The sequence below is a fragment of the Pseudomonas sp. KSR10 genome, assembly GCF_022355455.1.
GTDB lineage: Bacteria > Pseudomonadota > Gammaproteobacteria > Pseudomonadales > Pseudomonadaceae > Stutzerimonas > Stutzerimonas stutzeri_E.
The window spans coordinates 1-57,671 of record NZ_JAKOEN010000002.1; the positions used below are offsets into that span (position 1 = coordinate 1).

42 protein-coding genes (1 of these 42 running past the window's edge) are annotated in these 57,671 nt (G+C 62.0%); 18 read left to right on the forward strand and 24 right to left on the reverse strand.

Going from position 1 to position 57,671, the window contains the following annotated elements:
* The 4 genes from MCB86_RS00035 to MCB86_RS00050 form a co-directional block, all read left to right on the forward strand.
* Nucleotides 1–1,054 (forward strand): YDG domain-containing protein (locus tag MCB86_RS00035; protein WP_239608918.1); only part of this gene is annotated, 1,054 nt, incomplete at its 5' end.
* A 93-nt stretch (nucleotides 1,055–1,147) separates the two neighbouring features.
* A complete protein-coding gene (locus MCB86_RS00040; RefSeq protein WP_239608920.1) occupies nucleotides 1,148–2,287 on the forward strand; it encodes a sensor domain-containing diguanylate cyclase in 1,140 nt (379 codons plus the stop codon).
* 304 nt (nucleotides 2,288–2,591) lie between these two features.
* A complete protein-coding gene (locus tag MCB86_RS00045; protein WP_239609063.1) occupies nucleotides 2,592–4,664 on the forward strand; it encodes a TonB-dependent siderophore receptor in 2,073 nt (690 codons plus the stop codon).
* A 54-nt stretch (nucleotides 4,665–4,718) separates the two neighbouring features.
* Nucleotides 4,719–5,444, forward strand: coding sequence for a DUF4198 domain-containing protein (locus MCB86_RS00050; RefSeq protein WP_239608922.1), 726 nt, complete (start codon nucleotides 4,719–4,721; stop codon nucleotides 5,442–5,444).
* A 43-nt stretch (nucleotides 5,445–5,487) separates the two neighbouring features.
* Here MCB86_RS00050 and MCB86_RS00055 read toward each other — a convergent pair whose 3' ends face one another.
* A complete protein-coding gene (locus tag MCB86_RS00055) occupies nucleotides 5,488–6,351 on the reverse strand; it encodes an AraC family transcriptional regulator (protein ID WP_239608924.1) in 864 nt (287 codons plus the stop codon).
* 151 nt (nucleotides 6,352–6,502) lie between these two features.
* On the reverse strand, nucleotides 6,503–7,468 hold the full coding sequence (locus MCB86_RS00060) for an XdhC family protein (RefSeq protein ID WP_239608927.1): 966 nt from the start codon (nucleotides 7,466–7,468) through the stop codon (nucleotides 6,503–6,505).
* Nucleotides 7,469–7,556: 88 nt separating this feature from the next.
* Here MCB86_RS00060 and MCB86_RS00065 point away from each other — a divergent pair, with 88 nt between their 5' ends.
* Nucleotides 7,557–8,330 carry an alpha/beta hydrolase gene (locus tag MCB86_RS00065; RefSeq protein WP_239608931.1) on the forward strand — a complete coding sequence of 258 codons (774 nt, stop codon included), beginning with the start codon at nucleotides 7,557–7,559 and terminating at the stop codon, nucleotides 8,328–8,330.
* A 40-nt stretch (nucleotides 8,331–8,370) separates the two neighbouring features.
* On the opposite strand, the gene MCB86_RS00070 is transcribed toward MCB86_RS00065, so the two are convergent.
* The 16 genes from MCB86_RS00070 to MCB86_RS00145 form a co-directional block, all read right to left on the reverse strand.
* Nucleotides 8,371–9,009 (reverse strand): UbiX family flavin prenyltransferase, encoded by a 639-nt coding sequence (locus MCB86_RS00070; protein WP_239608934.1) that lies wholly within the window; start codon nucleotides 9,007–9,009, stop codon nucleotides 8,371–8,373.
* Nucleotides 8,996–9,946, reverse strand: a complete 951-nt coding sequence (locus tag MCB86_RS00075) for a LysR family transcriptional regulator (RefSeq protein WP_045162319.1) — start codon at nucleotides 9,944–9,946, stop codon at nucleotides 8,996–8,998. Before MCB86_RS00075 ends, MCB86_RS00070 begins: the two co-directional genes overlap by 14 nt.
* A 25-nt stretch (nucleotides 9,947–9,971) precedes the next feature.
* The gene (locus MCB86_RS00080; protein WP_045162318.1) at nucleotides 9,972–11,411 is read right to left on the reverse strand and encodes an aldehyde dehydrogenase family protein; all 1,440 of its coding nucleotides are present in this window, start codon (nucleotides 11,409–11,411) and stop codon (nucleotides 9,972–9,974) included.
* 181 nt (nucleotides 11,412–11,592) lie between these two features.
* Nucleotides 11,593–13,020: a UbiD family decarboxylase gene (locus MCB86_RS00085; protein WP_239608936.1), complete on the reverse strand. Its 1,428-nt coding sequence runs from the start codon at nucleotides 13,018–13,020 to the stop codon at nucleotides 11,593–11,595.
* Between the two features lie 249 nt (nucleotides 13,021–13,269).
* On the reverse strand, nucleotides 13,270–14,904 hold the full coding sequence (locus MCB86_RS00090) for a thiamine pyrophosphate-binding protein (RefSeq protein WP_239608937.1): 1,635 nt from the start codon (nucleotides 14,902–14,904) through the stop codon (nucleotides 13,270–13,272).
* A gap of 59 nt (nucleotides 14,905–14,963) precedes the next feature.
* The gene (locus tag MCB86_RS00095) at nucleotides 14,964–15,956 is read right to left on the reverse strand and encodes a TAXI family TRAP transporter solute-binding subunit (protein WP_239608939.1); all 993 of its coding nucleotides are present in this window, start codon (nucleotides 15,954–15,956) and stop codon (nucleotides 14,964–14,966) included.
* 41 nt (nucleotides 15,957–15,997) lie between these two features.
* A complete protein-coding gene (locus MCB86_RS00100) occupies nucleotides 15,998–17,956 on the reverse strand; it encodes a TRAP transporter fused permease subunit (RefSeq protein WP_239608940.1) in 1,959 nt (652 codons plus the stop codon).
* Between the two features lie 295 nt (nucleotides 17,957–18,251).
* Nucleotides 18,252–19,490: a benzoate/H(+) symporter BenE family transporter gene (locus MCB86_RS00105; protein ID WP_239608941.1), complete on the reverse strand. Its 1,239-nt coding sequence runs from the start codon at nucleotides 19,488–19,490 to the stop codon at nucleotides 18,252–18,254.
* 86 nt (nucleotides 19,491–19,576) lie between these two features.
* Complete coding sequence (locus tag MCB86_RS00110) at nucleotides 19,577–20,380, reverse strand: enoyl-CoA hydratase/isomerase family protein (protein ID WP_045162312.1); 804 nt, start codon at nucleotides 20,378–20,380, stop codon at nucleotides 19,577–19,579.
* A 24-nt stretch (nucleotides 20,381–20,404) separates the two neighbouring features.
* Nucleotides 20,405–21,931, reverse strand: a complete 1,527-nt coding sequence (locus MCB86_RS00115; RefSeq protein WP_239608942.1) for an AMP-binding protein — start codon at nucleotides 21,929–21,931, stop codon at nucleotides 20,405–20,407.
* The gene (locus MCB86_RS00120; protein ID WP_239608943.1) at nucleotides 21,924–22,439 is read right to left on the reverse strand and encodes a (2Fe-2S)-binding protein; all 516 of its coding nucleotides are present in this window, start codon (nucleotides 22,437–22,439) and stop codon (nucleotides 21,924–21,926) included. The genes MCB86_RS00115 and MCB86_RS00120 overlap by 8 nt, the downstream gene beginning before the upstream one ends.
* Nucleotides 22,423–23,250 carry an FAD binding domain-containing protein gene (locus tag MCB86_RS00125; protein WP_045162309.1) on the reverse strand — a complete coding sequence of 276 codons (828 nt, stop codon included), beginning with the start codon at nucleotides 23,248–23,250 and terminating at the stop codon, nucleotides 22,423–22,425. Before MCB86_RS00125 ends, MCB86_RS00120 begins: the two co-directional genes overlap by 17 nt.
* Nucleotides 23,247–26,222: a molybdopterin cofactor-binding domain-containing protein gene (locus MCB86_RS00130; RefSeq protein WP_239608945.1), complete on the reverse strand. Its 2,976-nt coding sequence runs from the start codon at nucleotides 26,220–26,222 to the stop codon at nucleotides 23,247–23,249. Before MCB86_RS00130 ends, MCB86_RS00125 begins: the two co-directional genes overlap by 4 nt.
* Before the next feature lie 238 nt (nucleotides 26,223–26,460).
* The gene (locus MCB86_RS00135; protein ID WP_045162307.1) at nucleotides 26,461–27,153 is read right to left on the reverse strand and encodes an RES family NAD+ phosphorylase; all 693 of its coding nucleotides are present in this window, start codon (nucleotides 27,151–27,153) and stop codon (nucleotides 26,461–26,463) included.
* On the reverse strand, nucleotides 27,147–27,551 hold the full coding sequence (locus tag MCB86_RS00140) for a hypothetical protein (protein ID WP_045162306.1): 405 nt from the start codon (nucleotides 27,549–27,551) through the stop codon (nucleotides 27,147–27,149). The genes MCB86_RS00135 and MCB86_RS00140 overlap by 7 nt, the downstream gene beginning before the upstream one ends.
* 100 nt (nucleotides 27,552–27,651) lie before the next feature.
* Nucleotides 27,652–29,118 carry a lipid II flippase MurJ gene (locus MCB86_RS00145; protein WP_045162305.1) on the reverse strand — a complete coding sequence of 489 codons (1,467 nt, stop codon included), beginning with the start codon at nucleotides 29,116–29,118 and terminating at the stop codon, nucleotides 27,652–27,654.
* 283 nt (nucleotides 29,119–29,401) lie between these two features.
* Here MCB86_RS00145 and MCB86_RS00150 point away from each other — a divergent pair, with 283 nt between their 5' ends.
* The 4 genes from MCB86_RS00150 to MCB86_RS00165 all read left to right on the forward strand — a co-directional run bounded on the left by MCB86_RS00150 (nucleotide 29,402) and on the right by MCB86_RS00165 (nucleotide 38,427).
* Entirely contained in the window at nucleotides 29,402–30,646 is a 1,245-nt protein-coding gene (locus MCB86_RS00150; protein WP_045162304.1) for an MdtA/MuxA family multidrug efflux RND transporter periplasmic adaptor subunit, read from the forward strand.
* A complete protein-coding gene (locus MCB86_RS00155; protein ID WP_239608951.1) occupies nucleotides 30,643–33,723 on the forward strand; it encodes an MdtB/MuxB family multidrug efflux RND transporter permease subunit in 3,081 nt (1,026 codons plus the stop codon). Before MCB86_RS00150 ends, MCB86_RS00155 begins: the two co-directional genes overlap by 4 nt.
* 142 nt (nucleotides 33,724–33,865) lie before the next feature.
* Complete coding sequence (locus MCB86_RS00160) at nucleotides 33,866–36,970, forward strand: efflux RND transporter permease subunit (RefSeq protein WP_045162302.1); 3,105 nt, start codon at nucleotides 33,866–33,868, stop codon at nucleotides 36,968–36,970.
* Nucleotides 36,967–38,427, forward strand: a complete 1,461-nt coding sequence (locus tag MCB86_RS00165; protein ID WP_239608955.1) for an efflux transporter outer membrane subunit — start codon at nucleotides 36,967–36,969, stop codon at nucleotides 38,425–38,427. The genes MCB86_RS00160 and MCB86_RS00165 overlap by 4 nt, the downstream gene beginning before the upstream one ends.
* A gap of 53 nt (nucleotides 38,428–38,480) precedes the next feature.
* Here MCB86_RS00165 and MCB86_RS00170 read toward each other — a convergent pair whose 3' ends face one another.
* The 5 genes from MCB86_RS00170 to MCB86_RS00190 form a co-directional block, all read right to left on the reverse strand.
* Nucleotides 38,481–39,473, reverse strand: a complete 993-nt coding sequence (locus MCB86_RS00170; RefSeq protein WP_239609065.1) for a TRAP transporter substrate-binding protein — start codon at nucleotides 39,471–39,473, stop codon at nucleotides 38,481–38,483.
* Between the two features lie 206 nt (nucleotides 39,474–39,679).
* On the reverse strand, nucleotides 39,680–41,071 hold the full coding sequence (locus MCB86_RS00175; RefSeq protein ID WP_239608958.1) for an efflux transporter outer membrane subunit: 1,392 nt from the start codon (nucleotides 41,069–41,071) through the stop codon (nucleotides 39,680–39,682).
* Nucleotides 41,068–44,238, reverse strand: coding sequence for an efflux RND transporter permease subunit (locus MCB86_RS00180; RefSeq protein WP_045162299.1), 3,171 nt, complete (start codon nucleotides 44,236–44,238; stop codon nucleotides 41,068–41,070). Before MCB86_RS00180 ends, MCB86_RS00175 begins: the two co-directional genes overlap by 4 nt.
* Before the next feature lie 99 nt (nucleotides 44,239–44,337).
* Nucleotides 44,338–45,567, reverse strand: coding sequence for a multidrug efflux RND transporter periplasmic adaptor subunit MexE (gene mexE, locus MCB86_RS00185; protein WP_045162298.1), 1,230 nt, complete (start codon nucleotides 45,565–45,567; stop codon nucleotides 44,338–44,340).
* Nucleotides 45,568–45,827: 260 nt separating this feature from the next.
* On the reverse strand, nucleotides 45,828–46,745 hold the full coding sequence (locus MCB86_RS00190; RefSeq protein WP_045162297.1) for a LysR family transcriptional regulator: 918 nt from the start codon (nucleotides 46,743–46,745) through the stop codon (nucleotides 45,828–45,830).
* 264 nt (nucleotides 46,746–47,009) lie between these two features.
* Between MCB86_RS00190 and MCB86_RS00195 the strand changes: the two genes are divergently transcribed.
* From MCB86_RS00195 to fdhE, 8 genes are all read left to right on the forward strand, one after another.
* The gene (locus MCB86_RS00195; protein WP_239608962.1) at nucleotides 47,010–48,026 is read left to right on the forward strand and encodes a zinc-dependent alcohol dehydrogenase family protein; all 1,017 of its coding nucleotides are present in this window, start codon (nucleotides 47,010–47,012) and stop codon (nucleotides 48,024–48,026) included.
* A 101-nt stretch (nucleotides 48,027–48,127) separates the two neighbouring features.
* Entirely contained in the window at nucleotides 48,128–48,985 is an 858-nt protein-coding gene (locus MCB86_RS00200; RefSeq protein WP_239608965.1) for an SDR family oxidoreductase, read from the forward strand.
* Nucleotides 48,986–49,009: 24 nt separating this feature from the next.
* The gene (locus tag MCB86_RS00205) at nucleotides 49,010–50,008 is read left to right on the forward strand and encodes a Ku protein (protein WP_239608967.1); all 999 of its coding nucleotides are present in this window, start codon (nucleotides 49,010–49,012) and stop codon (nucleotides 50,006–50,008) included.
* Between the two features lie 15 nt (nucleotides 50,009–50,023).
* Nucleotides 50,024–50,941: a non-homologous end-joining DNA ligase gene (gene ligD, locus MCB86_RS00210; protein ID WP_239608970.1), complete on the forward strand. Its 918-nt coding sequence runs from the start codon at nucleotides 50,024–50,026 to the stop codon at nucleotides 50,939–50,941.
* Nucleotides 50,942–51,104: 163 nt separating this feature from the next.
* Nucleotides 51,105–54,179, forward strand: a complete 3,075-nt coding sequence (fdnG, locus tag MCB86_RS00215; protein WP_239609067.1) for a formate dehydrogenase-N subunit alpha — start codon at nucleotides 51,105–51,107, stop codon at nucleotides 54,177–54,179.
* Nucleotides 54,179–55,114 carry a formate dehydrogenase subunit beta gene (gene fdxH / locus MCB86_RS00220; protein ID WP_239608972.1) on the forward strand — a complete coding sequence of 312 codons (936 nt, stop codon included), beginning with the start codon at nucleotides 54,179–54,181 and terminating at the stop codon, nucleotides 55,112–55,114. Before fdnG ends, fdxH begins: the two co-directional genes overlap by 1 nt.
* Complete coding sequence (locus tag MCB86_RS00225; protein WP_239608974.1) at nucleotides 55,111–55,800, forward strand: formate dehydrogenase subunit gamma; 690 nt, start codon at nucleotides 55,111–55,113, stop codon at nucleotides 55,798–55,800. Before fdxH ends, MCB86_RS00225 begins: the two co-directional genes overlap by 4 nt.
* Nucleotides 55,797–56,738 carry a formate dehydrogenase accessory protein FdhE gene (gene fdhE, locus MCB86_RS00230; RefSeq protein WP_239608976.1) on the forward strand — a complete coding sequence of 314 codons (942 nt, stop codon included), beginning with the start codon at nucleotides 55,797–55,799 and terminating at the stop codon, nucleotides 56,736–56,738. The genes MCB86_RS00225 and fdhE overlap by 4 nt, the downstream gene beginning before the upstream one ends.
* Before the next feature lie 4 nt (nucleotides 56,739–56,742).
* Here the strand turns inward: fdhE and MCB86_RS00235 are convergent, their stop codons facing one another.
* Nucleotides 56,743–56,907, reverse strand: a complete 165-nt coding sequence (locus tag MCB86_RS00235; protein WP_196298658.1) for a hypothetical protein — start codon at nucleotides 56,905–56,907, stop codon at nucleotides 56,743–56,745.
* Nucleotides 56,908–57,243: 336 nt separating this feature from the next.
* Between MCB86_RS00235 and MCB86_RS00240 the strand changes: the two genes are divergently transcribed.
* Nucleotides 57,244–57,671, forward strand: partial view of an alpha-1,4-glucan--maltose-1-phosphate maltosyltransferase gene (locus MCB86_RS00240; protein ID WP_045162288.1) — the start only. It continues 1,585 nt past the right edge of the window; the window shows 428 of its 2,013 coding nt (coding positions 1–428); the start codon lies at nucleotides 57,244–57,246; its stop codon lies off the right edge, out of view.

Here is a 57,671-nt window from a genome sequence, read left to right on the forward strand (position 1 = left end):
GTTCGTTGACAAGAACGCAGGCCTGGATAAATCGGTAAGCGGCTCGGGTATCGCTCTGACCGGCGATGAGGCCAACAACTACGCCTTCGATACCGGTGCGCAGATCGGTAAAGCGGATATCGATCGGAAGACCATCACCGCGGTGGTCAATATCGCTGACAAGGTCTACGACGGGAATGGCACTGCCGTCATCCGCGATACGAAGCTCAATGGAGTGATTACCGGCGACGATATCAGCGCTTCAGGTACCGCGGCGTTCAGCGACCCGGCAGCAGGGCAGAACAAAACGGTCGCTGTGGAACTGCAACTGGCTGGCGGGGATGCCGACAACTACACCTTGGCTGATTCGCCCGTGTTTGGCGAGGCAACGATCCAGGCGCCGTACTATGTTCCGGCGGGATTGATTGCAGAGCCGAGCGGCGCCAATGGCACTGAACTATCGCGTGATCGCTCCACCAATCGACCTGTACTTGAGACCTCAATCGGTCCTTGGCCGGTACTTGCAGACACGTTGTACAACATCGTCCCGGAACGCTCCGAACCGCCGCAGGGCTCAGGCGAGGCTGCCACGGTTGTACGAGGATCCGCCCTCAGCATGGGAACAATCCTGAGCCTCACGCTCGAGGATACCCGACTGGAACCGGCCTCCACGAACACCCTGGCGCTTTATGACCGCGATCCTGGCCAACCGCTGAGGGGGCAAGGGCTGTACTCGGCCACGGACCTGGGCAGCAGCATTACGCTGGAGCGGGAGGCGTCGCTTGTCGGTCAGTCTCCTTTGCTGGAGCGATCCAGCATAGTCAGCTCGCACGGCGTTGTGCCTCTCGCTGGTGGTACCTGGTTGAATCTGCAGGTCGCGCTACTGAAAGGCGGGGCTCTGTTGATTGAGGTGGGCCAAACGGGCGCGGGCCTGACCAGCGAAGAGATTGCGGCGTACGGGCTGGCCGTGTCGAAAAAGCGATTGGGTGTAAATGTCCAGGCGCTTAGGACCGTGGTGATTGAAAGGGCGCGCAACTTGGCGAGCAGCGAAGAAGTCTCGCAAATCGGTATGTGACCGATTAGCGGAACAAGACGCCCTGAAAGCTATACAGAGCGCCCAGTGACTGGGCGCTTTTGATTTCAATCAGATAAGGCGGCCGCGTGTGTTATGCGCGGCGCACCTTGTGTCTGGCCGCGTTTGCGGCGTCGCGCATGGCGACCCTCCGTCGTTCTGGTTATCGGTCATCCTGCACGTGAATCGATAAACAAAATTCGCCCTTTGGGTAACGCATTGGTTGTTATGTTTCCATCACTCTATCCCGTGGAGAAGCAGCATCTCCCCACGCCCGAGACGGCCGATTTGGTCGAAACGTCGGTGGACGGTTATCTGGATACGCTTTGCGATCTGGCAAGGCGCCTCCTGTCAGTCGATACGGTACTGCTCTCGATATTCGGTGACGAGCTGGGGCGATTGGCAGCAGGAACGACGCTCAAGGGCGTTGGCGACAACGACGAGATAGCCAGATGGCTACAGAATGCGCCGATGGATAAAACACTCGTGATCGCCGATGGTGCGGTTGACGATCGCTTATCCAATAGCCCATTCAGGGCTCTCGGCGTCCGTTTTTTTGCAGGCCAGCCGCTCATCATCGCCGGGCACCGTATCGGCGCATTCTGCCTGCTCGATTCGAAAGCGCGGAGCCTCAACGACCTGTGCATCGATCATCTGCGGCAATGGGCGCATCTGGCGGAAGGCTACATACGGGTATCCAGCCAGAAAGCGCAGATCGCCGAGCTTCGCGAAGCACTTCGGCGCGAACAGCGCATGGCCATGATCGATCCTTTGACAGGCACCTGGAACCGTCTGGGCTTGACGCGTCTGTTCGATGTCATTCGTTCGAATCTGCCGAAAAACCACAGGGTTGGTATCGCGTACTGTGACTTGGACAACTTCAAACGGATCAACGAACGATACGGCCACGCCACCGGTGATGAAGCGCTGAAGCTGGCAGCGCAAGCAATGACCAGCATACTGCGCGAGGGCGATATCCTTTGTCGGTTGGGCGGCGAGGAGTTCGTGGTATTGGCGCCGGTGAGGAACGAGAGTGAGATCACGCCCATCGCCGAACGTCTTTGTCACGCGGTGCGCATGGCATCTGTGGGGTTTCCGTCACGCCTTTCAACCAGCATTGGCACGTCAGTGCTGGGGGCAGACGAGATGCTTCGGGAAGGGCTTCATCGAGCCGATGCTGCCTTATTGCTCGCCAAGGCGGCAGGCAAGAACAGAGTGATAGCCGCTGCTACGTAGCGCTTACAAACACGCGTCAGGAGAGTCGCTCGCTGGGTACGGCCTACGCTCTGGAGACTCACGCCGCTCGGGTGCGGCCGTCGGCTGGACGAGGGTGCCGCTGGGTAGACCAGACGAGGCAGTTCTCGTTATAGATCGTTTGCTCAATCCGGCTCGCATTACGAGAGGGTTGACCAACACCCGACCCAGCGCACCACGCGATCTTGACAGCAACGAAACGCTTCTATCAAATGTTACGATATAACATCTGTTAGAGGTCGTGATGCGTAAAAGAGTTTCAACAGGATTTATCGGCATGGCGGCAATGACGGGCTTGGCCGCCATGCCGGCGTGGGCGCAAGAGGCCGAAACCACGGTGCTCGAAGAGGTGGTGGTCACGGCGGATCGAGAGGACGACGAAGCCCGGGGCTATCGCACTCGGCGTTCGGCCAGTGCAACCAAAACAGACAGTCCGCTTGAGGAGGTCCCGCAGGCGGTAAGTGTCATTCCCGCCACGGTCCTTGATGACCTCGGCAGCCCGCGGATCGAGAAGGCGCTGGACTATGCGGGAGGTGTAGCGCGCCAGAACGACTTTGGCGGCTTGACCATGTACGAATACAGCATCCGCGGGTTGACCACTTCGGAGTTCTACAAGGACGGCTTCAGCGTCAACCGCGGCTACATGAATCCGCAGGATCCATCGAACGTCGAGCGCATCGATGTGCTCAAGGGTCCGGCGTCCAGCCTTTATGGTCGTGGCGACCCGGGCGGCACCATCAATATCGTCAGCAAGCGTCCGGAGTACGATCGGTTCGCCCGTCTGGATCTGAGTGCCGGTCGCTGGGATCGCTACCGCAGCAGCCTGGATGTGAATACGCCGCTGGATGAAGACGGGAAGGTTCTCTACCGGATGAATCTGGCGGTGGAGGACAACAAGAGTTTCCGCAATTACCGCTCCGGTGAACGCCAATTCATCGCACCGGCGTTCAGCTGGGAGCTGTCGCCGCAAACCCGTTTGTTGGTGCAAGCGGAGGTGATCCGCAGCAGCCAGGTATTCGACCGAGGCGTGGTTGCGCCGAACGACCGGCTCGGCAGCGTATCGCGTTCGACGTTCCTGGGTGAGCCTGGCGACGGCGATATCCGCAACAACAACGAGAGTCTGCAGGCCGAGATCGAGCATGACCTGAACACAAGTTGGACGGTTCGGCTAGCCAGCCATTACAAGCAAGGGCGGCTGAACGGCGGCGCCACCGAGGCGAGCAGCTTCGCCGATGCACGTACGATCAATCGTGAGTACCGCTATCGCGACTTCGACTGGCAGGACAGCATCACCCAGCTCGAATTGCGTGGCTTGGTGTATACCGGCAGCGTCGAGCACAACCTGCTCATCGGCACGGAATACGAGCGTTATGCCAAGAGCGAGCGGCTGATGCGTTCCCAGCCGATTTCGCAAATCGATATCTACCAACCGGTCTACGGCCAGCCGCGACCACCGTTCAGCATCGGTCCGGGCGGGCGTAGCACTGACCGTCATGAGCTGGTCCATTCCCGCTCGTTGAATCTGCAAGACCAGATGCGTTTTACCGAAAAACTCTTCGGCGTCATCGGCGCTCGCTACGACCATTACGAGCATCGTCTGGACAACGAAATCAACGGCAAGCGCACGGAGCAGACGCACGAGAAAATCACCCCGCGTATCGGCGCGCTGTACCAGTTCATACCCGAGGTCGGGGTATTCGCCAACGCTTCGCAATCGTTCAAACCCAACAGCGGTGCCGATGCCGCTAACCGGCCGTTCGATCCGGAGGAGGGGGTTGGCTATGAGGCCGGTTTAAAACTGGATCTGCTCGACAGCCGCCTGGGCATGACCATTGCTGCCTTCCACCTGACCAAAGAAAACGTGCTCACCGCCAACCCGGCCGATACGAGCAGCCAGATCGCAGCCGGAGAAGTGCGCAGCCGGGGTATCGATCTGCAACTGACCGGCCAAATCACCGATGAGATACGCCTGATCGGCGCTTATGCCTACGTCGACGCCGAGGTGACGAAGGACAACACCATCGAGCGCGGCAGCCGTCTGCTCAACGTGCCAGAACACAGCGGCAGCCTACTTGGCGTGTACGAATTCCTCGACGGAGGGCTGCAAGGCCTGGAGCTCGGTGGTGGCGTTAACTACGTCGGCGACCGGTCCGGCAACGTTTCGGACAGTGGCTTCGAACTGCCCGGCTACACCACGGTGGATTTGCTCGCACGTTACAAGGCGACACCGGACCTGACCCTGGGTGTGAACCTCAACAACGCCTTCGATCGTACCTATTACGAGCGCTCCTACAGCAGCGTCTGGGTGATGCCGGGCGACCCGCGCAACCTCAGTTTAAGCCTGTCACTGAATTTGTAACGACCGCCCCGGCTCGATCCGCGAGCCAGGCCCACGAGACCGCAAGGAAAACGAATGAACAAGCAACACGCAAAAATCGCCGCGGCGTTGATAGCCATGTTGATGGCTGGACAGGCCTCGGCTCATGGCATGTGGACAGAGGAGCGCCGTGGCAATATCGAGGTGATCTACGGTCATGGCGCCGAAGACAACGCCTACGACGCCAAGAAAATCTCCGGCGCCTGGGCGACCGACCTGCATGGCGGGCGAATCCCGGTCACGGTCGAGCGTCTCGGTGACCACGCACGGCTGCAACCCCTACAGCCGCCAGCCGTGATCGCGGTGGCGCTGGACAACGGCTACTGGACGCAAGCCCCGGATAAAACATGGCGCAATGTCGGTGAAAGCCAGGTGCCCGGCGCGCTGGATTCCGGGCGCTATTACAAATACAGCCTTGCGCTGCTCGAAGAGGGCGCGAAGCTGCCAGCGCTGGATAAACTCAAGCTGGTCATCGTGCCCCAGGTCGATCCGCTATCGCTGAATATGGGCGACGCGTTGCCGGTACAGGTGCTTGTCGATGGCAAACCCGCCGAAGGCATCGAGCTGTTCGGTGACTACATCAACGACCCGGATCATGTCGTCGCGACCACCGACGCCCAGGGCAAGGCCGTCGTTCCGGTGCGTAACCGGGAGTTCAACGTAATCGGCGCCTCGACGAGCATCGCCAGCGAAGATCCGGATGCTCGCGTTCGCGGTATGTTCACCTCGCTGAGTTTTCGCAAGGCGGATCATCAGCATTGAGTCAGATGCCGCCCCGGTGGGGCGGCGTTTCAGAGTGAGAGCCTTACTTGGGTAGATCGGACGGGTAACTGTCCACGACCCGGCGGTATTGGCTCGGCGAGGCGCCGATGTGCTGTTGAAAGAACCGCGTGAAATGCCCTTGCTCGGAAAAGCCCAGATTCTCGGCGAGCTTACCCAAGGTTCCGCTTCGTTCACGCTCCAGCCAAGAGAAGGCCTGACGCATGCGTGCATCGTTGAGCATCAGCATGGGCGTCATACCGGTGTTCTGTCGGAACAGGGTAAAAAAATGTGCACGCGACAAGCCGCCAGCCAACGCGGCGTTTGCGATGCAATCCGGGTCGTCCAGGTGCGTCTGCAGGTATTCGCAGGCTCGGCGGATGCGCGCATCGGCGAACCCCTGTCGAGGCGGAAGTCCCAATCGGCGAAGGTGTTGCCATTGAGAAAAGTCCTCGATCAGCTCGATCAGAAAGTCGAACAGTAGAAACTCGATACGCTCCAGTGGAACGAGGCTGGACGAGTAAGCCTCGGCGATCAGCCGGTCGGCCATCGCCCGATTCTTGCCACTGAGCTCGATACAGGGCTGGGAGAAGAACTCGGGATGGCCGCTGAGCGCCAATGACTGCTGAGCGTCTGCCAGCCACGCCGGCTCGATGTAGAGCGCCAGTATCTGTGTGTACTCGGCGCCCTGTTGGTAGTCGTAATAGTGCGGCTGCCAGGCGTTGACCAGCACAGCACTGCGGTCGGTGAGCGGAACCTGGCGGCCATTGACGTTGAAGAAGGTATCCGCCCCGGCCGCCTTCACCAACACATGGCATTCGTGATGCGAGTGGGTGACCAGCGGCTTGTCCATGTCGAGGAGCGCAACCCGGCCGAACTTTCCATGAAATACACGTTGGGCAATGGACATCCTTAGCACCTCGATGTAAGGCCGGGACCATGACGGCCGGCGGCTGTGGATGGATCAACGATCGAGCCATGTATCACGACATCCTCGATCGTCGGCTGGCTGGCTGGCTGGCTGGCTGGCTGGCAAGGCGACCAGACATTCCCGGCGCGCTTCATAGCGCATCCCGCGCCTTGCCTCGATAAACGCGCAGCACATCAGCCATCACCGAAAGGGCGATTTCGGCGGGCGTCTTGCTACCCAGGTCGAGCCCGATGGGCATGTGGATACGTTCGATTTCTTCCTGGGTAAGCCCGCCGACGCGTTGCAGTCTTTCGGCCCGTTTGGCTGAGGTGAGTCGTGAGCCCATGGCGCCGATATAAAACGCCGGGGTTCGTACGGCCTCCATCAGCGCCAGATCATCGATACGCGGATCATGGGTCAGCGCGACCACGGCGGTGGCTTCGTGACATCCACCGGAGGCGATGAACACGGACGGTAACACCGGTTGCACCGCAATGCCTTCGATCAGCATGCCTTGCATGTCCTCGCGCGGATCGCAGGCGATCACTTCGCAACCCAGCGTGCGGGCAAAGCTGGCGCAGGCTTGCGCCACTGGCGATACGCCGGCCAGCAGCAGTCGTAGCGCTGGGCCGACACGGATTTCCACGTGTTCCCCCTTGATACATGTCTGCTCGCCGCCATGGTCCGGCAGCAACTCAGCGAATCCGCTGGTCAGATCCACGCGGCGCAGCAAACGCCGCTGGCCCTGCAGCGTTGCCTGGAGTGTTAACAGGTGGGTTCGCCATGCCTCGCTAGGCGCATGATGTTCCACCAGTATCTGCAAGATGCCCCCGCAGGGCAGCCGCAGACGGCGCCGATCATCGTCCGACTCGCCGTAGCGCACGATTTGCGCGGGCGCTTGCAGCTCGCCCTGCGCCAAGCTGGCAAGAAACTCCTCCTCGACGCAGCCGCCGGACAGCGAGCCTGCATGGGCGCCATCGGCGCGGGCAACGAGGAGGGCGCCTGGTGCTCGTGGTGCTGAGCCATAGGTCGACAGCACCGTGCAGAACCACACATCCTGCCCGTTTGCTACCCATTGCAGGGCCTGTTCGATCACCTGCAGATCAAGATGTTGCATGTCGTTTCCCCCTGGCTGCTGACAACGCACTGGTGGGCGCCGGCAATCGGTTACCCTTCGGGTTCGTTGTGTTCAGGAAACCTGTGAAATGTCTTGCTCTGTTCTCGACATCGGTACGGCGGAACTCGAATACCGATTGCTGCATACCACGGATCCGACCCACCCGACGCTCGTTCTGCTGCATGAGGGATTGGGTTGCGTCGCGCTGTGGAAGGATTTTCCCGAGGCGTTGGCTGCCAGAACGCGCTGGCCAGTACTCGCCTACAGCCGCCAGGGCTACGGCGCATCGAGCCCGGTGCCGTTGCCGCGTGGGCTGGACTACCTGAGCGTGGCCGGCCCGGACGAGCTGGCACGCGTACTCGATTCGCTGGCGCTCGAGCGTGTGGTGCTCGTCGGCCACAGCGATGGCGCCTCGATCGCGCTGGCTTATGCGGCGCGCAATGATCCTCGTGTTCGGGGTGTGGTAGCCCTGGCACCGCACGTGGCCGTCGAGCAAGCGAGCCTCGCCGGCATCCGGCGAACCCTCGATGCGTTTCGCACCGGCCATTTGCGTGAGCGGCTCGCCATCCATCATGGCGACAACACCGATTGTGCGTTCCGCGGGTGGAGCGATACCTGGTTGCGGTCGGAATTCAGCGGTTGGAATTTGCTTGATCAGCTGCCGCGTATCGCACTGCCGATTCTGGCGGTACAAGGACGCGATGACGAATACGCAACGGCCGAGCAGCTGGAACTGATCGAACAGCTTGTGCCTGACAGCCGCGTCGAGTTTCTCGATAACTGCCGACACTTTCCGCAGAACCAGGCCCGCGATCGGACCCTCGATCTGATCGAGGACTACCTGGCGATACTCCAAACCTAGCCTGGCGGAGCCCGGCTGGTTTTCTGACAGCTGCCTCATCTCACGCATTCTCGGAGGCGTTCAACGCCTCGATGTCATCGAGCGTCGGGACGGCTTCGGGCTCGTCACGCCAGCGCCGCACGATGCCCAGCTCGATATCGAACATATCGAGGACGCGTCCGAGCGTATGGTTGACCATGTCGTCGATCGAAGCTGGGCGCGCATAGAACGCCGGGACCGGTGGTGCGATTACCGCGCCGAGTTCAGCCAGTTCGGTCATGGTGCGTAGATGGTTCCGGTGCAACGGCGTCTCACGAACCATCAACACCAAACGACGTTGCTCCTTCAGGATCACGTCTGCGGCGCGGGTGAGCAGTGAGGACGTCACGCCACTGGCGATTTCCGACATTGTACGCACCGAACACGGGGCGACGATCATGCCCATGGTCTTGAACGAGCCGCTGGCGATGGCCGCACCGATGTCCTGATTGGAATAGTTCACCGTCGCCATGGTCTTGAGCTCCGACCACGAGAGGCCGGTTTCGTGAGCGAGGGTGATCAGCGCCGATTTGGTGACCATCAAATGAGTCTCGATCGGTGTGTCGCGCAGCAATTCCAGTAGACGCACGCCGTATATCGCGCCAGAGGCGCCGGATATACCGATGATGAGCCGCTGTGGACGCGGATTAGCTGATGTCATGTTCAGTGTCCTGTATCGCGCCTTCCTTATAGAAATGGATGGCGTTGAGAGCGGTGCCCAGCGTCTTGCTGATGATGTCGATGAACAGCGTGGCGGCAGGCGTCAGGGGGCGGCGGCTGTCATGTACGCAGACCATGCGGCGGGTGATGCCAGGGGTGGCGATTGGATAGGCGCGCAAAGCGCCTTCCTCGAGGCCGCGCTGTAAGACGGTTGCCGGAAGCAGGCTGATCCAGTCGCTGCGACGTAGAAAACTCTCGATCACGGTCAGGTCGTCGAGCTCGAGATGCGGGGCCAATTCGATGCCATGCACCGCGAGGGCCTGATCGATGACGATGCGCAAGCCGTGGCGGCGGGACGGCAGCACCAGTTTCAGTTGAGCCAGCTCGGCGAGCGGCACGGGCGTTTGCATGCGCAATCGGGTCGTGGCGCCGGTTGCGACGAGCAGCTCTTCGTCGAGGATATCGATCCGGTTCAGGTGCTCCTGCTGGAAGCTCTGGTTGATAACGGCGAAGTCCAGTGCCCCGGACAACACGCGATCGATCAGGTCCTGGCTGTAGCCGTAGCTGACCTGAAGCTCAACGTCCGGGTGGTGCTCGACGAAGTAGGCCAGGGTGCTGGCCAGCGCCTGGTTGGCAGCCGAAGCGATCAGCCCGGCGTTGATTCGTCCGCCAATCTTGCCGCTACGGTCGATCAACGTTTGCCGTGCTTCGAGCAGCTCACCGAGGATCGGCATGAACAGACGATAGGCCTGTACGCCGGCCTCGGTCGGCGTCATGCCTTTGGGCGTGCGCTCGAACAGCGGTTGGCCGAGTTCCTCTTCCAGCTTGGCGATCTGCATCGACAAGGCGGGCTGCACGATGTTCAGACGCTGCGCCGCCTTGGTGACCGAGCCCTCTTCATACAGGCAGGTGAAGTATCTCAGTTGGCGCAGTTCCATCTCTGAACCTCGGCAAGTTGGCGACCTATAGGGTGCCGACATTCTGGTAGACGTGCTTGAGCTCTGTAAAATCCAGCAGCGCATCGTAGCCGTGCAATCGTCCCAGCCCGCTTTTGCGGTAGCCGCCCGTTTCGGCCTCGGCGAACAGTTTGTTGTGGTCGTTGATCCATACGGTGCCGTTGCGCAGCACCCGGGCAAGGCGCATGGCGCGAGCGCCATCCCGTGTCCAGATGCTCGCCGCCAGGCCGAAGGCCGAATGGTTGGCACGTACTACCGCTTCGGTGTCGTCCTCGAATGCTTCCACGACAAGCAGGGGGCCGAAGATTTCCTCCTGACAGAAGAACGCCGCACTGTCGCGATGGGCGATCAGCGTTGGAGAGAGAAAGGCGCCGGCTTCCAGCGGGCCACCCGGCTGGTTGCCGGCAAGCAGTACCTCGTCACAACTGTCCATCGCTTCGGCGATGCGCTGGCCCACCAGGTCGCGAGAACGCCAGTCGATCAACGGCCCCATCTGTGTGGTTGTCTCCAGTCCATGGCCGAGGCGGACCTCGGAAAGCGCGGCGGTGAGCGCCGTTTTCATTTCCGCCAGGCGGCTGGCGTGTACCAATACGCGGCGGGCAGCCGTGCACTGTTGGCCTGAAATGATCGTCGACGCGGCGGCAAGCTTAGGTGCGACAGCGGCGATGTCCGCATCTTCAAGCACCAGGCAGCAAGATTTGCCACCCAACTCCAACGACAGTTTCTTCATGGTCGGAGCCGCGTCCTGCATGATCCGTGTTCCGGTTGCCGTCGAGCCGGTGAAACTGAGCACATCCACTTCGGGTGAGGCGACCAGATACGCTGCACCGGCGTGACCGGTTTCGGCGAACAAATTGACGGCACCGCGTGGCAGCGTAGGCAGTTGCAACAAAGGTTCGAGAAATGCGGCGTTGAACAGTGCAGTTTGTGCTGCCGGTTTGATCACGCAGGTACAGCCCGCCGCCAGCGCAGGCGCCAATGCTCGCACCAGCAGAACGGCCGGGGCGTTCCAGGGAATGATCAGCGCGGCTACCCCCGCGGGCTCACGAAGCATGGTGGAAAATTCGCCGGGAGCCACTTCCAGTACGTGACCTGGAATATGACGAGCCAAGCCGGCGTAGTAGAGAATTTCGGAGATGGCGCCCGCCACCTCGCCGCGCGATTGCGCAAGCGCCTTACCGTTTTCTCGCGTGAGCAGAATCGCCAGCTCCTCCTGACGACTGCCGAGCGCGGCTGCCCATTCCAGCAGGATCTGTTGACGCAGACGCGGATTCTGCGACCACTGCGGTGCTACGAACGCGCGTGACGCCGCGTCTACGGCGGCTTGGGCTTCGGCCAATCCTCCATCGGCAAACCGGCCGATGATCTCGCCATTGGCCGGATCGAGACTGTCGCTCCACTGACCGCTCTCGCACCACTCTCCGTCGATGAAGTGTCGGACCTGCATGGGCTTCTCCTGTCGGGTATGTCTTGTTCGGATCGATCAGCCGATCGAAGGGGCTGAGTGCGGTGACCGGTAGCGGCTCGGTGTTCGGCGGTGGCTTCAGTTGGCTGTCTACGGCCGCCGCTGCACACCGCGCCAGCCACGGAAGCGGTATATGGCTAGCGTCCTCGGTCGTTCGGTTCCGCTACGCCTGGCTGAACTGTCGTTCCCAATCGTCGCCGGCCGGTTGGCAGACATCGGCAAGGTTCACTTCGGCTTCGCCCGGCACTCGGATGCGCTTGAAACGCATCGGTGGCGCCGCCAACGGCACGGTGGCATCGAAGCCCATCTTCGAGCCGACGCCGTCACGGGTGGAGGGATCGAGCTTGGACCCCTGGGCTTCGTGGATCAGCACCAGATCGCGATCCGCCTGGAAGCGTGTTGCCACCGCCCACTCGACCTCGGTGGGGTTGTGTATGTCGACGTCGGTGTCGACCACCACCACGTGCTTGATGTCGTAGTGGCCGCCGAGCGCGCCGAGAATCACGTTCTTCGCTTCCCCTTCCGAGCGTTTGTCGATCTGCACGTAGAGGTGATAACGACATACCCCTCCGCGCGCCAGATGCACATCGCGCACCGACGGGAAGCTGCGTCGCAGGTGAGCGAGCATGGTCGCTTCGCGCGGAATGCCGCCGAGCAGCAAATGCTCCAGGCCACCGCCAACGATGGTGTGGAACATCGGCGATTGGCGGTGGGTGATGGCGTCCACCTCGATCACATGGCGCTCGGCGCGCTCGCCGTAGTACTGCGGAAATTCGCCGAACGGGCCTTCTTCCTCGCGTGTGTTGGCCAGCAGGCGACCCTCGATGACGATCTCAGCATCGGCCGGCACCCGAATGCGGTTGGTCACGCATTTCGCCACTGGCAGCGGCCGGCCCCGCAGCGCACCGGCGATTTCCAGTTCGTCGTGATCGATGGGCACGATAGCCTGCGAGGCCATGAGCGTCAGGGGGTCGCAGCCGACCACCACGGCGACTTCGAGGTCTTCGTTGTTGCGCTCGGTCTCCTGGAAATAGGCCAGGGTATGGCGTGGCAGCAACAAAGCACCGAGACGATTGGCACTGCTGACTTGCAGCCGATGGATGGAAACGTTCTGCACGCCTGTACGTGGATTTCGGGTGATCAGCAAACCGGCCGTGATGTAGGCACCGCTGTCGTGTTCGTTGTGCGTGGGGATGGGCAGTTGCGTGAGCAGGTCGACCTCGTGATGCACCACTTGCTGACAGGCGGGCTCGGTCACTTCCTGCCAGGGCGAGGGCTCGAGGCAAGCTTGCTCGAAGCGGGCCAGGACCTGGCTGGGCTCGACGCCCATCGCCTCGGCCATCCATTGACGGTCCGAGAGCAGCCCCGAAATCACCGGAATCATGTGCCCATCGGGTTGCAGAAACAGCGACGCGCTGTGACCGTCCAGGCGATTGGCGATGGCCGCAACGCCGAAGCGAAGCTCGGTACCCGGGCGGACTACGCTTAGCCGCTGGGTCTTCTGTAGATGATCCAGCCAGCCGCGCAGACTGGCGCCAACCGGCTGGGTAGCTGCAGTGGAATCGACCGAGGAGGAGGGCGTGGACGGCATGGCGAGTTCTCTCGTGGTTATTGTTTTGGCCATGCTAGGAGCGCCGAACAAGTCTGCCTATTAGGGTTTTCTGATGCTCGCCATCAGCATCGGCGATGTCTGATCATCTGGTCGAAAAGGCGCCCGGACGCCCTGCGATCTGACCTTGGCGTAGCGGTAGCTGTCGGTTGGCCTGCGGCCGGGAGGCCCAGTGCAAACGCCTCAGTGCGGCTGCCCATCGCCGTAAGGGCAGGCCTACCGGGGAGGTTTTCAGGGATGCAGGATCGCGGGATCCAACACCAGCTCGATCAGGTACGGGCGGTCCGCGGCCAGCGCCTGTTCGAACGCTTCGGCGAATGCTTCGGTCCGCTCCACCCGCGTGGCACCAGCGCCGTATGCCTGGGCTAGGGCAACCATGTCCGGGTTGACCAGATCGGTGCCATAGCGGCGGCCCGGGTAGTGCTTGTCCTGGTGCATGCGGATCGAGCCGTAGGAGCCGTTGTTCACCACGATGACAATGACGTTGGCGCCGTACTGCATGGCGGTCGCCAGTTCCTGGCAGGTCATCTGGAAGCAGCCATCGCCAGCGAAGCACACCGCCGGTCGTGACGGCTGGGCGAGCTTGGCAGCGATTGCCGCAGGCAGGCCGTAGCCCATCGAACCGGACGTCGGTGCCAGTTGGCTGCCCCAACCGCGGAACGGGTAGAACCGGTGCACCCAGAGTGTGTAATTGCCGGCGCCATTGCTGATCACCGCCTCGGGCGGCAACCGGCGTCCCAGCCAGGCAACGATCTCGCCGAGCTGTACCGGTCCGAGCAGCTCGGTCGGCTGCTGCCAGGCGACGCGGCTTTCACGCGCGCGCGCCAGCCAGCTTTGGCGCTCGGCAGAGATATCGCTTGATTCGAACCCGGCGGCCGCCTCGGCAAAGCCTTGCACCGCGGCGCAGATCGCCAGATCCGGTACCCGCACACGTCCGGGCTCGTGCGGGTCGGGATGGATGTGGATCAGTTTCTGCCCTGGCTTGGGCACCTTCACCAGTTCGTAATGACGGGTGGTGATATCGCCCAGCCGGGTGCCGACGGCGATCAGCAGGTCGGCCTCATCGATCAGTTTGGCGAGTTCGGGGTTCATGCCCAGACCCGCGTCACCGGCATAGTTGGGGTGGCCGTTATCGAAACGATCCTGACGCCGAAAGGCGGTGGCCACCGGCAGGCCCTGGGTTTCGGCGAACCTCTGCAATTGCTGACGAGCCTCGGCGCTCCAGCCGGAGCCACCAAAGATCGCCAATGGTCGCCGGGCTTCGGCTAGCATCTCACGCAGCCGGGTCATCGCTTGTGGCGCTGGGTAGCCCTGGCTGATCGGCGCAGGGCCGATCTGGACCGGCTCGATGCGTTCGTACAGCAGATCCTCCGGCAGGCCGAGAACCACCGGGCCCGGTCGTCCGGAACGGGCGGTGCTGAAGGCGCGAGAGAAGTATTCCGGCAGACGCGCGGCCTCCTGGATGTCAGTGGCCCACTTGGCCACCGAACCGAACAGCGCGCCGACGTCGATTTCCTGCCAGGCTTCGCGTTGCTGGAAGTTGCGCGGTACCTGGCCGATGAATATCAGCAGCGGCGTCGAGTCTTGCGCGGCGACATGCAGCCCGGCCAATGCATTGGCACTGCCCGGCCCGCGGGTGACGAAGCAGACGCCTGGGCGTCCGGTGGTCTTGGCGTAGGCCTCGGCCATCATCGAGGCCCCGCCTTCCTGACGGCAAACTACCAGGGCGATGTCGGGGGCGTCGTGCAACGCGTCGAGCACGGGCAGGAAGCTTTCTCCAGGGACCGTGAACACTCTGTCGACGCCGTTGCGCCGGAGCAACTCGACGATGGCCTGGCCGCCGTCGGGTCTGTTGTCTTCTGTCATCGGGGCCTCGCTGAGTCGGCTGACAAAGGCTGCACGGACCGGGCCCGTGCAGGTCGGATTCACTCTAGCAGTCCCGCTTCCTGGTAGTACTTGCGTGCACCTGGATGCAGCGGGGCGGCAAGATTGGCCGGCTGCGCCGAGCCTTTGGCGGTCCAGTCCTTCATCGAGCCGAACGAACGTTTGAGGGCGTCCTGGCCTTCCATGACGGCTTTGGTGATGGCGTAGGCGTCATCGTCGGACATCGACTGCGTGGCGTACAGCGAGGTGCTGAAGCCGACGCCTTCTACGGTTGCATCCTGACCTTCGAACATGTTGGCCGGCATGGTGGCGCGTACGAATCCGAATTTCTCCAGATAGGCGATAGCTTCCTCGCTGAGGTTGAGGAAGCGCTGGCCGGGGGTGATCGACAGTTGCGCGGTGTTCGGGTGTCCGGCCGTGGTGATGCCGATGATCATGTCCAGCTTCTTGTCGCCGAATTGGTCCTGCAGAATGCTCAGGTTCGATTTTCCGATGCTGCCGCCGTAGGACTCGATGTCTTCATAACTCAGGCCGTTGGCTTCGAGGATCAACTTGGCGATGTATTCATTCAGGCTGCCCTGCGGACCGGTACCGATGCGCACTGGCAGTTTCTTCTCCTTGATCTCGGCGATGGACTGGATATCGCTGTCAGTCTGCACGGTGATGCGTTGGTAGTACTGGTCGATGCCGCCCACCAACCCGCGCACGTTTTCGATCTTGCGGTCGAATGGGCCGAAGGGCTGTTGGGCCCAGGCGGCCACCGGGGGGAATATCAGACCGATGTCGGCGCGCTTGGCCGCCAGCAGCTTGGTGTTGGCGATTGCCATTGGCGTGCCCTGGATATCGACCGTTGAGCCTTCTGGCAGGCGCTGGAGCATTTCGCCGCGCAGGGCGCCGGCGTAGGCGTACCAGGTGGTACCGGTGGGGCCGGCAGCGAACTTGACGTTCACGGGTTCGGCGGCCAGCGCGTCGCCGCAGAGGCCGACGGTGCCCAGCAGGGCAACTGCCGCGTATTTCGCGAGGATCTTTTTCATCTTGTTGTTCTCCTTGGTTGAATTCAGCTGATCCCGTGGCGCTAGACCCCGGATCGTCCCAGCACACAGCCCGCCCGCGCGGCTCTGGATTTGCGGCTCTGCCACACCCAGACCGCGCAGAGCAGGACCAGCCCGCCTAGCGACGCCTTGAGCACCGGTGCAATCAGCAACGCAGCGGCGACCAGCAACAGCGCCGATTCCAGCAGCGAGTTGTGGGCGCGCAGGTAGCCGGCCACACACCCGGCCAGGGCGTAGCAGCCGATCACCGCGGTGACCACGGCGGGAACGATGGCCTGCCAGTCGCCCTGCAGCAGCAACGCTGGGCTGAAGACGAAGGCGAAGGCCACCAGGAACCCGGCCAGGCTGTAGCGGAACGCCACCCAGCCGGTCTTCCAGACATCCGCCTTGGCGATGCCGCCTGCGACGAACGCGGCCAGGGCCACCGGTGGCGTGACCATCGACAGCGCGGCGAAATACAGCACAAAAAAGTGCGACGACAGCGCCGGGATGCCGAGCTTGTCGAGCGCCGGAATCGCGAGGATGGCGCCCATGATGTAGGCCGCAGTGGTCGGCATGCCCATGCCCATCACGATGACCATGAACATCACCAGCAGCAGCGCCGGGATCAGCATGCCGCCGGACAGCGCGGTGACGAAGCTGCCGAAGGTCAGGCCGAGGTTGGTCATCGAGGCGATGCCGACCACGATGCCGGCTCCGGCGCAGGGGATGGCCACGGCGATGGCACCGCGCGCACCGGAGTCCAGCGCCTGTATCGAATCGCTGACTACCGAGCCCGCAGCCTTCAACACGCCATGCCCGCCCTCGGCGCGAAAGCCTTCCCAAGCGCGAGTGCAGAGGCCGAACACCAGGGTGATCCAGATAGCCTCGAGGGTCGCCGAACTCAGCGCCCGGCCGGCCATGATCTGGTAGACCAGCACGAACACCGGGACCAGCAGGTACAACCGCTTGAGCACGCTGTTCCAGGTAGTGCCCAGCTCCGAGCGCTTGAGGCCGGCCAGGCCCTTGCGCCGCGCCAGCAGGTCGACGACGAAATACAGCGCAACGTAGAACAGCAGCGCCGGAATCAGCGCAGCGATCGCCACCTCGGCGTAGGGAATGCCCATGAACTGGGCGATCAAGAAGGCCGCTGCGCCCATGACGGGTGGCATCAGTTGGCCGCCGGTGGAGGAGGCCGCTTCGACGGCTGCGGCCTGCTCGGCGCTCATGCCCGATTTCTTCATCGCCGGGATGGTGAACATGCCCATTACCGCGGCATTGGCCGTGGCGCTGCCGCTGACCGAGCCGAACAGCGTCGAGGAGACGATCGAGACCTTGGCCATGCCGCCACGGAAGCGACCGACCAGCAGCACGGACAGGTCCATGAACAGCTGACCGCCGCCGAACAACTGGAGAAAGGCGCCGAATAGGAGGAAGTAGAAGACCTGGCCGTAGGAGACGATGCTGGGGATACCGAACACGCCTTCGTTCTGCAGTACCTGCACATCAAGAAAGGTTTCGAGGAACAGGCGGGTCGGCTCGCCATCGTGGCCGATGATGCCGAGCATCGGGATGTCACGCAGCTGCGGGCCGATGAACTGGTAGACCAGAAACACCAAGATGACCACGGTCAGACCCAAGCCCAGCGCGCGGCGCACGGCCTCGATCACCAGGGCGATGGTGGTGATGCCGATCACCAGGTCGATCGGCCGCAGAGGATCGACCATGGCGATGCGCATCGTCAGCTGTTCAGCGTTGAACAGGTAGAACAGGCCGATAGCGACCGCCACGGTGGCCAGCAAGTAGTCCGAGGCGCGCACCACGTTGAAATGACCAAGGTCCTGCTTGCGCAGCGGGTGGGTGATGAAGGTCAGCACCAGGCCGAACATGATGTGGATCGGCACGGCGACGATCAGGTCCAGCGGCGTGCCGTAAACCATGTAGATCTGGAACGCCGACCAGCAGAGCGCTACGAAAGAGGCGGGATTGACGAATTTTCTCATGGGGTCAGTCCTGCACGGTGGCGGCTTGAGGCCGGAACATGGTGGCGCTGCGCGGAGGGCGGGCGTGCGCGCAGTTCGAGCCTGGGATAGGAGCACTGGAGGCGGCGAGACGGGCCGGCAACCCGGAGGTCTGGCGAAGGATCATGACGGTTCACCGTTGTTTTTCTTATCGGTTGTCTGCTCGGCCGATGCAGGGCATCGGCGGCGGATTCATCTTGCTGCCTGTCGGATGGCCTGGCCATTAACGATTTTTGATACGGGCCATCAGGCAGTGCTCTAGCTGTTCGCGCAGGGGCTATTGGCGCCGTTCAGCGCGGATTTCACCGAGCAGCGCGGACACCGCGACGCCGAACAGCAGCGCCCAGAATGGCGAGCTGATGCCCAGCAACGAGAACTGGCTCATCGCAACGGCCAACGCCACGAATGCACCGATCTGACAGACGCCGCCTTTCTGGAATGCCTGCTGCAGCGCGCCCAGCAGCACGCCGATCATGGCCAGCCCGGCGACCACCACGATCAACGCCTTTGGGAAGGCCAGAATGAAGGGCACCGCCAGCCCCGCGAACAATCCGAACAGCCCGAACAGCACCCCATTGACGATCGCCGCGCCGTAGCGCAGGCGCGGATCGTCGCCGGCCTGCTCGGAAGAACAGATGGCTGTCATCGGTCCGGCGATATTGGCGTTGTGACCACCGAGCAGCCCGGCCAGCACGCCGCCGATGCCGCTGATAACCGTCATCGCGTTGACCGGCGGGCGATATCCCTCGGCCATCAGCACTCCGGTGGCCTGGGCATTTTCCGCGCCGATCACCAGCGCCGTCAGTGGAACGGTGATGGCCAGGAAGGCATCGAGCGAGAAGCTCGGCGCGGTGAAGGCCGGCATCACCCAGGCGATGTTCACGTCCGCCGGTTGCAGCTGGCCCAGGGCGAAGGCCATCACCAGCCCGATCACGCCGGCGACCAGCACTGGCGGCACCGCACGGGTGAACCGTGTGACCAGGAAGAAGCTCAGTGCGGCGACGCCGGCGATCAGCGGCGCGCTGACGATGGAATCGATCGCGCCGGTGGCGAAGCGGATCAGTGCGCCGGCAATCATGGCCATCACGATCGGCATCGGCAGCCAGCGCATCAGTTTTCCGATCAGCCCGGCGATGCCCAGTATGAAGACCAGCAGGCCGCTCATGATGAAGGCACCCACCGCATCGCTGAACGGTATGACGGTCAGCGATGCGGCGAGGATCGCCGCGCCGGGAATGGTGTAGGCGCCGCAGATTGGCTGTCGATAGCGCAGCGCCAGAAACAGGCTGATCAGCCCGCCGAGGACGTAGATTGCGAACAGCCAGGCGACCGTCTGCGCATTGCTCAGACGGCCGGCTTCAGCGGCGTTGATCACCACCAGTGCCGGGCCGGTGCAGCCGAACAGGGCAGCGACCACGCCGGCGCTGATGGATTTGGAATTGAATGCTCGGCGCAGCGTCGGCTCGCCGGTGGTGGCGGCTATATCGACTGCCGGATGGGAAAGGTTCTGGGACATGGCAACGCCTTCGCTTTGTTGTTGTGCGTTCGCCGAGCGCCGCCCGCGGTGGACGGCACGCGTGTGAGAGTTACCCGCCGCGGCGCTTATTCACCACGAAAGACCGCCTGACGCTTGCCGTGGAACGCCTCGACGCCTTCCTTGAAATCTGCCGAGCTGCGCAGCCGGCTGTAGCAGTGGCCTTCCATTTCAATGGCGACTGTCAGCGGCGCGTCCTCGTTGTCATTGATCAGCTTCTTGGCGGTGCGCTGGGCCAAGGGCGAGAAACGACGCAGTTCGTCGACCAGCGCGTCCACGGTGCTTTCCAGCTCGCCGTCCGGTACGCATTCAGTGGCGATGCCCCAGTCGTAGGCCTGCTGACCGGTAATGCGCTTGGCGCGCATGACCATGTGCTTGGTGCGCGTGATGCCGATGATTTTCTGCAGGCGAGCGGAGCCGCCGGACCCTGGAATCTGGCCGAGATTCTGCTCGGGAAGGGCGTAGCGGGTGGTCTCGGACGCGATGCGGAAATCACATGCCAGCGACAGCTCGAAACCGACGCCAAAGGTGTAGCCACGGTTAGCGACGATGACCGGCTTGGTGCAGCGCGCCGGTGCCGCGACGTTCCAGGCCAGCTTGGAGACATGCTCCGGGGAGGCCTCGAGAAAGCCTTTGATGTCGCCCCCGCTGGAGAAATGTTCGCCCTGGGCGCGCAGCACGATGACGCGAATCCCGTTGTGTGCATCCAGGGCTTCGAATACTTCGCGCAACCTGTCGCGTTGGCTCATGGCGATCACATTGAACGGCGGGCGACCCAGAATCACATCGGCGCGTTCGCGGTCGAGGCTGAGCTCAACGGTGAAGCCGTCGAATTGGGTTTCCATAAATTGTTCGATCTGCTGGTTATTCATCGTGTTTCCTCATTGTGAAGGGGATCAGCTGACGGTTTCGGAGCCGTATTGCGCCACCAGCATGCGGCGCAAGATCTTGCCGACCGGGGATTTGGGGATCTGGTCAATGAATTCGTAACGGCGTGGACGCTTGAAACGAGCGAGTCCCGAGGAGACGCAATGGGCGTCCAGTTCGGCTTCGGTCACCGGGTGGCGTAATTTGATGAAGGCTGCGATCAATTTGCCCCACTGCTCATCGGGGAGCCCGACCACCGCGACCTCCTCGACGGCCGGGTGCAGCGACAGCGCGTTTTCAATCTCGGCTGGGCTGACGTTCTCGCCGCCGGTGATGATCAGGTCATCGACTCGGCCGGTCACAAAGAGGTCGCCATCCTCGTCGAAAAAGCCGGTGTCGCTGGTGAAGTACCAGCCCGCCTGGATTGCCTTGGCGTCGGAATCGGGGCGCTTCCAATAGCCTTCGAAGGCCTCATCACTGGCCAGGTCGGCGATGATCTGACCTTCCTCGTTCGGCTTGCAGAGGTCGTCCGGCGAGGTGCTGCCCAGTGCGACGACACGGATGCGCTGATTGAGCGCACTGCGCCCGGATGAACCCGGCTTGCTGCTGGCCTTCTGGTCGATGGTGAAGGTGTAGATTTCGGAGCTGCCGTAGTGGTTGACGAACAGCTCCGGCTTGAACGCCTGATCGACCCGCTGCATCAGGCCATCACTCATCGGCGCGCCAGCGAAGCCGAGCTTGGTCACGCTGGCGACACGCTCGGGGTTGAAGGCGGGATGCTCGATGAGCATGTGATACAGCGTTGGTACCAGATACAGGTTGGTGATGCGCTCGCGCTCGATGGCATCCAGCGTTGCTTCGACATCGAACTTGGGCACGCACACGAAATGACCGTCGAGCAAGGCCATCGACAGAAGGGAACGCACACCCATGGTGTGATACAGAGGCATGACGCCCAGGGTGCGCTCCTCATGGCCGTAGAGATTCTGCGCCACATGCGCCACGGCGGAGGCTCGTTCGGCGCGATGGCGGCGGGGCACGCCCTTGGGCCGACTGGTCGTGCCTGACGTGTAGAGCATGAGCGACCAGTCTTCAGGGGAGGCACGCAGGATCGTTTCGTTCGGTGGCTGAGCGCAGAGCTGCTGAAAACTCATGACGCTGTCGCCCACTGGCCCGCCGAGGCTGATACAGCGGATATTCTTGACTGCGCAACCCTCCACGGCGCTCCGCCCAGAGTCGTCATAGACCAACACGCGAGCCTCGGCGTCCTTGAGGCACCATGTCAGGTCCTCCGTGGTGCAGCGCCAGTTCAGGGGCGTCATGATGATCCCGCTGAACTGGCAGGCCCAGTGCAGCGTGGCCATTTCCCAACGGTTCTGCATGACGGTGACCAGATGGTCGCCCTTCGTCAGGCCCAATTGCTCGAGGCCGAAGCTCGCGCGCTGAATGTCATCGAACCAGGCCTCGTAGGTTTTCCTGAGCTCGCCATCGCTGATCGCGATCGCGTGCGGTCGGCGCTCGACCGCGGCGAGAAAGCTGCGTCCAAGGTCAAACATGGTTGTCGTTCTCCACGGTGTTTTCTTGTCGTTGTCGTGACACTTCCAGTACCGCCTGGACCATGCCGGTGTAGCCGGTGCAGCGACACAGATGCCCGGAAAGCATGTCGCGGACCTGCGTTTCATCCGGATTCGGCATACGCTCCAGGAATTCGACGCATGACATGAGGATCCCGGCGGTGCAGAACCCGCATTGCAAGGCGTGATGACGGCTGAACGCCTGTTGCAGGTCGTTCATGATGTCGTCGCGGGCCAGCGATTCCACGGTGTCCACGCGGCGGTCATGAGCCTGTACCGCCAGCATCAGGCATGAGCGCGAGGCCACGCCGTCTACCAGTACCGTGCAAGCCCCGCACACGCCGTGCTCGCAGCCCACGTGCACGCCGGTGGCGCCCAGCTCGTGGCGCAGAAAGTCGCACAGCTGCATGCGAGGCTCGGCCAGGGCTTCGCGCTGGCGGCCGTTGAGTTCCACTTTGACGGGGAAGCGCTGGTCAGCTGGCGCGTGCATGGTCGGTACCTTCGATCAGTTGTTGGCCTAGCTCGCGCACCAGCTGACGCCGGTACGCCGCGCTGGCGTGTACATCGTCCTGCGCGCCAAGCGACCAGGCGAATGTGTTGAGTGCGTCCTTGAGTTCCGCGCCCAATGGCAACCGGCGTAGGACCGAGCGATCAGCCACGCCGCCAATGCCAAGGTCTACCTGGTCCTGTCTGATGCAGGCGGCCAGCGCAACCAACGCGAAGTCGCCATGGCGCATCGCAACCTCACGAAAGCGATAGCTGACACCGGGTTCGAGCAGCGGAAAGTGCACTTCGACGACTAGCTCGTCTGGGCGTTTTTCTGTGGTCAGCACGCCCTGGAAGAACTGCTCGGCCGGCAGCTCTCGACGTTTACCCTTGAGTGATTCGAGTACCACCGTGCCGCCTAGCGTGACCAGGCACAGCGGGATCTCGGCGCTAGGGTCGGCATGGGCGACCGAGCCACAGACGGTGCCCCGGTTGCGGGTCTGGAAATGACCGATCCACGGCATGGCTTGAGCCAGCAGGGGCACTTCATGGACCAGGCTGGAGCGGTCCAACAGCTCCACCTGGCGCACGGCAGCACCCACGACCAGGCGGTTTTTTTCCAGCTTCTGATAATGCAGGTCGCTGGCGTGGTTGATGTCGATCAGCACCTTGGGTTGCGCCAGGCGCATGTTCAGCACCGCCATGAGTGACTGCCCGCCTGCGATGATGCGGGCGTGCTCGCCGTGTTCGGCCAGTAGCTGCAGCACCTCGCGCTTGTCAGCGGCACGGATGTAATCGAATGCGGCGGGTTTCATTTCTCACCTCCGAGACCCAGCAACGTGCGCAGCCGCTGCCACAGGCTGGTTTCCACTGGCTTGCCCGTCAGTCGATGCGCTAGCCGTGTGAATATCTGGCCGATGATCACTTTCGAAGCGCTCTGCAACATGCGTCCGCCGACCGCGGCGACCTTGCCGCTGACCGCGGCGTCGTAGGCGTAATCCAGGCGCGTATAGCCGCTTTCCAACTCGATGAAGGTCACCTTGGCGCTGCCGGTAGCGGAGCCCATCGGGCTGTTGCCTGAACCGGACAGCCGCAATGAATGCGGAGGCTCAAGGTCCGTAAGCCCGACGCGAGCGGCGAAGCGCGCGCGAATCATGCCAACGCCCACTGTCACGTCGGCGCGGTAGTGGTGCTCGCTTTCCAGCTCGAGCGCGTGGCAACCGGGGATGATCGCCTTGAGTGTTTCCGGATCGAGCAGGGCGTCGAACACCGCCTGCGGCGGTGCCGGAATCTCGACCGAATCCTGGGCCTGCAGGGCAGAGCCGCCCGCCACCCGTGGACTGTGCAGCGTGACACCTTCGGGCGGAGGCGGCTCGTCGATGCCGATCATGGTGCGGACCCGTGAAGGCGTCAGCGGCAGCTTGATGTCGGAACGTCCCAGTGCGTCGGCCATGGCATTGGCGATGCACACCGGTGTGCTCATGTTGTTGCCTTCGCCCACGCCCTTGGCGCCAAGCGGAGTGAAGGGCGAGGGCGTTTCCATATGCAGGATCAGCGGCTCGATAGCCTCGGGAGCGGTTGGCACCAGGTAGTCGGCAAAGGTACCCGACAGGAAGCTGCCGTCTTCGCCATACGCGAATTCTTCCATCAGCGCCACGCCGAGCGCCTGGGTGAAGCCCCCGCGGATTTGTCCGTCGACCAGCATCGGGTTGAGGATGCGGCCGGCGTCGTGGCAGGTGACGTAGCGGTCTATCTGTACCTCGCCCGTGATCCGGTCCACCTCAAGACCGCAGTAGTCGAAGATGAAGCCGTAGCACAGCGAGCTGTTGATGCAGTCGTTGTCATCCGGAGCGGTCAGCTGCGACGGCGTCCAGAATGCGGTTTCGCGTAGCCCACCTTCCTCGTTATCGGGAAGCAGGCCTGGCGACCAGTGGGTGGACCCCGCGATACGATGGAACGCCTGGCTGGGGCCGTCCTCGACAAATACCTTGCCGTTGGCAAAGCGCAACTGGTCGGCCGGCACGTCCCACATCGACGCCGCAATATCGGCCATACGCTCGCGAATTCTCACGGCGGCCTTGTAGACAGAGCCGGCAACCGCACCGGCAAAACGGCTGGAATAATTGCCGGATGCGATCGACCAGGCGTCCTTGCCGGTGTCCAGCTCGACATTGACGTTGATGCTGTCGAGCGCCACGCCCAGCACCTCCGAGACGATCTGCGCCACGACGGTCTGATGCCCCTGACCCTGGGGCGTTGATGAAATATGCACGGTGACGCCACCGAGCGGGTCGACGCTGACCGTGGCGGTGCTGACCGCACCGTTCTTAGGCCCGCTCTTGCGTCGTTCCTCAGGCGTCATCGCCGTGGTGATATAGCCCATGTTGGATATCGACGGCTCGACTACCGCGGTGTAGCCAATGCCATAAAGGCGGCCTTCGGCACGGGCCTGTTCGCGGCGCCGTAACAGTTCATCGAGCCCACCCTCACGAACGGCGAGATCGACCGTCGCGGGGTAATCGCCGGAGTCGAGTAGGGCCCCGGCAGCGGCCCGGTAGGGAAAAACGCCCGCTGGTACGAGATTGCGGCGAATGACCTGCAACGGGTCCAGCCCCAGCTGGCTGGCGACCTTGTGCATCAGGCGCTCGAGCGCGAAATACACCTGGCCGCCGCCGAACCCGCGGTTGAGACCGCTTGGGACTTTGTTGGTGAGCACGACGCGATTGCGCACCGACAGATTGCGGATGGCGTAGGCACCCGACAGGTTGCCGTGCATGCGGTAGAAGGTAGCCGGCTCCGGCGCGCGCAGGTAGCCACCGCAGTCGTCGATCTGGTCATAGTGCAGGGCGGTCACGCGCCCGTCGCTTTCGACCGCTGCCTGAATCTCGCAGACCCGGTTGGTTGCGCTGGACGAGGCTTGCAAGTGTTCCAGCCGGTCCTCGACCCACTTCACCGGTGCGCCGACCTTGCGTGCCGCCAACCCCATCAGCACCACGTAGGGGAAAACCCCCTGTTTGATGCCGAAGCTACCACCCGAGTCTGGCGGCGTACGAAGGCGCAGACGATTGCCGGGTACGTTCAACGCACGCGCCATCACCGAGTGCAGTGCATAGGGGCCCTGAAAATTGGAAAGGACGTCATAAGTGCCGGTTGTGGGCTGGTATTGCCCCAGCACCACGTAACACTCGATGGGCGTACAGGAGTTTCGCGGGTAATGGACCTTGATCGAGACCCGGTGAGGGGCGGTTTCGAACGCCTGCTCCGGCTCCCCATAGTGGAAGTGTCGCTCGTTGACCACGTTGCTGCCGACCGCTTCGTGAAGCACGGGGGCGCCGTCTTCCGCCGCGGCCTCCGGATCGATGATCGGCGGGAGCGGTTCGTATTCGACCCGCACGGCATCCAGCGCGTCCTCGGCCAGGTAGCGGTCTTCGGCGATCACCACACAGACCGGCTCGCCAACGTAACGGGCTTTGTCGATCGCCAGGCACCAGTGTTCCATGGGCGCACGAACGCCCACAGGGAACGGATTTGCCCAGCGTTTGACATCTTCTCCGGTGAGGACGCCATGCACGCCCTTCATGGCCAGCGCAGCGTCCATGTCTACCGAGATGATGCGGGCGTGGGCATGAGGAGAGCGGACAATGGCAGCGTGCAACGTGCCGGGTGGAACGGCGACATCGTCGGCATAGCGGCCCAGCCCGCGCAGTAGCGCCGCGTCCTCGACGCGACGCTGGGACCGTCCTATCTGGCCGACCCCGTTCTTGGCAGTGGGTTGGTAGGTGTTCATACGGGACTCTTGTTCTGATGTGTCCCGAGTATCGAAGAGCGCCCGGCCAGGCCGCCTTGCCTGTCGCTATGAAGTTTTGCCCATGGGTTTTGGAATTTACCGCTGAGTCTGATTTTGACGATAAAGCCTGCTCGCGCGATGGGAATGGAGCCAATAGGCGCGCCGCTTGCGATCAGGGCGATGCGGCCTGAACCCAGGAGATTTTCTGGATTTATGAGCGCTTGCTGTTATGGCGCGCTTAAATCGCGCTGACGAGACTGACGCTGGAAATTCGACCGTTCCAGATCATTTCGTAATGAGCGGTCTGGACGATGGACAGCACCGGCTTTGGTGTCATCAGCGCCCAGCATTCCTGGTCTTCTTTGCGTACCGAGCGGTATCGCAAGCCGGGCTTGCCGGAGGCTTTCACCGAGCGTCCGAGGCGACGGCCTTGAGCGTAATCATCGGGATCGTAGATGGGGTCAGTCATCGGGACGGACGTTGCGTCGAGCATCCCGGCTTCGTTGAATCGGCACGACAAGCCGCGGAAGACGAACCGGTCGTAATTCAAGCCATGAACTTTCGACCAATACTGGTCCTGGTGATAGCGCACTTCGGCAAGGGCCGTATCCATCGTGCTGGCCAGGTAAAGCACGCCGAAGGTGCCATCGCTGAACCGCGACCCCGCGGGGTTCACATGGGTAAAGGGACTGGTTGCGTATGAGCAGCCCGGAATGCCGAAGGGGATTTCCGTACGGGGTATCAGCTCGAGGCGCCCGGTCTCGTTGTGGAGTCTCGGGTTCGTCAGGGCTTGCAACTGATACAGCGTGTCGAATTCGGCCGCGTCTGCAACATCATCGAACAAGGCAATAGGCGGAAACTTCGAGTTAACCAGCCGATACGCCTGCAGCTGGGCGTCAGCCCGCTCCGGCAACTCGCCCAGCGCTACCATTGAGCCCCCCGTAGGCTATCGATGCGCCGGAACGATTCGTACAAGGAGATCATGTCGCCCTGGGCCATGATCTCCAACGGCGAGCGTCCGTTGAAGAACTCGTTGTGGTTGGCCATGGCAGGGAAACCGTAGACGTTTTCCGGGTTATCGAAAACCAGCCGTAGCGCGGCGTGAATGTTGAGCACGAAACTGATGCGTTGCATCTGGTCCGGGTCGAGGTTCACCGACCAACTGGCGTCACCCAACTTGGCGCGCGCATGGGTACTGCGCGAGATCCGCAGGATGTTGCAAGCCTGTTCGGTGGTCGCCTGCCACTTCTCAAGAATATTCACCGCGGCTCGCAGGCCCGTTGCGCATTGATCCTTCGTAAACGCCGGTGCTGGGAGAATTGCTGTCATGGCTTATGTGCCTGCTTTGATTCTGTAGACGCAAACATAGCATTTATTGTGTCTGTAGACAAAGGTTGCAGCAAGGAGCCCATCTCGGAGCACGGAGCCGTCAGGCTTTCTTCATCGACCAATAGGTGGGTTTGAACAGGTCTCGCTCACCCAGCAGCACTACGCCGACAGCGAAGGCACAGAGCACCAGCGCGATATACAGGCACAACTGCAGCAACCCCTGCGGCGCGGGCAGCCAATGCAACGCCGTGGCGACTGCAGCCGCGGTGGCGAGCCAACGCAAGAGCACGCCCGGCGCCAGCCCTGTGGGCGACGCACGATAGACGTACAGTCCCATGAACAATGCCTGCATTGTCGCGCCGCAGGAGAAGGCGAACGCCAGGCCCTCTGCACCGTACGGAGCGTAGAGCAGTGCGTCGAGGCCGATCGTCAGGGCAGAGCTGATCAACGTGATTACCAGAAACAGACGTGACTGATGCTGAGCCAGGAGCGCGCGTCCCCAAAGCAGCGCCAGCCCCATTGCAGGAAGGCCCAGCGCATACAGGATCACCAGCGATGCCGTCGCGTCGGTTTGCGGTGCACCGAACTGACCTCGCTCGAGTAGCACCGATACCACCGTTTGCGGGAACGAACATAGCACCACCGCCGCCGGCACCAGGAATAGCAGGGTGGCCAGCAATCCTTTGCGTATCACTGCGGCGTGGCCGCTGAGATCGTCGTCGTTCCAACTCGAGACGAAACGAGGAAAGAGCACCGCTAACACCGACAGCGCATAGAGCGTGAGCGGAATGGTGACGATGCGGAACGCAAAGGACAGCATGGTGATGCTGCCTTCATCCAGGAAGGAAGCGAACATGCGCTCGGCAAGAATGCAGCCTTGCTGCGCCCCGGCGGCCAGCAGAACCGGCGCGAATGCGAGGCCGAAGCCGCCCGCATGCCCCGTCGTCTCTACGGTCTTGGCTCCACGCAGATAGGCGATGCGCCGATGTTGCACCAGTATCAACCCCAGTTGGGGCAGCAGCATGCCGATGAAGATCACCATGCCGGTGGGCTGGAACAGCAGGATCCCGATGATCGCGCCGGCGTTGAGCAGTACCGTGCGCGTCATCGGCAGGATGAACACTTCATCCATGTTGAGCAGCGCCCCCTGGCAATACAGGACAGCCTGAACGGCGATGAGCGCTGCGCCGACGCAGAACACGATCTGGCCGGAGGCAACTTGAGCGTCTGTCCAGCCGGGCGCCAGCAGGTTGAGGATCCAGTAGCTGCCGACGACGGCGACGCCACTCACCGCTGCGCCCATAAGCATTACCCGCCAGTAGAGCCAGCGGCTGACGGTCTCAAACAGGGCTTCGGACTGGCTACGCAGCTTTTGCAGGTACGGGATCATCGCATCGCGCAGGGCGAGACCGAGGAAGTTCTCGAAGAACATCGGCAGGATCAGCGCGACGAAGATAAGGTCCGCTTCCCAGCTCAGGCCGAAGGCCTTGGCAATGAACAGGTCGCGTAGAAAACCGAGGAGAAAGCTGGCGACAGTCAGCGCCAGGATAACCAGTGATGCGTTCATTCCTTGATCCTGTGCAGACCATTATCGGGTGGCCTGATGAATAGCGGTATGTCGACCAGATGCAGTGGCTCGTCGGAGCAGTTCCGCTGAGTCTCGCTCGCCAGCGCTCCGGAGAACGATACATAGACTGGAAGGCTCAAGCATGGTTCCTGGGACCTGATCGCAGGTTTTGCGGTCCGTTTTGCTCAGGACAACTCCGGATACGTAAAAATGCCGTAAATCTCCTTTGCGAGCGGCGTGCGACTGCTTATGGTTCACGCTCATTTCCAAGCGAACCCCGTTCATGTCCGAGGCAAACACTTCTTCTACCGGCTCCGTATGGCGCTGGCTGATCATTGGCGGCATGATCATCGCGATCGTACTGCTGCTCTGGTGGCTATGGCCAACCGCCGCCGAGAAACCGAAACAGCAACCTGGCGGGCGTCCGGCTTTCGGTGCGTTCGGTGGCCCGACACCGGTACGGGTCGCGGTGGTCGAACAGGGCCGGTTCGAGGTTTATGCCAAGGCGCTGGGTACCGTTACGCCCCTCAACACGGTAAATGTGCGCAGCCGTGTGGCTGGCGAGCTGGTCGAAGTGCGCTTCGAAGAAGGCCAGCGGGTGCAGGCCGGCGACTTGCTCGCCGTGATCGATCCGCGCCCCTACGAGGTGGCGCTGCAACAGGCGGAAGGTACGCTGCAGCAGAATCGCGCGCTGTTGCAGAACGCGCAGGTCGACCTCAAGCGTTATCGGGGCTTGTTTGCAGATGACAGCATTGCCAAGCAGACCCTCGACACGCAGCAGGCGCTGGTCAACCAGTACCAGGGCACACTCGCCGCGAATCAGGCGGCGGTCAACGAGGCCAAGCTGAACCTGCAGTTCACTCAGATTCGCGCGCCGATCGATGGCCGCGTCGGCTTGCGCCAGCTGGATCAGGGCAACCTGGTCGCGGCCAACGACACCACGCCGCTGGTGGTCATTACCCAGACTCAGCCCATGGCGATCAGCTTCACTCTGCCGGAAAGCGACCTGCCGCCGGTCATTTCGCGTTTTCGTCGCGGCGACGAGCTGTCGGTGCAGGCCTGGGACCGTGGCGAGCGGGTGCTCTTCGGCGAAGGCGTACTGGAAAGCCTCGACAACCTGATCGACACCACCACCGGTACGCTGAAAATGAAGGCCCGCTTCGATAACGAGGCGGAGCTGCTGATCCCCAACCAGTTCGTCAACATTCGCCTGCGCGTGGAAACCCTGGACGACGCGATTCTGATTCCGTCAGCGGCGTTGCAGTTCGGCTCGCGTGGAAACTACGCCTACGTCGTCGGGGAGGATTCGAAGGTCGAGCTGCGGGTGCTCGAGGTGGGCCCGAGTAATGGTGACAAGACGGTCGTCACCAAAGGGCTGAGTGTCGGCGAGCGGATCGTCATGGAAGGCACCGATCGCCTGCGTGACGGCAGCGAAGTCGAAGTGGTGGATCGCCAGACGCTCGCCGAAGAAGCGGCCGCAAATCCGAAAGTCGATACCCAGAGCGCCAAGGAGCGTCCGGCGCGATGAACCTGTCGCGGCTTTTCATTCTCCGGCCGGTGGCGACCACCCTGACGATGATCGCGATCCTGCTGGCCGGGTTGATCGCCTATCGCATGCTGCCGGTTTCGGCGTTGCCGCAGGTGGATTACCCGACCATTCGGGTCATGACGCTGTATCCAGGAGCCAGCCCAGAGGTGATGACCAGCGCCGTGACCGCGCCGCTGGAGCGCCAGTTCGGGCAGATGCCCGGGCTAACCCAAATGTCCTCGACCAGTTCCGGCGGCGCGTCGGTGATCACCTTGCGGTTCTCGCTGGAGGTCGAGCTGGACGTGGCCGAGCAGGAGGTCCAGGCGGCCATCAATGCCGGCAGCAACCTGCTGCCGAACGACCTTCCGGCGCCTCCGGTGTACAACAAGGTCAACCCGGCGGATACACCAGTGATGACGCTGGCGATCACCTCGGAAAGCCTCGCACTACCGGAACTCCACGATCTGGTCGATACGCGCATGGCACAGAAGCTCGCGCAGATCAGCGGCGTGGGCATGGTCAGTATCGCCGGAGGGCAGCGCCCCGCGGTGCGCATTCGAGTCAATCCGGAGGCGCTCGCGTCCTACGGCTTGTCGCTCGCCGATGTACGCACCTTGGTGACCAGCTCCAACGTCAACCAGCCCAAAGGCAATTTCGACGGCCCGACGCGGGTATCGATGCTCGATGCCAACGATCAACTGAAAACGCCGGAGGAATACGCCAATCTCATATTGGCTTATGAGAATGGCGCGACACTGCGACTGAAGGATGTCGCTCACATCATCGATGGCGCCGAGAACGAGCGCCTCGCCGCCTGGGCCAATCAAAGCCAGGCCGTGCTGCTGAATATCCAGCGTCAGCCCGGTGCCAACGTGATCGAGGTGGTCGAGCGTATTCAGGCGCTGCTTCCCGAGGTCACCGCCAGCATGCCGGCCGGTCTCGATGTGGTGGTGCTCACCGACCGCACGCAGACCATCCGCGCCGCGATCACCGATGTGCAGCACGAACTGTTGATGGCCACCTTCCTGGTCGTGATGGTCACCTTCGTGTTCCTCAAGCGTCTGTCGGCGACCATCATTCCCTCCATCGCGGTGCCGCTGTCGCTCATCGGCACCTTCGCAGTGATGCATCTTGCCGGATTCTCACTGAACAACCTGACGCTGATGGCCCTGACCATCGCGACCGGTTTCGTGGTCGATGACGCCATCGTGATGTTGGAGAACATCGCCCGCCACGTGGAGGAGGGCGAGACGCCACTGCAGGCCGCGCTCAAAGGTGCCAAGCAGATCGGCTTTACGTTGATCTCGCTGACGCTGTCGCTGATCGCCGTGCTGATTCCGCTGCTGTTCATGCAGGACGTGGTGGGGCGTCTGTTCCGCGAGTTCGCCATCACCCTCGCGGTAGCCATCCTGATCTCGTTGGTGGTGTCGCTGACGCTGACGCCGATGATGTGCGCCAAGTTGCTAAAGCCAGCCACGGTGGAGAAATCCAAGCCGGATTGGGTCGAGCGCCTCATCGGCGGCTACGCGCGCTGGTTGACCTGGGTGTTGGGCCATCAGGCGCTGACCTTGCTGGTCGCGGTGGTGACCCTGGGGCTGACGGTGGTGCTGTATCTGGCTGTGCCGAAAGGCTTCTTCCCGGTGCAGGACACCGGCGTGATCCAGGGCATCAGCGAGGCGCCGCAGTCGATCTCTTTTCGAGCGATGAGCGAACGGCAGCAATCGTTGTCCCGCGTGATTCTCGCCGATCCGGCGGTGGCCAGCCTGTCGTCTTATATCGGTGTCGACGGCGACAACGTGACCCTCAACAGTGGTCGCCTGTTGATCAACCTCAAGCCTCACGCCGAGCGCGACGTCACCGCGAGCCAGGTCATCGATCGGCTGCGCCCGGAGCTGGCGAAACTGCCGGGCATCGAGCTGTACATGCAACCGGTGCAGGATCTGTCGATCGAGGACCGGGTCAGCCGCACGCAATTCCAGTTCAGCCTCGAATCACCGGATGGCGAGCTGCTGAAGGAGTGGACGCCACGCCTGGTCGCGGCCCTGCGTGAACGCCCTGAGCTGACTGACGTCGCCAGCGACCTGCAGAGCGATGGTCTGCAGATCTATCTGGATATCGACCGCGACGCCGCGGCGCGGCTGGGTATCGGAATATCAGCGATCACCGATGCGCTGTACGACGCCTTCGGTCAACGCCAGATCTCGACCATTTTTACCCAGGCCAGCCAGTACCGCGTGGTGCTCGAGGCGGAGGCGGGCAACCGTCTCGGGCCGCAGGCATTGGAACAACTGTTCGTGCAGAGCGAGGGAGGCACCCCGGTGCGACTGTCGAGTCTGGCAACGCTGGAGCAACGCAGCGCGCCATTGTTGATCAATCACATTGGCCAGTTCCCGGCCGTGACATTGTCATTCAACCTGGCCGACGGTGTGTCGCTGGGCAAAGCGGTGGAAGTCATCGAAGGCATCGAAGCCGAGATCGGTTTGCCGGCCGGCATCCAGAGCCGCTTCCAGGGCGCCGCCGAGGCGTTCCGCGCATCGCTGTCGAGCACCTTGCTGCTGATCCTGGCGGCGGTGGTGACCATGTATATCGTGCTGGGCGTGCTCTACGAGAGCTATATCCATCCGATCACCATTCTGTCGACGCTGCCATCGGCCGCAGTCGGCGCCTTGCTCGCGCTGTTGCTGACCGGTAACGACCTGGGGCTGATCGCCATCATCGGCATCATTCTGCTGATCGGTATCGTCAAGAAGAACGCGATCATGATGATCGACTTCGCTCTCGAAGCCGAACGGCAACAGGGCATGAGCCCGCGAGACGCCATCTATCGGGCAGCATTGCTGCGCTTCCGTCCGATCCTGATGACGACCCTGGCCGCTCTGTTCGGTGCGGTACCGCTGATGCTGGCGTCCGGCTCGGGTGCAGAACTGCGCCAGCCGCTGGGGCTGGTGCTGGTCGGCGGGTTGTTGCTCAGCCAGTTGCTCACGCTATTCACCACGCCGGTGATCTACCTGTTCTTCGATCGCCTGGGCAATCGCTTTGCCCGCAAGGACGCGGCAGGGCAGGAGGCGCGCGTATGACCGGCAACATTCGGCCAGCAACGCTATGCGATCCCGTGGCTATTTCTCGGATGGGTTGCACCCGTCCTAGGTGCAGGGATCGGTTCGGGCAGGGCTTCGGTTTATCGTCCCACTTCTCGCTTCGTGCTTCCGGTTCGCATCCATGAACCTCTCGGCGCCCTTCATCGCCCGCCCGGTGGCGACCATGTTGCTGAGTCTGGCGATTCTGTTGTTAGGCGGAGTCAGCTTCGGGCTGTTGCCGGTGTCGCCACTCCCGAACATGGATTTCCCGGTCATCACGGTGCAGGCCAGCCTGCCAGGGGCGAGCCCGGAAATCATGGCATCGAGCGTGGCGACGCCGCTGGAACGCTCGCTGGGCAGCATTGCCGGTGTCAGCCAGATGAGTAGCCGCAGCAGCCAGGGGTCGACGCGGATCATCATCCAGTTCGACCTCGAGCGCGATATCAACGGCGCTGCCCGAGACGTGCAAGCGGCGATCAATGCTTCTCGGAACTTGCTGCCCAGCGGTATGCGCAGCATGCCGACTTATCGCAAGATCAATCCTGCCCAGGCGCCGATCATGGTGTTGTCGCTGACCTCCGAGGTGTTGAACAAGGGGCAGCTCTACGACATCGGCTCGACCATCCTCGCGCAGAAGCTTTCCCAGGTGCCGGGTGTCGGCGAGGTGCAGGTTGGTGGCAGTTCGCTGCCGGCGGTGCGCGTCGAGCTGCAGCCGCAGCAGCTGGAGCAATACGGTGTGTCCCTAGACGAGGTCCGTCAGACCATCGCTGCGGCCAACGTGCGCCGCCCCAAAGGCATGGTCGAAGACGATGATCGACACTGGCAGGTGCAGGCCAACGATCAGCTGCACGAGGCGGCCGACTACCTGCCGCTGATCATTCGCTATCAAGACGGTGCGGCATTGCGCCTGAGCGACGTGGCCAAGGTCCGCGACGGTGTTGAGGATCGCTACAACGACGGTTTTTTCAACAACGACCGGGCCGTGCTGCTGGTGATCAATCGCCAGGCCGGCGCCAACATCATCGAGACCATCGAAGGCATTCGCAACGAGCTGCCCGCACTGCAGGCCATCGTTCCTGGCAGCGTCAACATGGCGGTGGCGATGGACCGCTCGCCGGTCATTCGCGCAACGCTGCACGAGGCCGAACGGACTCTGCTGATCGCGGTGGGCCTGGTCATCGTCCTGGTGTTTCTGTTCCTGGGAAGGTTGCGTACCGCACTGATACCGGCGCTGGCGGTGCCGGTATCATTGGTCGGCACGTTTGCCGTGATGTACCTGTTCGGCTTCTCGCTCAACGTGCTGTCGCTGATGGCCTTGATCCTGGCCGCAGGCCTTGTGGTGGACGATGCCATCGTGGTGCTGGAAAACATCGCGCGGCATATCGACGAAGGCGTACCGCCGATGCGTGCGGCCTATATCGGCACCCGTGAGGTAGGGTTCACCCTTTTGTCGATGAACCTCTCGCTGGTGGTGGTGTTCGTCTCGATCCTGTTCATGGGCGGGCTCGTGGAGCGGCTGTTCCGCGAGTTCTCCATCACTTTGGCAGCCGCCATCCTGGTCTCGTTGCTGGTCTCCCTGACGCTAACACCCATGCTTTGCGCCCGCTGGCTAAAGCCACATCAGCCTGAGCACGAAGGCCGCCTGCATCGTTGGAGCCACGACGCTCACCAATGGCTGTTGCGGCATTACAACCGGTCCCTCGGATGGGCGTTACGTCATCACCGCATCACGCTTTTTACCTTGCTGGCGACCATCGGTCTCAATGTCTTCCTGTATATCCAGGTTCCCAAAACCTTCCTTCCACAGCAGGATACCGGCCAGCTGACCGGCTTTATCCGCGGCGACGACGGGCTGTCGTTCCAGGTCATGCAGCCGAAGATGGAAGTCTTTCGCAAGGCGGTGCTGGCCGACCCAGGAGTGGAAAGCGTGGCGGGCTTCATCGGCGGCCAGGGCGGCATCAACAATGCGTTCATGATCGTCCGGCTCAAACCGCTGGCTGAGCGCAAGATCTCCGCACAGAAAGTGATCGAGCGGATTCGCAAGAACCAGCCGAAAGTGCCCGGCGGGCGCATGTTCCTGATGGCCGATCAGGACCTGCAGTTCGGTGGCGGTCGGCAGAGCAGCTCGGCGTACTCCTACAACCTGCTGGCCAGCGACCTGGACGATCTACGCACCTGGGTGCCGCAGGTCACCCGAGCGCTGAAGGCGCTGCCGGAACTTACCAGCATCGATGCCAATGAAGGCGAGGGCGCACAGCAGATCAGCCTGAAGGTGGATCGCGATGCCGCCAAGCGGCTCGGTATCGACATGAGCACGGTCACCGCGTTGCTCAACAATTCCTTCAGCCAGCGGCAGATATCCACCATTTACGAATCGCTTAATCAGTATCAGGTGGTGATGGAAATCGATCCGCGTTACGCCCAGCATCCCGAAGTGCTTGAGCAGATTCAGGTGATCACAAGCGATGGCCGGCGTGTTCCGCTGGCAGCCTTCGCACGTTACGAACGCAGCCTGGAAGAGGACCGGGTCAGCCATGACGGGCAGTTCGCCGCCGAGAACATAGACTTTGATCTGGCCCCCGATGTCAGCCTCGATCAGGCGACACGGGCCATCGAACGAGCGGTTGCCGCCATCGGCATGCCGAGCGAAGTCCAGGGGCGCCTGGGCGGCACCGGAGATGTGTTCAAGTCCACGCAGGAAAGCCAGCCCTTGATGATTCTGGGGGCTTTGCTGTTGGTGTACATCGTGCTCGGCATTCTCTACGAGAGCTACATTCACCCTCTGACAATTCTGTCCACGCTGCCTTCGGCCGGTGTGGGCGCGCTGTTGGCGATCATCCTGACGCGAGAGGAGTTCAGCCTCATCTCGCTGCTTGGACTGTTCCTGCTGATTGGTGTGGTGAAAAAGAACGCGATTCTGATGATCGACCTTGCCCTGCAGTTCGAACGTAACGATGGACTGTCCCCAGCCGAGTCGATCCGCCGGGCCTGCTTGCTACGTTTCCGCCCGATCCTGATGACCACCATGGCGGCCATTCTCGGCGCGTTGCCCTTGCTATTGGGCGGCGCGGAAGGTGCCGAGATGCGCCAACCGCTGGGATTGACCATCATCGGCGGTTTGTTGCTCAGTCAGATGCTCACGCTTTACACGACGCCGGTGGTCTACCTGTACCTGGACCGGGCGCGTCATCGTTTCAATAGCTGGCGCGGTATACGTACCGACGCCGCCCTGGAAAATCCGCTATGACCTCGTTGTGTTCGAAGTATTCCGTGCGCCCGCTGGCCCTCTTCGTGATGGCGTTTTCGCTGGGCGCCTGCACCCTGGGCCCCGACTACCAGCGCCCTGAGCTGCCGCTGGCTGCAGAATTCAAACAGGCCGAAGGTTGGAAGAGCGCGACTCCGTCTGATGTATTGCAACGCGGCGATTGGTGGACGCTCTACGGCGATGCCGAGTTGAACGCGCTGGTCGGGCGGCTGAACGTCTCCAACCAAAATCTGGCTGCCGCCGAGGCGCAATATCGACAGGCACGCGCGCTGGTGCGTGGCGCGCGTTCGCAGCTGTTTCCAGTGGTTGGGGCCAGTGGCGGCGTATCGCGAGGTGGACAGGGCAGTTCAACCAGCAGCACGCAAACGGGCATTGGTAGCAGCGGGGTGAGCGAAAGCTATGAAGTAGGGCTCGATGCATCCTGGGAACTGGACATATGGGGCCGGCTGCGGCGCAATCTGGAAGCCAATCGCGCCGACATGCAAGCCAGCGCGGCGGACCTAGCCGCGGTTCGCTTGAGCCTGCAGTCCGAGCTGGTACAGACCTATCTGCAGCTACGCGTAATGGACGAGCAGCAGCGCTTGCTCGATCAGACGGTCGCGGCGTACGCGCGCTCCCTGCGTCTGACAGACAACCAGTACCAGGCCGGCATCGTACCTAGATCGGATGTCAGCCAGGCACGAACGCAACTGAAAAGTACCCAGGCGCAGGCCATCGACTTGCGTTGGCAGCGCGCGCAGATGGAGCACGCTATTGCGGTGCTGATCGGAGTGCCACCGTCGGAACTGAACATCGCCGAGCGCCGCGATATTCCACAGTTGCCCGACGTGCCGCTGGCGTTGCCATCGCAATTGCTGGAGCGCCGTCCGGACATCGCCTCGGCCGAGCGTCAGGTGATGGCCGCCAATGCGCAGATTGGCGTGGCCGAAGCGGCCTGGTATCCGGACCTGACCCTCAGTGCCAGCGGCGGCTATCGAAACAGCAGCTTCAGCAACCTGATCAGCCTACCCAATCGCTTCTGGTCGCTGGGCCCGCAACTCGCGCTGACCGTGCTCGACTTCGGCGCACGTCGCGCCGAACTGGAACAGGCCGAAGCCAGCTATGACCAGACAGTGGCTACCTATCGGCAGACCGTGCTCGACAGCTTCCGCGAGGTCGAGGACAGCCTTGTGCAACTGCGTGTGCTGGCCGAGGAAGCAGTTGTACAGCGCGAAGCACTGGAGGCGGCGCAAGAGTCACTAAGGCTGATCGAAAACCAGTATCGCGCCGGGACCGTCGACTTCCTCAGCGTGGCAACGGTGCAGACCACCGCGCTGAACAACGAGCGCACCAATCTGACATTACTGGGCGATCGCTTGACCGCCAGCGTGCAGCTGATCGCGGCGCTGGGTGGCGGCTGGGACATCCAGCAACTGGATACCGAGCTGGATCCGCAATAATCACCAGGCGAAAAAAAACCAGGCCGAGGCCTGGTTTTTTCTGCTGTGCTCGATCACTGACGCTGCTTGCGATTCACCGTCTGTGCCGCCTTGATGATGTCGGCGCCGATTACCGGTTCGAACTCCTTCCATACTGGCCGCATGGCTTCCCGCCAGGCTTCGCGCTGTTCGGGGGTAAGCTCGATGATCTCCGAGGTGCCCGCCTTGCGGATGCGCTCGCGGTCGGCCTGGTTGGCTTCCTCGGCGGCGCGGTTCACCTCGTAGGTCACCTCATCGATGATGCCTTCCAGTTCGGTACGGATCAGGTGCGGAATGCCGAACCAGAACCGTGCGTTGCTCACCAGCATGTAGTCGAGCACGCCGTGATTACTCTCGGTGATGTAGGGCTGCACGGTGTGCATCTTCTTGCTGTAGATGTTCGACCAAGGGTTTTCCGCGCCCTGGACCGTGCCGTTCTGCAGCGAGGCGAAAACCTCGGCGAAGGGGAGCTTTTTAGTGGTCGCACCCACTTGTGAGAACTGTGACTCCAACACCGCCGAAGGCTGGATGCGGAACGCCAGACCGGCTGCATCGCCCGGCAGGCGCAGTGCCTTGGTCGCCGACAGTTGCTTCATGCCATTGTGCCAGTATGCCAGTCCGGTGATGTTTTCCTTTTCCATCGAACGCAGCAGCTGACGCCCCTTGGCACGCTTCTGGAAGCGGTTGACGGCTTCCAGGTCGTCGAACAGGAACGGCAGGTCGAATACCTGCACCTGTTTGGTGTACTTCTCGAACTTGGCCAACGAGGGTGCCAATAGTTGAACATCATTGTTGCTTAGGGCTTCCAGCTCATGGGCATCGCCGTACAGCGTGGAGTTGGGATAGACCTCGACGGTCACTTGGCCGGGCAGACGTTCCTCGACCAGTCGCTTGAACAGCAGCGCGCCTTTGCCCTTGGGGGTGTCTTCAGCGACGACATGGGAGAACTTGATGACAATCGGCTCGGCCTCGACGGCGGTCGCGGTTAGCGCCAGCACCAGACCGGCGAGGGTGATGATCGGCTTGATCATTGAAAGGCTCTTTATTTTGGTTGGTTGGCATTGCGTCCGAGGACGCGATTGAGCTTCAACGGGGAGTTATGCCAAATAAGCCGAACCACCTAAAGCGCTTTCTCGCAAAATTCATGATTGGATGAACGGGAGCGGGCATGGATCACAGTTTGCCGCTTGCCTCGCAGCTCTGCGCCGAAGCAACGGCGCAGAGCTGTTTCAGGTCAACCGCTGGCCAGCTGCCAGCCGCCGCCCAGCGCTTTATAAAGCGCGACGATTCCACGGTACAGATCCACTTCGGCCAGCGCTTGGGCGTCCTCGGCGGTGAGGCGCTCACGCTCGGCATCCAATAGCACCAGGAAGTCCACGGTGCCTTCCCGGTAGCGAATCTGCGCCTGTTGCGCAGCAGCGCGGCTGGCGCTGGATTGGCGTAACAACGCCAGCAGCCGCTCCTGAGCACGGGCATAGTCACTGAACGCATTTTCCGATTCTTCCAGCGCGAGCAGAACTTGCTGCTCGTAGTTCGCCAACGCGCCTTCGGCATCCGCTTCGGCACCGCGCAAGCGAGCCCGGACGCTGCCCATGTCGAATGCCGCCCAGCTGATGCTCGGCGCCACCCCCCAGGCTTGTGCAGCGCTCGAGCCGATCTGCGAGCCACGACCTGCAATGAACCCAAGGAAGCCCGACAGGCTTACCCGCGGGAACAGATCGGCCGTCGCCACGCCGACGTTAGCGGTGGCGGCCGCCAGTTGCCGTTCGGCGGAAAGAATGTCCGGGCGGCGGCGCAGCAGTTCGCCGGGATCGCCGATCGGCAATGCCTTGGCTATTGCCGGCAGCTCGCGAGGCGAAAGGTCGACACTGAGTTGCTCCGGACGCTGGCCGAGGAGGGTGGCGATGCGATTGCGCGCGCGGGTCTGTGTCGCTTGCAGTTGCGGCAAGCTGGCTTCGGTGGCGGCCAGACGAGCATCGGCACGCAACACATCCAATTCGCTGCCCATACCGGCTTCGCGCAGCTGCTCGGTCAGTTCATGCGACTCGCGTTGATTGGCGAGGTTTTCCCGGGCGATACGCTCGCGCAGCTGCGCACCACGCAGTTGGCCATAGGCATCCACCAGTTCGGCGATCAGGCTGACCTGTAGCTGATAGAGCTCGGCTTCTGCGGCCTCGCTTTGTGCCTCGCTGGACTCGATGCGGCGTTGGATGCGCCCGAACAGATCCAGCTCCCAGGCCATGTCCAGACCCAGATCGTAACGCTCGATATTGCTACGTTCCTCGCTAGTACCCGGCTGCTGAGCCTTGCCGTACTCGGCGCTGGCACCGGCAGTCACGGTCGGGAAACGATCATTGGCCGCGTCATCACGAATCGACCGCGCCGCGCGTAACCTGGCGAAGGCGATGCGCAACTCGCGGTTCTCCGACAATGCCTCGCCGACCAGCGCATCGAGTGTCGAGTCGTCGAACTGACGCCACCAGGCGGATTCGAAGCGCGAGCGGTCGAAACCCTCGGCGTTGGCTCGCTCAATCTTGGCTGGAGCCGTTTCCGGCGTCCGGTAATCCGGGCCGACGGCGCACGCGCTCAAGGTGAAGATCGCGGCAAGCAGTAAGACAGCTTTCATGCATGGGACTCCTTCAGTACAGCCTTTTTCTCCTCGCGCTTCTCAACGAAGGCGCGAATCACCAGGTAGAACACCGGGGTCAACAGCAGCCCGAAGAAGGTCACGCCGAGCATCCCGCTGAACACCGCGACACCCATGGCATGACGCATCTCAGCGCCCGCGCCGGAGGACAACACCAGCGGCACCACGCCCATGATGAAGGCGAAGCTGGTCATCAGGATCGGCCGCAGCCGCAACCGGCAGGCCTCCAGCACAGCGGCCAGACGGTCCATGCCTTCTTCCTGTTTGTCCTTGGCGAACTCGACGATGAGGATCGCGTTCTTGCACGCCAGTCCGACCAGCACGATCAGTCCGATCTGGGTGAACACGTTGTTGTCGCCACCGGACAGAATCACGCCGGTGATCGCCGACAGCAGGGTCATGGGCACAATCAGGATCACCGCCAGCGGCAGGCTCCAGCTCTCGTATTGCGCAGCCAGCACCAGGAAGGCCAGCAGCACGCAGAGCGGGAAGACGAAGACTGCCGTGTTGCCCGCCAGAATCTGTTGGTAGGTCAGCTCGGTCCATTCATAGCTCATGCCGTTGGGCAGTTCGGCCTTCAGCAGGCGCTCCATCGCGGCCTCCGCCTGGCCGGAGCTGTAGCCCGGTGCCGCGGCGCCATTGATTTCAGCGGTGAGGAAACCGTTGTAGTGCATGACCCGGTCGGGGCCGGCGCTATCGCTGACTTTGACGAAGGTCGACAGCGGCACCATCTCGCCGCGGTTGTTGCGCACCTTCAGCTGGCCGATCTGCTCGGGTGCCAGGCGGAACTTCTGGTCGGCTTGGACGTTGACCTGGTAGGTACGGCCGAAGCGGTTGAAGTCGTTGGCATACAGCGAGCCGAGGTAGACCTGCATGGTGTCGAAGATCTCATCGATCGGTACGCCGTGGGTCTTGGCCTTCTCGCGGTCGATGTCGGCGTCCACCTGCGGCACGTTGACCTGATAGCTGGTGAACAGCCCGGCCAGTTCCGGATAGTCGGCGCTCTTGGCGAGAACGTTCTGCACCTGCTTGTAGAGCTCCTCGTAACCGAGATTTCCGCGGTCCTGCACCTGCACCCGGAAGCCGCCGATGGTGCCCAGCCCCTGCACGGGAGGCGGCGGGAAGATCGCGAGATACGCTTCCTGAATGCCCGCGAACTGACCGTTCAGCTCACCGGCGATGGCCCCGGCCGACATGTTCGGCTCCTTGCGCTGATCGAAATCCTTCAGGGTGACGAAGACGATCCCGCTGTTCGGGCTGTTGGTGAAACCGTTGATCGACAGGCCGGGGAAGGCGACGGTGTTCGCCACACCAGGGTGTTTGCCGGCGATTTCCGACATTTGCTTGATCACATCCTCGGTACGGTCGAGGGTGGCGGCATCGGGCAGCTGCGCGAAGGCCACCAGGTACTGCTTGTCCTGAGGGGGCACGAAACCGGTCGGGGTATTGGCGAAGCCCATGTAACCAAGAGCGACCAGGCCGACGTAGACCACCAACGCGATGCCGCTGCCACGCAGGATGCGCCTTACCGCCCCGACATAGCCGTGACTGGCGCGCTCGAACACGCGGTTGAACGGGCCGAACAGCCAGCCGCCGAACAGCTTGTCCAGCAAGCGCGAGAAGCCGTCTTTCGGAGCGTCGTGGTGACGCAGCAGGACTGCGGCCAATGCCGGCGACAGGGTCAGCGAGTTGAACGCCGAGATCACCGTGGAGATCGCGATGGTCAGTGCGAACTGTTGGTAGAACTGCCCGGTCAGGCCGGAAATGAACGCCGTCGGGATGAACACCGCGCAGAGCACCAACGCTGTGGCGATGATCGGCCCGGTGACCTCCTTCATGGCCTGTTTGGTGGCTTCGACCGGAGACTTGCCGAGGCCGATGTTACGTTCGACGTTTTCCACCACGACGATGGCATCGTCCACCACGATCCCGATCGCCAGCACCAGCCCGAACAGCGACAGTGCGTTCAGCGAAAAGCCGAGCATGTGCATTACGGCGAAGGTACCGATCAGCGATACCGGCACGGCGGCCAGCGGGATGATCGAGGCACGCCAGGTCTGCAGGAACAGGATAACGACCAGCACTACCAGTACGAGGGCTTCAAGCAGGGTGTGCACCACCGCCTCGATGGATCCACGCACGAAAATGGTCGGATCGTAAACGATCTCGTAATCCACGCCTTCCGGGAAATCTTTCTTCAACTCGGCCATGCGCGCACGCACGGCGTCAGAGATCGCGATGGCATTGGAGCCCGGACGCTGAAATACCGGGATGGCCACGGCCGGCTGGTTGTTGAGCAGCGAACGCAAGGCGTATTGGCTGGAACCCAGCTCGACGCGCGCGATGTCGCGCAGGCGGGTGATCGAGCCGTCTTCGCCGGCACGAATGATGATGTTCTCGAATTCCTCTTCGTTGACCAGACGGCCCTGGGTATTGATCGACAGCTGAAAGTCGGTCGCGCCCGGTGCCGGTGGTGCCCCGAGCGAGCCGGCAGCGACCTGGCGGTTCTGCTCGCGGATCGCGTTGACCACGTCGGACGCGGTTAGATTGCGCGAGGCCACCTTGTTCGGGTCCAGCCAGACGCGCAGCGAGTAATCGCCCATACCGAACAGCTGCACGTCACCGATACCGTCCAGTCGCGCCAGCTCGTCCTTGACGTTGAGCGCCGCGTAGTTGGACAGGTAGAGCATGTCGTAGCGTTCGTCAGGCGAGGTCAGGTGGACCACCATGGTCAGGTCCGGCGAGGCCTTGTCCACCGTTACCCCGAGGCGCTGTACTTCGGTCGGCAGCGTCGGCATGGTGCGGGTCACGCGGTTCTGTACCTGCACCTGGGCGTTGTCCAGGTCGGTGCCGAGGGCGAAGGTGACGGTCAAGGTCAATTTGCCGTCGGCGGTCGCCTGGGAGGACATATAGAGCATGCCCTCGACGCCGGTGATGGCCTGCTCCAGCGGCGAGGCGACGGTTTCGCCGATCACCTTGGGGTTGGCGCCGGGGAAGTTCGCACGCACCACGACGGTGGGTGGAACGACTTCGGGGTATTCGCTGATCGGCAGCTGAAACAGCGAGATGGCGCCACCGATCAGGATGATCAGCGACAGCACCGCAGCGAAGATTGGCCGCTGAATGAAGAACTGAGAAAAATTCATGACGCACTCCGGGGGCGAGGGCGCGCATGGCGCGCCCTGACGGAATCGATTTTCTAAGGGTGCGCCGAGGCGCACGGTCTACGGGGGTTAACGGATGCCTCAGCTGCTTGGACGGCGCGCCACGTTGTGCTCGACGACTTCGGTCTTGAACGCTGCCGTGATGGCACGGTTTTGCTCACGTAGCGCAGCGAGGGTGTCGGCATCAGCCATCGGTACGTTCTGCGGCTGTACTGGGCTGCCCGGACGCACACGCTGCAGGCCGTTGACGACAATGGTCTCGCCTTCATGCAAGCCGTTGCGCACGATGCGCAGACCTTCGAGCTTCGGCCCCAGCTCAACGGAGCGATAACTCACCTTGCCGTCATCCCCCAGAACCAGCACGAACTTCTTGCCGAGATCGGTTCCCACCGCGACGTCCTTGATCAACACCGCCTCGTAGGTGGCGCTGCCAACCAGCTTCAGACGCGCGTAAAGCCCCGGGGTGAAGCGCCCGTCACGGTTGTCGAACACGGCGCGGCCGCGAATGGTGCCGGTACGTGGATCGACCTGGTTGTCGATGAAGTCCATATGACCCAGATGCGGATGACCGTCCTCGCTGGAAAGACCGAGGTAAACGGGCGTTTCTTCCCCCCGCGCGCCTTCGCGTGCCAACTCGCGGTATTTCAGGTAGGTGCGCTCGTCGGCCTCGAAGTAGGCGTAGACCTTGTCGGTGGAAACCAGTGTCGTCAGCAAGGCCTCGCCGGCATTGACCAGGTTCCCGGCGGTGATCAGGGCACGCCCGGCACGGCCATCGATCGGTGCCGTCACACGGGTGAAGCTCAGATCCAGTTTGGCGGCTTCCAGTTGCGCCTGGATGGCAGCAACGGCGGATTTCGCTTCGCTGGCGGCGCTGACGCGGGCATCGGCGAGCTCGGCGGAGATAGCGTTGTTGGCGCGCAAACGCTCACCACGCTGAGCTTCGCTGGCGGTGCGCTGCTGAGTAGCACGGGCCTGCTGCAGCTCGGCTTGCAGGCGCTTCACCTGCGCCTCGAACGGCCTCGGGTCGATTTGGAACAACAGATCGCCTTTCTTGACCAGTGCGCCTTCCTCGAAGGCAACCTTGTCGATGAAGCCGGACACTCGCGGGCGAATCTCCACCGACTCCGGAGCCTCCAGACGGCCGGTGAGCTCGTCCCATTCGGTGACTTGCTGTTCGATGACTTCAGCCACGCTGACCTGTGGCGCCGGCATTGCCGCTTCGGTGGCCTCTGGCGCTTGGCCGCATGCGCCAACGAGGACAGCGGCAACCGCAACCAGTGGGTAACGCAAGGCTTTGAGTGAACGTTCCATGCTTGACTCCGCAACTCGGGTTTTTATCGATGGCGGGAGTGTGCCGGCTGGCCTTGCGATGCAGAAATCGAACAAGGCGAATATGAATATCATCCAGGATGATGTTGCCGATGGCTTCATCGATGGCGGACGAGGCGCCGGTACCTATTAGGTGGTGTCGCCAGCGCATCCGAACCTCGATGAGGATCGGGGCGGTGCGGACTCACGGTTGGTGGATTACGGTCCGGTAGGGTCGGTGAAACTCTTCGCGATTTGGAGCTTCAGAGACTGTCCGGGTCGCCGACGAACATCTGAATACGCGAGCGCAGCCAGCGTTCAGCGGGATCGTTGTCCTGCGCGCCACGCCAGGCCATGGACAGTTCGAAGTCCTGACTGGTCTCGAATGGCAGCGGCTCGGCGCGCACACCACCATTGGCGGCGAGGGCAGATGCGGCATAGTCCGGCAAGGTTGCGACCAGGTCTGTTCCTGCCAGCAGGCTTGCCAATCCGTTGAACTGCGGTACGGCCAGCACCACCTTGCGCTTGCAGCCGTGCAGCGCCAGCTCCTCGTCGATATAACCGTTCAGGTCGCCGGCGAACGAGACCATGGCATGCGGACGCGAACAGTAGTCTTCCATGGTCATGCGGCCCGGAATGCTGTCGGCACGCAGCAGCATCGGTTTCGGCCTGCGCAATATCTTGCGCTTGGCGTTGGCTGGCAGCTCCTGGGTATAGCAGACGCCGACCGATATCTCGCCGGACGCCAGCAGGCCCGGCATCAACAGGTAGTTGGCGCGCCGTATCACCAGCACCACGCCCGGCGCTTCGGCACGGATGCGCCGGAGCAGTTGTGGCAGCAAAGCGAATTCGACTTCGTCGGTCAGGCCGATCCGAAACACCAGCTCGCTGGTGGCCGGGTCGAAGCTCGAAGCACGGCTGACCGCGGTGGAGATCGAGTCCAGCGCGGGGGAGAGCAGGCTGGCGATTTCCTGGGCTCGAGCGGTCGGTTCCATGCTGCGACCCGTACGCACGAACAACGGATCGTCGAACAAGGTGCGCAGCCGCGCCAGTGCGGCACTGATCGCCGGCTGACCGAGAAACAGCTTTTCGGCCGCTCGCGTCACACTGCGCTCGTGCATCAGCGTTTCGAAGACAATGAGCAGGTTCAGATCCACACGGCGAAGGTCGTTGCGATTCATGCCTTTCACTTCAAGCGGGGGTCAGACGAAGGGCGCGACTGACTTCAGGTTGCGACTGCATTCTAGACAGATCGGCGTGACGTCGGCATGTCCATTTCCGCTTTGCAATTACACAAACCTGCAGGTTGTGATGCGGCTTTACATACATAACACCATCATTCCTGCGCATGGCAACTATCGAGCGGAATGCGGGAATCACGGCTGGAGTTGTGCCGAAGGTGCAGATAGAGTCACTAACACAGTAGTAAACCGAGGGGTCTTTCAATGTCCCGTATCATTCGTTTCCACCAGTTCGGCCCGGCCGAGGTCCTGTGCTATGAGCAGCAGGACGTTCCACGGCCAGGTCCCGGCGAAGTTCTGATCGGCGTTCGTGCTATCGGCATCAGCTGGAACGACGTGCTCTGGCGGCAGGATCTTGCGCCGCGCCATGCGCGACTACCGTCCGGGCTTGGTAGTGAGATCGCCGGCGAAGTGCTGGCGGTGGGCGACGAGGTGAACGGTTTCGCCATCGGCGACCAGGTGGCGAGCTTCCCCGCCCATGACCTGAACCAGTATCCCCTGTACGGCGAGCATGCACTGCTGCCGCACACCTCGCTCGTTCACTACCCCGACATGCTCGGACCGATCGAAGCCTCCATTCACTACACGCCGGCGCTGGTGTCTTATTTCGCGCTGGTCGAACTGGCGCAGCTCGAGCCCGGCCAATATGTCCTGGTGACCCAGGCGCGCCATTGCACCGGCCCGACCGCAGTCCAGGTGGCGAAGGCGCTGGGTGCAAGAGTGATCGCCACGTGCGAGACGGCCGAGGACCGCGATTTCCTGCGCGAACTGGGCGCCGAAACGGTGATCGTGACCGAAGAGGAGGATCTGGTCGGACGACTGCAGAAGATTACCGGCGGTGCCGGCGTCGAGGTGGTGCTCGATGCTTGTGGCGGCTCGCAGATGAAGCTTCTGGGCGATGTTATCGCGCCGCGTGGCAAACTTATCCTCTACGGGCTCAACGGCGGCAACGAAACGGCATTTCCGGCGTGTGCGGCCTTCAAGAAGAACTTCAAGTTCTTTCTTCACTGCCTATGCGACTTCACCGGGCAGCCGGAGTTGGGCATCAAGCAGAATCGCGAAGCGGTCGAGCGCGCGCTGTTGCATATCAACCAGCTCACGGTCGATCGGTTGATTACACCTCAGGTCGATAAGGTGTTTGGTTTCGATGACGTGGTCGAAGCGCATCGGTACGTTGAAAGTGGCATACCGCGCGGTCGAGTCGCGCTTCGCGTCGACTGAGCAGGGCCATACCGCGGCCCTCTCATCGCTTCACAGAAACTTTTCCCACGCGGCTCAAGTCCTCCGAAGACAGGTTATTCACCTTGACGGAGGATTTTTGCATGGCCGACGAAAACCAGACCCTACCCCCTCAGGAACAACCCGAGCCCGGCAAAGAGGGCTTGATGAATCCGCGACCTGAGTTCCGTGGCGAAGACTACAAAGCTGCCGGAAAGCTACAAGGCAAAGTCGCCATTATCACTGGCGGCGACAGCGGCATCGGCCGCTCGGTCGCGGTGCTTTTTGCCCGGGAAGGGGCCGACGTGGCGATTCTTTATCTCGATCAGGATCAGGATGCGAACGAAACCCGTCGCGTCGTTGAAAGTCATGGCCGCCAATGTCTGACCTTCGCCGGCGATGTGGCCGATCGCGACGTGTGCCGCAAGGTCGTCGACGAGACGCTGTCCAAGTTCGGCAAGCTCGACATCCTGGTCAACAACGCCGCGGAACAGCATCCGCAAAAGTCTTTCGAGGACATCAGCCAGGAGCAGTGGGAGAAAACCTTCCGCACCAATGTGTTCGGCATGTTCCAAATGACTCAGGCCGCGCTGCCTCATCTGAAGGAAGGCGCCTCGATCATCAATACCAGTTCGGTGACGGCTTACAAGGGCAACCCGATGCTGATCGACTATAGCTCGACCAAGGGCGCCATCGTGGCATTTACCCGGGCGCTGTCGATGAGCCTGGCCGAACGTGGCATACGGGTGAACTCAGTTGCGCCGGGGCCAATCTGGACGCCGCTGATTCCATCCACTTTCGATGCGGACAAGGTTGCCGAATTCGGTGCCAACGTACCGCTCAAGCGCCCTGGCCAGCCGGACGAAGTCGCACCGGCCTATGTCTATCTCGCAAGCAGCGACGCCTCCTACATCAGTGGTCAGGTGATCCATGTGAACGGCGGGACGGTGGTGAACGGCTGACCAACAGCAAACAGGAGAAAGGCTATGCCTCGCACGATCTGGAAGGGCGCGGTCAGTTTCGGTCTGGTGCATATCCCTGTCGCGTTGGTGCCGGCCACCACGCGCCAGGGAATCGACTTCGACTGGCTGGATAAACGCAGCATGGATCGGGTCGGTTACAAGCGCATCAACAAGACCACGGGCGAAGACATCGACAGTGAGAACATCGTCAAGGGCGTGGAATACGAGAAGGGCAATTACGTCGTGATCAGCGACGAGGAGATCAAGGCAGCCCATCCGAAAGCCACGCAGACGGTGGACATCGTCGCCTTTGTCGATGCCAAGGACATATCCTTTCTCTACATCGATACGCCGTACTACCTCACGCCCGATCGACGGGGCGAGAAGGTCTATGCGCTGTTGCGCGAAACGCTGATCCAGACCGGCAAAGTCGGTATCGCCAACGTTGTGCTGCGTAACAAGCAGCACCTGGCAGTGGTCATGCCGCTGGGCAAGGCTCTGGTGATGAACACGCTGCGCTGGGCCGATGAGGTCCGCGGCGTGGAATACCTCGAGATGAAGGACGAGGCGCTAAACACCGATTTGAATCCTCGCGAGCTGGAGATGGCCAAGCGCCTGGTCGAGGACATGAGCGAAGAATGGAATCCCGAGCAGTACAAGGACACCTTCCAGGACCAGATCATGGATCTGGTGGAAACCAAGGCGCGCGAAGGCAAGATCGAGGCTGTCGGAGGCCCCGAAGAAGCCGTCGACCGGCGCAGTGCCGATGTCATTGACCTTACCGAATTGCTCAAGCGCAGCCTGGCGGGCAAGACCGCCAAGAAAGCCACGCCTGCGGATGAGGTCGAAGACGAGGAGGAAGCCGACGAAGAACAGGCCGCACCGGCTAAACGCACACCGAGCAAAAGTGCCTCCGGCAAGGGCAAGACGGCGAGCAAGTCAACCGCAAGCAAATCCGGCAGCAAGGCGACGGCTGCACGCAAGAGCACGGCTAACAAATCCAGCAGCAAGAAGGCCAGCTGACCTCATGAGGTAGCCATGTCCGCAGCATCCGGCAAGAGCGGCCGCCCTGACGTGGGTGGCATTGGTATCAGCAATCCGCAACGGGTCATCGACGCACGCAGCGGCGGCACCAAGCTGCAACTGGCTGAGTATTATCTGGCCGTCGGCGACTGGCTGACGCCGCACCTGCGCAACCGGCCGCTGTCCATCGTCCGTGCTCCGGACGGGGTGGATGGTGAGAATTTTTTCCAGCGCCATTGCGGGCGTTTGAAAATGCCGCACATGCGCGTCCTGGACAAATCACTGGACCCTGAACATGCGCGTCTGATCCAGGCGGACAACATCACCGCTGTCGTCGAGGCGGTGCAGATGGGCACCGTCGAATTTCATACATGGAATGCCCGCAGCGACCGTATCGATCGCCCGGATCGGATCGTTTTCGACCTCGATCCGGATCCCGCATTGCCATGGTCGAGCATGATCGAAGCGACGTCGATGACCCTGGAGCTGCTTGCCGGCCTGGGCCTCAAGGCGTTTCTCAAAACCAGTGGCGGGCGTGGCATGCACGTGGTGGTGCCGATCGACCGTCGCCAGGGCTGGGACTGCATCAACGAATTCGCGCGCGGCGTGACGGCGCGCCTCGCCACACAGGCGCCCGAAAAGATCGTGGAAAAGATGGGGCCGAAGAATCGCGTCGGAAAGATCTTCGTCGATTACCTGCGCAATCAGAGGGGCGCCAGCACCGTGGCGGCTTACTCGGCTCGTGCGAGACCGGGATTGCCGGTTTCCGTACCTATCAGGCGCGATGAGCTGGAGCAGATCGCCGGGGCGGATCAGTGGACCATTCACAACCTGCACGAGCGCCTGGAGCAGATGCGAGAGGATCCCTGGTCCGACTACGCATCGACGCGCCAGGGCATTTCGGCGCGCCTGTTGAAGGCGCTTGACGCCTGACTCGACAGGTGACCTTTCCATCGCCGAATCTCCAGCTAGCCTTGAACGAGCGCAGCGAACAGGCGCCGACTCATCGATCGCCCTGCAGGAACCATCCCAGAGCGCCTGCAGTCGATGATTCAGATGGGGAGAACATAACGAGTAACAGGAGATATCGATGACCGTGCGAGTATCCCGGCGACAGTTCCTCAAGTTCGGTGCGGCAGGTGTAGGCGCATCGAGCATGGCCATGATGGGATTTGCGCCTGATGAAGCCGTCGCGTCGATTCGTCAGTTCAAACTGACCGGCGCAAAGATAGCCCGCAACATTTGTACCTACTGCTCGGTAGGTTGCGGCATGTTGCTCTACTCCCGCGGCGATGGTGCCGCCAATGTCATCGACGATATCTATCACGTCGAAGGCGATCCGGATCACCCGGTCAGCCGCGGCTCGCTCTGTCCACGTGGAGCGGGAGTGCTGGACTTCATCAAGAGCGAGTCCCGGGTCAAATACCCGGAAGTACGCGAGCCGTTCACCAACGAATGGAAGCGCATCAGCTGGGATGAAGCCTTCACACGCATCGCGCGCCACATGAAGGACGATCGCGACAAGAATTTCGAAACGCATGACGAACAGGGGCGGCTGGTCAATCGCTGGTTGACCACCTCGATGGTGGCGGCGTCAGCCTGCACCAACGAGACGGCTTACCTCACGCAGAAGATCACACGGGCACTCGGCATCCTTCAGCTCGACAACCAGGCGCGCGTTTGACACGGACCAACGGTGGCAGGTCTTGCCCCAACATTTGGTCGCGGTGCCATGACGAACCACTGGGTCGACATTGCCAACGCTAACGTCATCCTGTCGATGGGCGGCAATTCGGCCGAAGCGCATCCGGTGGGCTTCCGTTGGGTCATGCATGCCAAGGAGCGCAGCAACGCGATCCTGATTTCCATCGACCCTCGCTACAACCGAACCACAGCGGTTGCCGATTATCACGCCTGGCTCCGGACCGGTACGGACATCGTGTTCCTCGGCGGTTTCATCAACTACCTGATCGAATCCGACCGCTACGCTCATGAGTACGTCCGCGAATACACCGATGCTCGCTTGATCGTCAAAGAAGGCTTCGGTTTCGAGGAAGGGCTGTTCACCGGCTATAACTCCGAAGACCGGACCTACAACCGCGAGACCTGGAATTTCGAGCTGGACGAGCGGGGCTTCGCTCGCTCCGACCCAACGCTCGAGCACCCGCGCTGCGTGTTCCAGCTTATGCGCCAACATTACAGCCGTTACACCGTCGAGCAGGTCGAGAATATCTGCGGCATGCCGCGGGACAAAGTGATGGAAATCTGGGATTTGATGGCGCAGACCTCGGCGCCGGACAAGACCATGACCATCCTCTACGCGCTCGGATGGACGCAGCACACCATCGGCTCGCAGATGATCCGCTGTGGTGCCATGTTGCAACTGCTGCTCGGCAACATGGGCATGCCGGGCGGCGGCGTGAACGCATTGCGTGGGCATTCCAACATTCAGGGCCTGACGGACATCGGCCTGCTATCCAATCTGCTGCCGGGCTACCTGAACCTGCCATCGGTGAATCTGCAAAGTTACGCCGACTACATGAAGACGCGGATCAAACAGCCGCTGGTCGAAGGTGAGGTGTCGTACTGGAAATTCTATGAGCGCTTCTTCGTCAGCCTGATGAAGGATTGGTACGGCGATGTCGCCACCGCTGAAAACGACTGGTGCTACGACTGGTTGCCGAAGCTGTCCGTGCCGATCTATGACGTGCTCTACGCCATCAACGACATGACCCTGGGCAAGATGACCGGCGCCTTCTGCCAAGGCTTCAACATCCTGGCCGCGTTCCCGAACAAGGCCAAGGTCATGGATGGCCTGTCGAAGCTCAAGTACCTGGTACTCATGGATCCGCTGAAGGTGGAGACAGGCGAGTTCTGGAAGAATTTCGGCGAATACCATGATGTCGATCCGTCGAAGATCGGCACCGAGGTTTTCCGCCTGCCCACCACGTGCTTCGCCGAGGACGACGGCTCCATCACCAACAGCTCGCGCTGGCTGCAATGGCACGAGAAGGCCGCACCTGGCCCTGGCGAGTCGATGACCGATTCCGAGATTCTTGGCGAGGTCATGTTGCGTCTGAAGCATCTGTATCAGGAGGAGGGCGGCGCTTTCCCGGATCCGATTCTGAATCTCACCTGGAATTACAAGGATCCGAAATTCCCCAAAGCGGCGGAACTGGCGCAGGAGTACAACGGCCGCGCGCTGGTCGACCTGACCGACGATGCCGGTAACGTCGTTCGTCGCAAGGGTGAACTGCTCAACGACTTCAGCGAGCTTCGCGCCGACGGTTCGACCGCTTGCGGGTGCTGGATCTACTCAGGCGCCTGGACCGAAGAAGGCAACATGATGGCCCGGCGCGACAACTCCGATCCCTATAACACCGGCAATACGCTGGAGTGGGCCTGGTCCTGGCCGATGAACCGCCGGCTGCTCTACAACCGTGCTTCGGCGCGGCCCGACGGCACACCATGGGCACCCAACAAGGCATTCATCTGGTGGAACGGCGAGCGCTGGACGGGGGCGGACGTCCCGGACTTCCCGCTGACTTCGCCACCTTCCCAGGGCGTCGGTCCGTTCATCGTCACGCAGACCGGATGCGGGCAGCTTTTCGCCTCGCAGTGGTTGAACGAAGGACCGTTCCCGGAACATTACGAGCCCATGGAAACCCCGATCGACCGGAACCCGCTGAGTCCGAACAATCCATTGGCGCTGCACAATCCGATCGCCCGTGTGTTCGAGCAGGATCGCGACTCGTTCGGCTCCAACAAGGATTTCCCTTATGCGGCGACGACCTATCGCCTCACTGAGCATTTCCACTACTGGACGACACATGCCCGGCTCAACGCCATCGCCCAGCCGGAGAAATTCGTCGAGATCAGTACCGTACTTGCCGAGGAGTTGGGCATAGCTGCAGGCGATCGGGTAAGGGTGACGTCCAAGCGGGGCTTCATTACAGCGGTCGCGGTGGTGACCAAGCGGCTAATTCCGCTGCAGATCGATGGCCGGACGGTGCACCAGATCGGCATTCCCATCCATTGGGGCTTCAAGGGTGTGGCCAAGAAGGCACACCTGACCAACACCCTCACCCCCTTCGTGGGTGACGGAAACACGCAGACACCAGAGTTCAAGTCGTTTCTGGTGAACGTGGAGAAGATTGGAGGGGCTGTCTGATGCGCGGTGACCAGATCAATATGCAGAACATCATCGCCCGCTCAGCGACCACCACGCCCTCGCCGCAGGTGCGGCACGGGGGCGTGGATGCCGTCACCAAGCTGATCGATGTATCGGTGTGTATCGGCTGCAAGGCATGTCAGGTTGCCTGCTCCGAATGGAACGACCTGCGTGATGAGGTTGGCGAATGCGACGGCACCTACAACAACCCGCAGGACCTGTCGCCGGAGTCGTTCGAGGTCATGCGTTTCAGCGAGTACGAGGATGAGCAGGGCAATCTCGAGTGGCTGATTCGCAAGGATAACTGCATGCATTGCGCCGAGCCGGGCTGCCTCAAGGCCTGTCCGTCGCCCGGTGCGATCGTGCAGTACGCCAATGGCATCGTAGATTTCAATTCCGAGCACTGTATCGGCTGCGGCTACTGCGTAGCCGGGTGTCCTTTCGATATTCCTCGAATCTCGAAGAAAGACAACAAGGCCTACAAATGCACGCTGTGCTCGGACCGGGTGTTCAATGGGCTCGAGCCGGCTTGCGTGAAGAGCTGCCCGACCTCGGCCATCATGTTCGGCACCAAGGAGGACATGCTCGATTACGGTTCGCACCGGGTCGCGCATCTCAAGGGGCGCGGCTACGACAATGCCGGCATCTACGATCCGCCCGGTGTGGGCGGCACCCACGTCGTCTATGTGTTGCAACATGCTGACAGGCCTGAGCTCTACAGCGGCCTGCCGAAGGATCCGCACATCAGCCCGACGGTGGAGCTATGGAAGGGCGTGACCAAGCCGATCATGTCCGTGGCGCTGGGTGTATCGGTACTGGCCGGGTTCTTCCACTACGTGATGAAGGGGCCGAAGGAAGAGCCCGAAGACGATCCGGATCCTGAGTTGGCAGCGGAAGAGCGCGCGCTCGATCGGCGTGGGGAGGACCAGCTATGAGCCATTCCAATATCAACCACGGCATCCTGCGGTACGGCTGGTGGACACGGGTCAATCACTGGCTCATCTCGATCAGCTTCGTGCTGCTCACATTGAGCGGGCTGGCGTTGTTTTATCCGGCTTTCTTCGGCCTTACCGCACTGTTCGGTGGCCCGGAGCCGACGCGAATCGTGCACCCCTATATCGGTGTGTTCATGTCGCTGTTCTTCGTCATTCAGGCCGTGCGTTTTTTCGGCGACAACCTGATTAGACGCCATGATGTCCAATGGATGCGACAGATCAGCGATGTGCTCAGCAACCGTGACGAGCGCCTCCCTCCGGTGGGCAAGAACAACGCCGGACAAAAGCTGGTGTATTGGCTCTTCCTGGCCACCGTGCCGGTGCTGCTGATTACCGGCATCGTGCTTTGGCGCCCCTGGATCGCCGACGGCATGCCGGTCTGGGCGTTGCGCTGGGCGGTGATGATCCATGCAATTGCGGCTTTCATCGCGATCATCACCTTGATCATTCATATCTATGCGGCCATCTGGGTCAAAGGGTCGGTGCGTGCCATGACGCAGGGGCGCGTTAGCCATGCCTGGGCGCGACATCATCACGGGCTGTGGTACGAGGACGTCATGCGCAACCGTAAAACCGATTCGCAAAGCGCGTCGCCCACCAGCGAAGTACAGGAGCGCCGCCGATGAAAGGAGCTGCAGTGAACCACGCTTATGGAAGTGCACCTTCCGGGATCATGGAGGCCCCCCACGTGGTGTTGCCGGATGCCAAGGTCTTCAGCAAACGGGCGACCCGATTGAGGGAACTGGTTCTGCAGGTGCCGCCGCTCGACGAGTTTCTCGCGTTCATGGCGCGCCTGGTACAGGCCCAGCACCAAGTCCTGAACGAACGAGAGCCGGCCTGGCGTCCAGCGGCGGACGCGTTCGACCAGGCGCTGAAACACCGCATGCCGCCCCTGGGCTTTCAGGCATTGCGACGCGATGTGCTCTGGCAGCAGGACTTGCTTGCCATTCTCGATGCGGTGGAATTGCACGTAGGGGAGCGCCAGCGGCCATTGCTCGCTCGATTGCGCGAGATGTCCCCCGAGCAGCTCGATGCATTGGCTGACGATGTGTTCGAGATGCGCCCCGGCAACGAGACGACCCGTGCCTTGCTGCCATTTGTGGCTGCGGCGTTGCAGGTCGCCTGGGTGCGTCTGGCCATTGGAATGTCCGCTGTGCCGGCGCGCCCCACGGGCGAGGCGAAGGCACTATGCCCGTGTTGCGGCGCTGCACCTGTTGCCAGCGTGGTACACAACGAGCGCCATCGCAGTGGTGTGCGCTACCTACACTGCGCATTGTGTGCGACCGAATGGCATCTGGAACGCGTTACCTGCAGCGCATGCGATACGGGCGGCAAGCTGCTCTATCTGACCCTCGACGATGAGCAGGGCAAGCCTTTCCTGCCGGTCCAGGCGGAGGCCTGCAACGAGTGCCATAGCTATCTGAAAATCATGCAGCGCGAGCTGCATGGACGCGCCGACCCGGTCGCCGATGATCTCGCCAGTTTGGCATTGGACATGCTGCTGGCCGAGCAGGACGAGTACGCGCGCAGCGGCTACAACCCGCTGCTGGTCATGGGCGCGTAGCCGTTCAAGTGGGTTCTGGCTCTTCGTCAGCCACAGCCTGCCCACCGAATGGCGTGCCGGGTTTGTAGTCGTCGATATCGTCAGGACAGGGCACCTGCGGCAAATCCCCCGGTTTGTCGTGCACGACAGGGTCGGGTTGGGGCACATCGGGGCGGGCATGCGGAGTCATGACGGCCTCCCATCAGTCGGAATGTTTAATCGGCAATCAACCAACGGCGAGCGGACGCCAGAACAACGGCGGCAACTGCGCATCGCTCCTCGCTTGAGTACAGACCTTTCTTGGATCCCGCGTTGCAGTTTCCGACAGTCGTCGTACGGCGACATTCGGCTGCACCGCTGCGGTCTGTTCTGCTGAACTTTTACAGCCTCCGTTGGTTCGGAAGAACAGAGCCCATGAAAGCCTGCAGCGCGGGTTTTCACACGGTAAATCCAACCCGAACGGTTGCCGCCTCCGCCGCGGTTGGTTTGCCGTATCGCAACGACTTAGGCCTCAGGAGCCCGCTCGATGACCGATACACAGCCCCACGCAACGATTCACCCTCGACTGGAACAAGCATTGAAGATGCCGCGTATCGCCATCGAGTCGACCGAGCCGGTGCTCGACGGTGGGCGTTTCGCTGCCAAGGCCATCATCGGCCATCCGGTCAACGTAACCAGCAAGATATTCGCCGACGGCCATGACCAGCTCGCCGCCGCGATTTGCTGGCGGACCAAGGACGAAGACACCTGGCGCCGTGCTCGTCTCAAGCTGATCGGCAATGACAGCTGGGAAGGACATTTCACCCCGACGCAGGTCGCGGGCCATGAATTCATGATCGAAGCCTGGTGGGATATCTACGAGACCTACCGTTACGAACTATCGAAGAAGCATACCGCCGGTGTGCCGGTGCAACTGGAACTGGAGGAAGGCCGCTTGCTCCTGGAACGGGCCAG

Coding starts and splice junctions, on each gene's coding strand:
- MCB86_RS00040 (WP_239608920.1), top strand. CDS start 1,148: ATGCGCGGCGCACCTTGTGTCTGGCCGCGTTTGCGGCGTCGCGCATGG.
- MCB86_RS00045 (WP_239609063.1), top strand. CDS start 2,592: ATGACGGGCTTGGCCGCCATGCCGGCGTGGGCGCAAGAGGCCGAAACC.
- MCB86_RS00050 (WP_239608922.1), top strand. CDS start 4,719: ATGAACAAGCAACACGCAAAAATCGCCGCGGCGTTGATAGCCATGTTG.
- MCB86_RS00055 (WP_239608924.1), bottom strand. CDS start 6,351: ATGTCCATTGCCCAACGTGTATTTCATGGAAAGTTCGGCCGGGTTGCG.
- MCB86_RS00060 (WP_239608927.1), bottom strand. CDS start 7,468: ATGCAACATCTTGATCTGCAGGTGATCGAACAGGCCCTGCAATGGGTA.
- MCB86_RS00065 (WP_239608931.1), top strand. CDS start 7,557: ATGTCTTGCTCTGTTCTCGACATCGGTACGGCGGAACTCGAATACCGA.
- MCB86_RS00070 (WP_239608934.1), bottom strand. CDS start 9,009: ATGACATCAGCTAATCCGCGTCCACAGCGGCTCATCATCGGTATATCC.
- MCB86_RS00075 (WP_045162319.1), bottom strand. CDS start 9,946: ATGGAACTGCGCCAACTGAGATACTTCACCTGCCTGTATGAAGAGGGC.
- MCB86_RS00080 (WP_045162318.1), bottom strand. CDS start 11,411: ATGCAGGTCCGACACTTCATCGACGGAGAGTGGTGCGAGAGCGGTCAG.
- MCB86_RS00085 (WP_239608936.1), bottom strand. CDS start 13,020: ATGCCGTCCACGCCCTCCTCCTCGGTCGATTCCACTGCAGCTACCCAG.
- MCB86_RS00090 (WP_239608937.1), bottom strand. CDS start 14,904: ATGACAGAAGACAACAGACCCGACGGCGGCCAGGCCATCGTCGAGTTG.
- MCB86_RS00095 (WP_239608939.1), bottom strand. CDS start 15,956: ATGAAAAAGATCCTCGCGAAATACGCGGCAGTTGCCCTGCTGGGCACC.
- MCB86_RS00100 (WP_239608940.1), bottom strand. CDS start 17,956: ATGAGAAAATTCGTCAATCCCGCCTCTTTCGTAGCGCTCTGCTGGTCG.
- MCB86_RS00105 (WP_239608941.1), bottom strand. CDS start 19,490: ATGTCCCAGAACCTTTCCCATCCGGCAGTCGATATAGCCGCCACCACC.
- MCB86_RS00110 (WP_045162312.1), bottom strand. CDS start 20,380: ATGAATAACCAGCAGATCGAACAATTTATGGAAACCCAATTCGACGGC.
- MCB86_RS00115 (WP_239608942.1), bottom strand. CDS start 21,931: ATGTTTGACCTTGGACGCAGCTTTCTCGCCGCGGTCGAGCGCCGACCG.
- MCB86_RS00120 (WP_239608943.1), bottom strand. CDS start 22,439: ATGCACGCGCCAGCTGACCAGCGCTTCCCCGTCAAAGTGGAACTCAAC.
- MCB86_RS00125 (WP_045162309.1), bottom strand. CDS start 23,250: ATGAAACCCGCCGCATTCGATTACATCCGTGCCGCTGACAAGCGCGAG.
- MCB86_RS00130 (WP_239608945.1), bottom strand. CDS start 26,222: ATGAACACCTACCAACCCACTGCCAAGAACGGGGTCGGCCAGATAGGA.
- MCB86_RS00135 (WP_045162307.1), bottom strand. CDS start 27,153: ATGGTAGCGCTGGGCGAGTTGCCGGAGCGGGCTGACGCCCAGCTGCAG.
- MCB86_RS00140 (WP_045162306.1), bottom strand. CDS start 27,551: ATGACAGCAATTCTCCCAGCACCGGCGTTTACGAAGGATCAATGCGCA.
- MCB86_RS00145 (WP_045162305.1), bottom strand. CDS start 29,118: ATGAACGCATCACTGGTTATCCTGGCGCTGACTGTCGCCAGCTTTCTC.
- MCB86_RS00150 (WP_045162304.1), top strand. CDS start 29,402: ATGTCCGAGGCAAACACTTCTTCTACCGGCTCCGTATGGCGCTGGCTG.
- MCB86_RS00155 (WP_239608951.1), top strand. CDS start 30,643: ATGAACCTGTCGCGGCTTTTCATTCTCCGGCCGGTGGCGACCACCCTG.
- MCB86_RS00160 (WP_045162302.1), top strand. CDS start 33,866: ATGAACCTCTCGGCGCCCTTCATCGCCCGCCCGGTGGCGACCATGTTG.
- MCB86_RS00165 (WP_239608955.1), top strand. CDS start 36,967: ATGACCTCGTTGTGTTCGAAGTATTCCGTGCGCCCGCTGGCCCTCTTC.
- MCB86_RS00175 (WP_239608958.1), bottom strand. CDS start 41,071: ATGAAAGCTGTCTTACTGCTTGCCGCGATCTTCACCTTGAGCGCGTGC.
- MCB86_RS00180 (WP_045162299.1), bottom strand. CDS start 44,238: ATGAATTTTTCTCAGTTCTTCATTCAGCGGCCAATCTTCGCTGCGGTG.
- mexE (WP_045162298.1), bottom strand. CDS start 45,567: ATGGAACGTTCACTCAAAGCCTTGCGTTACCCACTGGTTGCGGTTGCC.
- MCB86_RS00190 (WP_045162297.1), bottom strand. CDS start 46,745: ATGAATCGCAACGACCTTCGCCGTGTGGATCTGAACCTGCTCATTGTC.
- MCB86_RS00195 (WP_239608962.1), top strand. CDS start 47,010: ATGTCCCGTATCATTCGTTTCCACCAGTTCGGCCCGGCCGAGGTCCTG.
- MCB86_RS00200 (WP_239608965.1), top strand. CDS start 48,128: ATGGCCGACGAAAACCAGACCCTACCCCCTCAGGAACAACCCGAGCCC.
- MCB86_RS00205 (WP_239608967.1), top strand. CDS start 49,010: ATGCCTCGCACGATCTGGAAGGGCGCGGTCAGTTTCGGTCTGGTGCAT.
- ligD (WP_239608970.1), top strand. CDS start 50,024: ATGTCCGCAGCATCCGGCAAGAGCGGCCGCCCTGACGTGGGTGGCATT.
- fdxH (WP_239608972.1), top strand. CDS start 54,179: ATGCGCGGTGACCAGATCAATATGCAGAACATCATCGCCCGCTCAGCG.
- MCB86_RS00225 (WP_239608974.1), top strand. CDS start 55,111: ATGAGCCATTCCAATATCAACCACGGCATCCTGCGGTACGGCTGGTGG.
- fdhE (WP_239608976.1), top strand. CDS start 55,797: ATGAAAGGAGCTGCAGTGAACCACGCTTATGGAAGTGCACCTTCCGGG.
- MCB86_RS00235 (WP_196298658.1), bottom strand. CDS start 56,907: ATGACTCCGCATGCCCGCCCCGATGTGCCCCAACCCGACCCTGTCGTG.